55 protein-coding genes (2 of these 55 only partly in view) are annotated in these 55,509 nt (G+C 67.0%); 21 read left to right on the top strand and 34 right to left on the bottom strand.

All coding sequences use genetic code 11. The features are described from left to right. Positions 1–1,501: the 3' portion of a Ppx/GppA family phosphatase gene (locus BU28_RS0108515; RefSeq protein ID WP_028719098.1), read on the top strand. The gene continues 41 nt to the left of window position 1, outside the view; the window shows 1,501 of its 1,542 coding nt (coding positions 42–1,542); the start codon falls outside the window, past its left edge; its stop codon occupies positions 1,499–1,501. A gap of 12 nt (positions 1,502–1,513) precedes the next feature. Here the strand turns inward: BU28_RS0108515 and BU28_RS0108510 are convergent, their stop codons facing one another. After that, the gene (locus BU28_RS0108510) at positions 1,514–2,563 is read right to left on the bottom strand and encodes a dipeptidase (RefSeq protein WP_028719097.1); all 1,050 of its coding nucleotides are present in this window, start codon (positions 2,561–2,563) and stop codon (positions 1,514–1,516) included. Between the two features lie 335 nt (positions 2,564–2,898). On the opposite strand from BU28_RS0108510, the gene BU28_RS0108505 reads away from it, so the two are divergent. From BU28_RS0108505 to BU28_RS0108495, 3 genes are all read left to right on the top strand, one after another. Then, entirely contained in the window at positions 2,899–3,222 is a 324-nt protein-coding gene (locus BU28_RS0108505) for an antibiotic biosynthesis monooxygenase family protein (RefSeq protein ID WP_028719096.1), read from the top strand. 107 nt (positions 3,223–3,329) lie between these two features. Next, positions 3,330–3,968 carry a ParA family partition ATPase gene (gene parA, locus BU28_RS0108500; protein WP_028719095.1) on the top strand — a complete coding sequence of 213 codons (639 nt, stop codon included), beginning with the start codon at positions 3,330–3,332 and terminating at the stop codon, positions 3,966–3,968. 96 nt (positions 3,969–4,064) lie between these two features. Then, entirely contained in the window at positions 4,065–4,352 is a 288-nt protein-coding gene (locus tag BU28_RS0108495) for an I78 family peptidase inhibitor (RefSeq protein ID WP_036762419.1), read from the top strand. 103 nt (positions 4,353–4,455) lie between these two features. On the opposite strand, the gene uvrB is transcribed toward BU28_RS0108495, so the two are convergent. The 7 genes from uvrB to BU28_RS0108460 all read right to left on the bottom strand — a co-directional run bounded on the left by uvrB (position 4,456) and on the right by BU28_RS0108460 (position 13,073). Next, positions 4,456–6,642, bottom strand: a complete 2,187-nt coding sequence (gene uvrB / locus BU28_RS0108490; RefSeq protein WP_028719093.1) for an excinuclease ABC subunit UvrB — start codon at positions 6,640–6,642, stop codon at positions 4,456–4,458. Positions 6,643–6,730: 88 nt separating this feature from the next. Continuing rightward, positions 6,731–8,071 (bottom strand): branched-chain amino acid ABC transporter permease, encoded by a 1,341-nt coding sequence (locus tag BU28_RS0108485; protein ID WP_036762416.1) that lies wholly within the window; start codon positions 8,069–8,071, stop codon positions 6,731–6,733. A 12-nt stretch (positions 8,072–8,083) separates the two neighbouring features. Next, positions 8,084–9,085 carry a branched-chain amino acid ABC transporter permease gene (locus tag BU28_RS0108480; RefSeq protein WP_028719091.1) on the bottom strand — a complete coding sequence of 334 codons (1,002 nt, stop codon included), beginning with the start codon at positions 9,083–9,085 and terminating at the stop codon, positions 8,084–8,086. Positions 9,086–9,088: 3 nt separating this feature from the next. Then, entirely contained in the window at positions 9,089–9,793 is a 705-nt protein-coding gene (locus BU28_RS0108475) for an ABC transporter ATP-binding protein (RefSeq protein WP_028719090.1), read from the bottom strand. Next, on the bottom strand, positions 9,790–10,644 hold the full coding sequence (locus BU28_RS0108470; RefSeq protein ID WP_028719089.1) for an ABC transporter ATP-binding protein: 855 nt from the start codon (positions 10,642–10,644) through the stop codon (positions 9,790–9,792). The genes BU28_RS0108475 and BU28_RS0108470 overlap by 4 nt, the downstream gene beginning before the upstream one ends. A gap of 104 nt (positions 10,645–10,748) precedes the next feature. After that, positions 10,749–11,933, bottom strand: a complete 1,185-nt coding sequence (locus BU28_RS0108465) for an ABC transporter substrate-binding protein (protein ID WP_028719088.1) — start codon at positions 11,931–11,933, stop codon at positions 10,749–10,751. Positions 11,934–12,068: 135 nt separating this feature from the next. Beyond that, positions 12,069–13,073, bottom strand: coding sequence for a GlxA family transcriptional regulator (locus BU28_RS0108460; protein ID WP_028719087.1), 1,005 nt, complete (start codon positions 13,071–13,073; stop codon positions 12,069–12,071). 116 nt (positions 13,074–13,189) lie between these two features. Between BU28_RS0108460 and BU28_RS0108455 the strand changes: the two genes are divergently transcribed. Then, positions 13,190–14,596 (top strand): class II 3-deoxy-7-phosphoheptulonate synthase, encoded by a 1,407-nt coding sequence (locus tag BU28_RS0108455; RefSeq protein WP_028719086.1) that lies wholly within the window; start codon positions 13,190–13,192, stop codon positions 14,594–14,596. A gap of 72 nt (positions 14,597–14,668) precedes the next feature. Here the strand turns inward: BU28_RS0108455 and BU28_RS0108450 are convergent, their stop codons facing one another. Beyond that, a complete protein-coding gene (locus BU28_RS0108450; RefSeq protein WP_028719085.1) occupies positions 14,669–15,448 on the bottom strand; it encodes a PAS domain-containing protein in 780 nt (259 codons plus the stop codon). A 186-nt stretch (positions 15,449–15,634) separates the two neighbouring features. Here BU28_RS0108450 and gmk point away from each other — a divergent pair, with 186 nt between their 5' ends. From gmk to BU28_RS0108435, 3 genes are read left to right on the top strand one after another with little or no spacing between them, the layout of a single operon-like run. Then, complete coding sequence (gene gmk, locus BU28_RS0108445; RefSeq protein ID WP_028719084.1) at positions 15,635–16,279, top strand: guanylate kinase; 645 nt, start codon at positions 15,635–15,637, stop codon at positions 16,277–16,279. Further along, on the top strand, positions 16,263–16,790 hold the full coding sequence (locus BU28_RS0108440) for a gamma carbonic anhydrase family protein (RefSeq protein WP_028719083.1): 528 nt from the start codon (positions 16,263–16,265) through the stop codon (positions 16,788–16,790). Before gmk ends, BU28_RS0108440 begins: the two co-directional genes overlap by 17 nt. After that, a complete protein-coding gene (locus tag BU28_RS0108435) occupies positions 16,787–17,839 on the top strand; it encodes an ATP-binding protein (protein ID WP_028719082.1) in 1,053 nt (350 codons plus the stop codon). The genes BU28_RS0108440 and BU28_RS0108435 overlap by 4 nt, the downstream gene beginning before the upstream one ends. 12 nt (positions 17,840–17,851) lie before the next feature. Here BU28_RS0108435 and BU28_RS0108430 read toward each other — a convergent pair whose 3' ends face one another. Further along, positions 17,852–18,730 carry a LysR family transcriptional regulator gene (locus BU28_RS0108430; protein WP_028719081.1) on the bottom strand — a complete coding sequence of 293 codons (879 nt, stop codon included), beginning with the start codon at positions 18,728–18,730 and terminating at the stop codon, positions 17,852–17,854. Positions 18,731–18,847: 117 nt separating this feature from the next. On the opposite strand from BU28_RS0108430, the gene BU28_RS0108425 reads away from it, so the two are divergent. Both BU28_RS0108425 and BU28_RS0108420 read left to right on the top strand, forming a co-directional pair. Then, a complete protein-coding gene (locus tag BU28_RS0108425; RefSeq protein ID WP_028719080.1) occupies positions 18,848–20,086 on the top strand; it encodes an aromatic ring-hydroxylating oxygenase subunit alpha in 1,239 nt (412 codons plus the stop codon). A 2-nt stretch (positions 20,087–20,088) separates the two neighbouring features. Beyond that, positions 20,089–21,156 (top strand): FAD-binding oxidoreductase, encoded by a 1,068-nt coding sequence (locus BU28_RS0108420; RefSeq protein WP_028719079.1) that lies wholly within the window; start codon positions 20,089–20,091, stop codon positions 21,154–21,156. A 16-nt stretch (positions 21,157–21,172) separates the two neighbouring features. Here BU28_RS0108420 and guaD read toward each other — a convergent pair whose 3' ends face one another. The 4 genes from guaD to xdhA are packed head-to-tail and all read right to left on the bottom strand — an operon-like array spanning position 21,173 to position 26,947. Next, the gene (gene guaD / locus BU28_RS0108415) at positions 21,173–22,468 is read right to left on the bottom strand and encodes a guanine deaminase (protein WP_028719078.1); all 1,296 of its coding nucleotides are present in this window, start codon (positions 22,466–22,468) and stop codon (positions 21,173–21,175) included. Next, complete coding sequence (xdhC, locus tag BU28_RS0108410) at positions 22,456–23,199, bottom strand: xanthine dehydrogenase accessory protein XdhC (protein WP_028719077.1); 744 nt, start codon at positions 23,197–23,199, stop codon at positions 22,456–22,458. Before xdhC ends, guaD begins: the two co-directional genes overlap by 13 nt. Then, positions 23,196–25,505 (bottom strand): xanthine dehydrogenase molybdopterin binding subunit, encoded by a 2,310-nt coding sequence (xdhB, locus tag BU28_RS0108405; RefSeq protein WP_028719076.1) that lies wholly within the window; start codon positions 25,503–25,505, stop codon positions 23,196–23,198. Before xdhB ends, xdhC begins: the two co-directional genes overlap by 4 nt. Beyond that, positions 25,502–26,947 (bottom strand): xanthine dehydrogenase small subunit, encoded by a 1,446-nt coding sequence (gene xdhA, locus BU28_RS0108400; protein ID WP_028719075.1) that lies wholly within the window; start codon positions 26,945–26,947, stop codon positions 25,502–25,504. Before xdhA ends, xdhB begins: the two co-directional genes overlap by 4 nt. Positions 26,948–27,064: 117 nt before the next feature. Between xdhA and BU28_RS0108395 the strand changes: the two genes are divergently transcribed. Continuing rightward, entirely contained in the window at positions 27,065–27,961 is an 897-nt protein-coding gene (locus BU28_RS0108395) for a LysR family transcriptional regulator (RefSeq protein ID WP_028719074.1), read from the top strand. A 4-nt stretch (positions 27,962–27,965) separates the two neighbouring features. On the opposite strand, the gene BU28_RS0108390 is transcribed toward BU28_RS0108395, so the two are convergent. From BU28_RS0108390 to bhcA, 9 genes are all read right to left on the bottom strand, one after another. After that, on the bottom strand, positions 27,966–28,604 hold the full coding sequence (locus BU28_RS0108390; RefSeq protein ID WP_198944938.1) for a LysE family translocator: 639 nt from the start codon (positions 28,602–28,604) through the stop codon (positions 27,966–27,968). Between the two features lie 104 nt (positions 28,605–28,708). Next, positions 28,709–29,956: a urate hydroxylase PuuD gene (locus BU28_RS0108385; RefSeq protein WP_028719072.1), complete on the bottom strand. Its 1,248-nt coding sequence runs from the start codon at positions 29,954–29,956 to the stop codon at positions 28,709–28,711. Positions 29,957–30,193: 237 nt separating this feature from the next. Continuing rightward, a complete protein-coding gene (locus BU28_RS0108380) occupies positions 30,194–31,660 on the bottom strand; it encodes a nucleobase:cation symporter-2 family protein (RefSeq protein ID WP_028719071.1) in 1,467 nt (488 codons plus the stop codon). A 213-nt stretch (positions 31,661–31,873) separates the two neighbouring features. After that, the gene (uraH, locus tag BU28_RS0108375) at positions 31,874–32,224 is read right to left on the bottom strand and encodes a hydroxyisourate hydrolase (protein ID WP_028719070.1); all 351 of its coding nucleotides are present in this window, start codon (positions 32,222–32,224) and stop codon (positions 31,874–31,876) included. Positions 32,225–32,232: 8 nt separating this feature from the next. Continuing rightward, complete coding sequence (locus BU28_RS0108370) at positions 32,233–33,573, bottom strand: 8-oxoguanine deaminase (RefSeq protein ID WP_028719069.1); 1,341 nt, start codon at positions 33,571–33,573, stop codon at positions 32,233–32,235. A gap of 59 nt (positions 33,574–33,632) precedes the next feature. Next, a complete protein-coding gene (gene bhcD, locus BU28_RS0108365) occupies positions 33,633–34,595 on the bottom strand; it encodes an iminosuccinate reductase BhcD (RefSeq protein WP_028719068.1) in 963 nt (320 codons plus the stop codon). After that, positions 34,595–35,758, bottom strand: a complete 1,164-nt coding sequence (gene bhcC / locus BU28_RS0108360; RefSeq protein ID WP_028719067.1) for a 3-hydroxy-D-aspartate aldolase BhcC — start codon at positions 35,756–35,758, stop codon at positions 34,595–34,597. Before bhcC ends, bhcD begins: the two co-directional genes overlap by 1 nt. A 10-nt stretch (positions 35,759–35,768) precedes the next feature. Then, complete coding sequence (bhcB, locus tag BU28_RS0108355; protein ID WP_028719066.1) at positions 35,769–36,728, bottom strand: beta-hydroxyaspartate dehydratase BhcB; 960 nt, start codon at positions 36,726–36,728, stop codon at positions 35,769–35,771. A gap of 3 nt (positions 36,729–36,731) precedes the next feature. Further along, the gene (gene bhcA, locus BU28_RS0108350) at positions 36,732–37,922 is read right to left on the bottom strand and encodes an L-aspartate--glyoxylate aminotransferase BhcA (protein WP_028719065.1); all 1,191 of its coding nucleotides are present in this window, start codon (positions 37,920–37,922) and stop codon (positions 36,732–36,734) included. A gap of 186 nt (positions 37,923–38,108) precedes the next feature. On the opposite strand from bhcA, the gene bhcR reads away from it, so the two are divergent. The 3 genes from bhcR to purN are packed head-to-tail and all read left to right on the top strand — an operon-like array spanning position 38,109 to position 40,651. After that, positions 38,109–38,951: an HTH-type transcriptional regulator BhcR gene (gene bhcR / locus BU28_RS0108345; RefSeq protein WP_028719064.1), complete on the top strand. Its 843-nt coding sequence runs from the start codon at positions 38,109–38,111 to the stop codon at positions 38,949–38,951. 60 nt (positions 38,952–39,011) lie between these two features. Continuing rightward, on the top strand, positions 39,012–40,058 hold the full coding sequence (gene purM, locus BU28_RS0108340; RefSeq protein WP_028719063.1) for a phosphoribosylformylglycinamidine cyclo-ligase: 1,047 nt from the start codon (positions 39,012–39,014) through the stop codon (positions 40,056–40,058). Further along, positions 40,055–40,651: a phosphoribosylglycinamide formyltransferase gene (purN, locus tag BU28_RS0108335; RefSeq protein WP_028719062.1), complete on the top strand. Its 597-nt coding sequence runs from the start codon at positions 40,055–40,057 to the stop codon at positions 40,649–40,651. Before purM ends, purN begins: the two co-directional genes overlap by 4 nt. A gap of 79 nt (positions 40,652–40,730) precedes the next feature. On the opposite strand, the gene purF is transcribed toward purN, so the two are convergent. The 6 genes from purF to BU28_RS0108305 all read right to left on the bottom strand — a co-directional run bounded on the left by purF (position 40,731) and on the right by BU28_RS0108305 (position 46,569). After that, positions 40,731–42,227, bottom strand: coding sequence for an amidophosphoribosyltransferase (gene purF, locus BU28_RS0108330; RefSeq protein WP_088239176.1), 1,497 nt, complete (start codon positions 42,225–42,227; stop codon positions 40,731–40,733). Between the two features lie 147 nt (positions 42,228–42,374). Continuing rightward, entirely contained in the window at positions 42,375–42,977 is a 603-nt protein-coding gene (locus BU28_RS0108325; RefSeq protein ID WP_028719060.1) for a CvpA family protein, read from the bottom strand. Positions 42,978–43,019: 42 nt separating this feature from the next. Continuing rightward, entirely contained in the window at positions 43,020–44,384 is a 1,365-nt protein-coding gene (radA, locus tag BU28_RS0108320) for a DNA repair protein RadA (protein WP_028719059.1), read from the bottom strand. 97 nt (positions 44,385–44,481) lie between these two features. Beyond that, positions 44,482–45,684, bottom strand: a complete 1,203-nt coding sequence (locus BU28_RS0108315; RefSeq protein ID WP_028719058.1) for a UbiH/UbiF family hydroxylase — start codon at positions 45,682–45,684, stop codon at positions 44,482–44,484. After that, positions 45,668–45,853 (bottom strand): hypothetical protein, encoded by a 186-nt coding sequence (locus BU28_RS0108310; RefSeq protein ID WP_036762410.1) that lies wholly within the window; start codon positions 45,851–45,853, stop codon positions 45,668–45,670. Before BU28_RS0108310 ends, BU28_RS0108315 begins: the two co-directional genes overlap by 17 nt. An 11-nt stretch (positions 45,854–45,864) precedes the next feature. Further along, positions 45,865–46,569, bottom strand: a complete 705-nt coding sequence (locus tag BU28_RS0108305; protein ID WP_028719056.1) for a pyrimidine 5'-nucleotidase — start codon at positions 46,567–46,569, stop codon at positions 45,865–45,867. A 63-nt stretch (positions 46,570–46,632) separates the two neighbouring features. On the opposite strand from BU28_RS0108305, the gene BU28_RS0108300 reads away from it, so the two are divergent. Genes BU28_RS0108300 through BU28_RS0108290 form a run of 3 tightly spaced genes read left to right on the top strand, consistent with a single transcriptional unit; the run spans position 46,633 to position 48,547 of the window. Beyond that, positions 46,633–47,274, top strand: a complete 642-nt coding sequence (locus BU28_RS0108300) for a GntR family transcriptional regulator (RefSeq protein WP_028719055.1) — start codon at positions 46,633–46,635, stop codon at positions 47,272–47,274. Then, positions 47,271–47,888 (top strand): DNA-3-methyladenine glycosylase family protein, encoded by a 618-nt coding sequence (locus tag BU28_RS0108295; RefSeq protein ID WP_028719054.1) that lies wholly within the window; start codon positions 47,271–47,273, stop codon positions 47,886–47,888. The genes BU28_RS0108300 and BU28_RS0108295 overlap by 4 nt, the downstream gene beginning before the upstream one ends. Beyond that, on the top strand, positions 47,885–48,547 hold the full coding sequence (locus BU28_RS0108290; RefSeq protein ID WP_028719053.1) for an alpha/beta hydrolase: 663 nt from the start codon (positions 47,885–47,887) through the stop codon (positions 48,545–48,547). Before BU28_RS0108295 ends, BU28_RS0108290 begins: the two co-directional genes overlap by 4 nt. Positions 48,548–48,791: 244 nt before the next feature. On the opposite strand, the gene BU28_RS0108280 is transcribed toward BU28_RS0108290, so the two are convergent. Beyond that, positions 48,792–49,214, bottom strand: coding sequence for a VOC family protein (locus BU28_RS0108280; protein WP_028719052.1), 423 nt, complete (start codon positions 49,212–49,214; stop codon positions 48,792–48,794). 170 nt (positions 49,215–49,384) lie between these two features. Here BU28_RS0108280 and BU28_RS0108275 point away from each other — a divergent pair, with 170 nt between their 5' ends. Next, positions 49,385–49,978 (top strand): HNH endonuclease, encoded by a 594-nt coding sequence (locus BU28_RS0108275; protein WP_028719051.1) that lies wholly within the window; start codon positions 49,385–49,387, stop codon positions 49,976–49,978. A 250-nt stretch (positions 49,979–50,228) separates the two neighbouring features. Here the strand turns inward: BU28_RS0108275 and BU28_RS22445 are convergent, their stop codons facing one another. Beyond that, positions 50,229–50,414 (bottom strand): putative quinol monooxygenase, encoded by a 186-nt coding sequence (locus BU28_RS22445; protein WP_198944939.1) that lies wholly within the window; start codon positions 50,412–50,414, stop codon positions 50,229–50,231. 55 nt (positions 50,415–50,469) lie between these two features. Next, positions 50,470–51,411: an alpha/beta hydrolase family protein gene (locus tag BU28_RS22440; protein WP_155992527.1), complete on the bottom strand. Its 942-nt coding sequence runs from the start codon at positions 51,409–51,411 to the stop codon at positions 50,470–50,472. Positions 51,412–51,530: 119 nt separating this feature from the next. Here BU28_RS22440 and BU28_RS0108260 point away from each other — a divergent pair, with 119 nt between their 5' ends. Continuing rightward, positions 51,531–52,439, top strand: a complete 909-nt coding sequence (locus tag BU28_RS0108260; RefSeq protein ID WP_028719050.1) for a LysR family transcriptional regulator — start codon at positions 51,531–51,533, stop codon at positions 52,437–52,439. A 135-nt stretch (positions 52,440–52,574) separates the two neighbouring features. Here BU28_RS0108260 and BU28_RS0108255 read toward each other — a convergent pair whose 3' ends face one another. Next, complete coding sequence (locus tag BU28_RS0108255) at positions 52,575–53,195, bottom strand: TetR/AcrR family transcriptional regulator (RefSeq protein ID WP_028719049.1); 621 nt, start codon at positions 53,193–53,195, stop codon at positions 52,575–52,577. Positions 53,196–53,269: 74 nt separating this feature from the next. Between BU28_RS0108255 and BU28_RS0108250 the strand changes: the two genes are divergently transcribed. Both BU28_RS0108250 and BU28_RS0108245 read left to right on the top strand, forming a co-directional pair. Beyond that, complete coding sequence (locus BU28_RS0108250) at positions 53,270–54,202, top strand: alpha/beta fold hydrolase (protein WP_036762407.1); 933 nt, start codon at positions 53,270–53,272, stop codon at positions 54,200–54,202. After that, entirely contained in the window at positions 54,199–54,606 is a 408-nt protein-coding gene (locus BU28_RS0108245; RefSeq protein WP_028719047.1) for a VOC family protein, read from the top strand. The genes BU28_RS0108250 and BU28_RS0108245 overlap by 4 nt, the downstream gene beginning before the upstream one ends. Before the next feature lie 201 nt (positions 54,607–54,807). On the opposite strand, the gene BU28_RS22435 is transcribed toward BU28_RS0108245, so the two are convergent. Beyond that, positions 54,808–55,509, bottom strand: partial view of an AraC family transcriptional regulator gene (locus BU28_RS22435; RefSeq protein WP_198944940.1) — the 3' portion only. Its footprint extends 273 nt past the window's final position; 702 of the gene's 975 nt are visible here — the last part of the coding sequence; its start codon lies off the right edge, out of view — the gene reads right to left on this strand; the stop codon is at positions 54,808–54,810.

The following is a 55,509-nucleotide window of genomic DNA, read 5'->3' as shown; positions in this document are numbered from 1 at the left end:
CTTTGGACGATCGCTGTTCGAGCGCGCCTCGGAACGCGCGCTCAGCCGGGTGGGCGTGGTCGACGTGGGCTCGAACTCGATCCGGATGGTCGTCTTCGACGGCGCGGCGCGCTCGCCCGCCTATTTCTACAACGAAAAGGTCATGGCGGGACTGGGGCAGGGGCTGGCGACCACCGGCCGGTTGAACCCCGAGGGCGTCGTGCGCGGCATGTCGGCGCTGAAGCGCTTTGCCGCGCTGGCCGAGGGCATGGGCATCAAGCCCCTGACCTGCGTGGCCACCGCCGCCGTGCGCGAGGCCGAGGACGGCCCCGCCTTTCGCCGGGCGGTCGAAAAGGAAACCGGGCTGAAGCTGTGGGTCATCGACGGCGAGGAAGAGGCGCGCCTGTCGGCCCAGGGCGTGCTGCTGGGCTGGCCCGAGGCCATGGGACTGGTCTGCGACATCGGCGGCAACTCGATGGAACTGGCCGAGGTGGACAAGGGCAAGGTCGGGCGGCGCATCTCCACGCCGCTCGGCCCGTTCCGCCTGCAGCAGGTCAAGGGCGGCAGCGACGGCCTGCGCGACCATGTCCAGAAGATCCTGGAGGATGCGGCGAAAAAGCTGGGCCGAGGGCACGAGCAGATCTATCTGGTCGGCGGGTCCTGGCGCGCCATCGCCCGGCTGGACATGGAACGCGCGGACTATCCGATGACGGTGCTGCACGAATACCGCATGTCCACCGACGACGTGCTGGCGACCGTCAAGTGGATCGGCAACCAGAACCTGTCCGACATGCGCAGCAAGCTTGGCATCTCGGCCAGCCGGATGGAACTGGTGCCGCTGGCAAGCCAGGTGCTGCGCCAACTGGTCATCAGCCTCGAGCCGAAATCGCTGGCCGTGTCCTCCTATGGCATCCGCGAGGGGCTGCTTTACGAACAGATGCCCGAAAGCCTGCGTTCGCGCGACCCGCTGCTTGAGGCGGCGCGGTTTTCGGAACGCCAGATGGCGCGGATGCCGGGGTTCGGCAAGCGGCTGTACCAGTTCCTGGAGCCCATCTTCAAGGACGCGCCCCCGCAGCGCGACCGGCTGATCCGGGCCGCCTGCCTGCTGCACGACACCACCTGGCGCACGCATCCCGACTATCGCGCCGATGCCTGTTTCGACAATGTCACGCGGGCGAACATGGCGGCGCTGTCCCATCCCGAGCGGGTTTTCCTGGGCCTGTCGCTGCTGCACCGCTACAAGAACAGCCGCGGCAATTCGGCGATGGCGCCGCTGTTCAAGCTGCTCAGCGACGACGAGATCCGCGATGCCGAGGTTCTGGGCAAGGCCATGCGGTTCGGGGCCATGTTCTCGGTCCGCGACCCGTCCGAGGCGGGGACGCTGAAGTTCAACCGCAAGCGCAAGGTGCTGGAACTGCGCCTGACGCGGACCGGCACGGCGCTGATGGGCGAGGTCGCGGACGCCCGCTTCAAGTCCCTGGCCGAGGCGCTGGGGGTCGAGCCGGTCGTCAAGGTGGACTAGGACCAGGGCGCCTCAGGCGCCCCAGGTCCGTTCCAGCACGGACAGCCAGTTCTTCCAGGCGATCTTTTCGACCAGCGCGCGGTCGTAGCCATGCCCCAGCATCGCCTGGGTCAGGTTCTGCAGCATCGAGGCGTCGGCCAGATCCTCGGGCATCTGGGCGCCGTCATAGTCGGACCCCAGCGCCACCCCCTCCTCGCCCAGCTTTTCCAGCAGGTGGTCGAGGTGGCGCAGCACGATGTCGAAGCCGCGCATCGGCTCGCGCCGGCCCTGCGGGTGCAGGAATCCCACCGCATAGTTCAGCCCGACCAGGCCGCCGGTCGCGGCGATGGCGTCAAGCTGGCGGTCGGTCAGGTTGCGCGAACTGGGCGCCACGGCATGGGCGCAGCTGTGGCTGGCGACCAGCGGCGCGTCCGACAGCGCCGCCACGTCGTCAAAGCCGCGTTCGTTCAGGTGCGACAGATCCAGCATGATTTTCAGCTGGTTGCATTCCCGCACCAAGGCCTTGCCCGCGGCCGTCAGGCCCGGCCCGGTATCGGGCGAGGAGGGAAAGGCGAAGGGCACGCCGTGGCCGTAGCGGGTCGGGCGCGACCACACGGGACCCAGCGAGCGCAGGCCCATCGCGTGCCAGACATGGAGCGCGTCGAGATCGGGGATCGGCTCGGCGCCCTCGATGTGCAGGATGGCGGCGATGCGGCCTTTCGCGATGGTGTCGCGGATCTGGGCGGCGGTCTTGCAGACGGTCAGACGGCCCGTGCGCTCCATCGCCAGAAGGTGGCCGGCCTGGGCGAAGGCATGGGGCAGGGCGTCGGCCAGCGCCACCTCGTCGGGCAGGGGTAGGGCGAAGGGCGGGTTGGCCTTGAGCACGGCGGCAAGCGTGTCGTCCTCGGACGCGGGCGAGGGGGTCCAGATCGCGAAGAAGCCGCCGACGAAGCCGCCCGCCTGCATGCGCGGCAGGTCGAGATGGCCGGTGCCGTCGCCCGAAAGCCACAGCCGGTCGCGCTGCGGCCCGGCGGCCACCATGCGCTGCAGGAAGTCGTTGTGTCCGTCGAAGACCGGAATCATTGGCGCTGCCCCCTTGTTCACGGGCGGCACCATGCGCGCCCTGGCCGGGGGCTGCAACAGGGTGCGCGTTGCGCAGTGCACCGGGTCGGGGTCGGGACGCGGGAAACCCCGCGATTGCTGGGATTTCGGCCGTGACAGGCGTACAGCCTGCGTACACCGGGCGTACACAGGGCGTATGCCGCGGCGGTGGGGGGCTCTGCCCCCCTCGGAGCTGGCGCTCCTCACCCCCCCCCCGGGATATTTCGGCAAGAAAGAAGCCTGGGGGATTGCGATTTTTCGGCTTTGCGGGCGGGGCGGCTGCGCTATCCTGAAGCGAGCCAGAGGGAGAGCCAGCCATGACCCAGATCTCGAACGACTTTCAGGGGCAGACCGTGATCTGCACCTTCGAGGTGACGCCCGGCAGCGCGCATGACGTGCTGGATGCGCTGAGCGAGGCCTATGACCGGGTGATCCGGCATCAGCCGGGCTATGTCTCGGGCGCGGTGCACCTGAACGACGCACAGACCCGCATCGCCACCTATTCGCAATGGCGCGACCGGCGCGATTACCAGGCCATGCTGCGCAGCCCCGAGATGCGCGAAAGAAACCGCGCCATCAATGCCATGTGCCGCCATTTCGAGCCGGTCATGTACGAGGTCATCGGCACCTGGCCCGCCTGACCGCGCCCGGCCGCCGGGGCCGATGCCGCAGCTGCGAAAAAACCGATGCATCGGCGCGCGCTTGCCCCTAGTCTGGGCGGGAACCGGAGAACCGGAAAGGGGGGCAGATGGCAGGGCGCATCATTACCGTCGCGCAGCAGAAGGGCGGGTCGGGCAAGACGACCATCGCGGTCAACCTGGCCGCGACCTTGCGGGGGCGGGGCCATTCGGTCGCGCTGCTGGACACCGATCCGCAGGGCAGCCTGGGCCGCTGGTTCCTGGAGCGGCTGGACCGCCTGGGCGAGGACGAGGCGCTGGAGTTCACCACCTCGTCGGCCTGGGGGGCGAGCTACGAATCGGAGAAGCTGAAGAAGCGCTTCGATTACGTCATCATCGACACGCCGCCCAAGATCGACAGCGACCTGCGCCCGGCGCTGCGGGTGGCCGACCTGGTGCTGGTCCCGGTCGCCACCAGCCAGGTCGACCTGTGGGCGACCGAGGGGGTGCTGGACCTGGCGCGGCGCGAGAAATGCGACACGCTGATCGTCCTGAACCGGACCCGGCCCCACACGCGGCTGGCCGCCGAAATCGCCCAGAAGGCCGCCGAGCTTGGCGCCGAGGTGGCGGCGGCGCAGGTCGCGAACCGGGTGCTTTACGCCGAGACCCTGGGCCAGGGGCTGGGGGCCGCGGACGGCGCGCGCGGCAACCCCGCCGCCCGAGCCGAGGTGGACGCGCTGACCGACGAGGTGCTGAGCTGGCTGCCCTGAGGGCGGCGGGGTTCCGCCGGCGCGGCGCGATTTCGGGAAACCTTTTGCCGGCAGCGGCGTTCGGGCGGCGACTCCCCGCCACAAGGAGAACGTCCCGTGAAGCAGATCCTGCCTGTTCTGGTGCTTGTTCCCGTCCTTGCCGCCTGCCTGCCCGAACCGCCCGAGCCGACGCCGATGCCCCCGGTCGCGATCCAGGACGATACCTGCGGCGCGAGCCGTTACCTGGCGCTGGTGGGTCAGCAGGGGACCACGATCAGCGTTCCGGCCAATACGCCCTACCGGGTCTATCGGACGGGCGACCCGGTGACGATGGATTTCAACGCCGCCCGCCTGAACTTTGAACACGACCGCACGGGACGCCTGGTGCGGGTCAGCTGCGGCTGACGGCGCGGGGCGGCTGGCGCATCAGCTGACGCTGACGACACCGAACCGCTGGAGCGCGTCAGTTGAAGCTGACGGCGCGGGCGCGATCCACCCGTGCCGCCGTCTAGCGGTGGCGTTTCGACCGCTTGTTGCCGCCGCGCTGACCGGCGCGGCCGGCGGTCGAGCGGCCCGAAGCCTTCATCGCCTCTTCCGCCGCCTCCTCGATCACCGATTGCCGGGCCAGCGGGTCGTCGGCGACGGCCAGTTCGACCACCTCGAGGCGCTTCACCTCGTCGCGCAGGCGGGCGGCTTCCTCGAACTCCAGGTTCTCGGCGGCCTTGCGCATCTGGGCGCGCAGCGCGTCCAGATGGGCCGCCAGGTTCGCGCCGACCATGGGCCGGTCGACCTTGGCGGTGACGCGCGACTGGTCGGTGTCGCCCTGCCAGAGACCGGCCAGCACATCCTCGACGTTCTTCCGGACCGTCTGCGGCGTGATGCCGTGTTCGATGTTGTAGGCCATCTGCTTTTGCCGGCGGCGTTCGGTTTCGGCCATGGCGCGTTCCATGCTGCCGGTTATGCGGTCGGCATACATGATGACGCGGCCTTCGGCGTTGCGCGCGGCGCGGCCGATGGTCTGGATGAGCGAGGTTTCCGAGCGCAGGAAGCCTTCCTTGTCGGCGTCGAGGATGGCGACAAGGCCGCATTCAGGAATATCAAGGCCTTCGCGCAGCAGGTTGATGCCCACCAGCACGTCGAAGGCGCCCAGGCGCAGGTCGCGCAGGATCTCGATGCGTTCGATCGTGTCGATGTCGCTGTGCATGTAGCGGATGCGGATGCCCTGTTCGTGCAGGTATTCGGTCAGGTCCTCGGCCATGCGCTTGGTCAGCGTGGTGACCAGCGTGCGCAGGCCCGCGGCCGAGACCTTGCGCACCTCGTCCAGCAGGTCGTCGACCTGCATCTCGACCGGCCGGATCTCGATCTGCGGGTCGATCAGGCCGGTGGGGCGGATGATCTGTTCGGTGAAGACGCCGCCGGTCTGGTCCAGTTCCCAATCGGCGGGGGTGGCGCTGACGAAGACCGATTGCGGGCGCATGGCGTCCCATTCCTCGAACTTCAGCGGACGGTTGTCCATGCAGCTGGGCAGGCGGAAGCCGTGTTCGGCCAGCGTGAACTTGCGCCGGAAGTCGCCGCGATACATGCCGCCGATCTGCGGCACCGAGACGTGCGATTCATCTGCAAAGACGATGGCATTGTCGGGGATGAATTCGAACAGCGTCGGCGGCGGCTCACCGGGCGCGCGGCCGGTCAGGTAGCGGCTGTAGTTTTCGATGCCGTTGCAAACCCCAGTCGCTTCAAGCATTTCCAGGTCAAAGTTCGTGCGCTGCTCCAGCCGCTGCGCTTCCAGCAGCTTGCCTTCGTCGGTCAACTGCTTGAGGCGCCCCTGAAGTTCGGCGCGTATCCCCTTGATCGCCTGCTGCAAAGTCGGGCGCGGGGTGACGTAGTGGCTGTTGGCGTAGATGCGGATCTGCTTGAAGCTGTCGGTTTTCGCCCCGGTCAGCGGGTCGAATTCGGTGATCGCCTCAAGTTCGTTGCCGAAGAAGTCGAAGCGCCAGGCGCGATCCTCGAGGTGGGCGGGCCAGACCTCGACCAAGTCGCCGCGCACGCGGAAGCCGCCGCGCTGGAAGGCGGCGTCCAGGCGCTTGTACTGCTGGGCCACCAGTTCGTTGATGAAGCCGCGCTGTTCGTATTGCTGGCCGACGATCATGTCCTGGGTCATGGCCGAATAGGTCTCGACCGAGCCGATGCCGTAGATGCAGGAGACCGAGGCCACGATGATGACGTCGTCGCGTTCCAGAAGCGCCCGCGTGGCCGAGTGGCGCATCCGGTCGATGGCCTCGTTGATCTGGCTTTCCTTCTCGATATAGGTATCGCTGCGGGCCACATAGGCTTCGGGCTGGTAGTAGTCGTAGTAGCTGACGAAGTATTCGACGGCGTTGTCGGGGAAGAAGCCCTTGAATTCGCCGTAAAGCTGGGCGGCGAGCGTCTTGTTCGGCGCCAGGATGATGGCGGGGCGCTGCGTCGCCTCGATCACCTTGGCCATGGTGTAGGTCTTGCCGGTGCCGGTCGCGCCCAGAAGGACCTGGTTGCGTTCGCCGGCCGTCACGCCTTCGGCCAGTTCGGCGATGGCGGTCGGCTGGTCGCCGGCGGGCTGGAATTCGGATTGCATGACGAAGCGCTTGCCGCCTTCCAGCTTGGGGCGGCTGACCTCGGGAAAGCGCAGGACCGGGGCGTTGGTGTTGTTGTGACCCATCGTTTCACCTTTGTTCCGGTCCAATCTGGCGCTTTCGCCCGCCGATGCAAGTCCCGGCGGGCGGAAAAGATCCCGATGGCGCGGCCGGCTATTTTTCCGGGACCAGGCCGCGCGGGGCGAAGCGCAGCACCAGAAGCAGCACCAGCCCCATCGCGATGAAGCGCATGTGCGGCGCGCCGCCCAGAAGCTGCGTCTTGAGCCCGCCTTCGGGCAGGGGCAGCGTGACCATGTGCATGAAGGCGGGGCCCCAGACCTCGGCCTTGATCCAGAGATACCAGATCAGCACGGCCCCCAGCACCGCCCCCCAGTTGTTGCCCGAGCCGCCGACGATGACCATGACCCAGATGACGAAGGTATAGCGCAGCGGGTTGAAGCCGCCGGGCGACAGAAGCCCGTCCAGCGTCACCATCATCGCGCCGCCAAGCCCGATCACCGCCGAGCCGATGACGAAGATCTGCAGATGCCGGCCGGTGACGTTCTTGCCCATCGCCTCGGCCGCCGTCTCGTTGTCGCGGATGGCGCGCATCATGCGGCCCCAGGGGGATTTCAGCGCAAGTTCGGCCAGCAGGATCAGCGCCAGGAGGACGAGGCCGAAAAGGCCCGCGTAAAGCAGCTTGACCCAGATGCCCGAGGCGGTGGCCGGGTCCATGCCCCAATCCGCCGCGCGGGCCGCAAAGCCGGGGTCGTTCTGCAGGTCGAGTTCGTAGGGTACGGGGCGGGGGATGCCCGAGATGTTCTTGACGCCGCGCGCCAGCCATTCCTCGTTGCGAAGGACGGCGACGATGATTTCGCCGATGCCGAGCGTGGCGATGGCGAGATAATCCGAGCGCAGGCCGAGCGCGACCTTGCCCACGCCCCAGGCGGCGGCGGCGGCGAAGGCCGCGCCGACCGGCCAGCCCAGCAGCACCGGCCAGCCGAGGCCGCCGATGTTGCCGGCGGAGGCGGCGTTGTTCGCCTCGATCGCCATGACGGCGGGGTCGAAGAGTTCGCGGTAAAGGACGAAGCCCAGCACCAGCACGCCGATCAGCGCCGGCACGCGCGGCCAGCCCCGCAGCCGGCGCCAAGTCAGCGCGGCAAGCGCCAGCGTGCCCAGCCCCACGGCCAGCGCCAGCAAGACGCGCGGGCCGCCGGCGGCCCAGGCGCCCGGCACCGGCGCGGTCGCGACCAGCACCGGCCCCAGCGCGCCAAGTGCGACGAAGCCCACCACGCCCGCGTTGAAGAGGCCCGCATAGCCCCATTGCATGTTCACCCCAAGCGCCATGACGGCCGAGATCAGCCCCATGTTCAGGATGGCCAGCGCCGAGTTCCAGCTGCCGGAAAACAGCATGTTGCGGGTGGTCCCTTCGAGCACGAAAAGGACGGCGATCAGCAGAAAGACCAGGGGCGCGCGCCAGCGGCTGGTGGCTTCGGCTTGACGGTTCGTCGACATCGCTTGGCCCCCTTAATAGCTTTTGCCGCGGAACAGGCCGGTCGGCCGGAACAGCAGCACCACGATCAGGATCACGAAGCTGACCGCGAACTTGTATTCGGTGGACAGCAGTTGCAGCAGCCCGTCCGACTGAACGCCCAGATAGCCCGCGACCTTCTTCCAGGGATAGGTCACCGCGACCTCGGAGAAGGCGACGATGAAGCCGCCCGCGACGGCGCCCAGCGGATTGCCCAGGCCCCCCACGATGGAGGCCGCAAAGATCGGCAGCAGGATCTGGAAGTAGTTGAAGACCTTGAAGGATTTGTCGAGCCCGTAAAGCGTGCCCGCCGTCACCGCCAGCGCCGTCGCGATGATCCAGGTCAGGCGCACCACGCGTTCGGGGTCGATGCCCGAAAGAAGCGCCAGATCCTCGTTGTCGGCATAGGCGCGCATGGCCTTGCCGGATTTCGAGCGGCTGAGGAAGCGGAACAGCGCCCAGCACGCCAGCGCCGTGATGCCCAGCGTCAGGCCCTGGCTGAGACGCAGGGACAGCCCCTCGGTCAGCCCGGTCCAGGCGCGAAAGTCCTGGACCGAGATCAGGAAGCGGGCGCCGTCGTCGAAGCGGATCTCGTCCACGCCGATGACCAGGCGGGTCAGGCCGTTCATGATGAACATGACGCCGACCGAGGCCATGACCAGGATGATCGGGGCCGACCGCTGCCTGCGGTAGAAGCGATAGACGGCGCGGTCGGTGCCAAGGACCAGCAGGCAGCAGAGCGCGATGCCGAAGGGCAGGGCCAGAAGCGCCGTCGGCAGCGGGCCAAGGCCGATCCCCAGCGCCTGCAGGCCCCAGGTCACCAGGATCACCAGCGCGGTGCCGAAGGCCATGGTGTCGCCATGGGCGAAGTTCGAAAACCGCAGGATGCCATAGATCAGCGTGACTCCCAGCGCCCCCAGCGCAAGCTGCGCGCCATAGGCGGCGGCGGGGATGACGACAAAGTTCAAAAGCGCCACCAGCGCGTTCAGGATGTCCATGCCTCAGCCCCCCAGGAAGGTGCGGCGCACCTCGGGGTCGGCCAGCAGGGCGGCCCCCGTGTCGGTATAGCGGTTCGCGCCCTGCACCAGCACATAGCCGATATCGGCGATTTCCAGGGCCTGGCGGGCGTTCTGTTCGACCATCAGGATGGAAATGCCGGTGCGGGCGACCTCGATGATGCGGTCGAAAAGCTCATCCATGACGATGGGGCTGACGCCGGCGGTCGGTTCGTCCAGCATCAGCAGGCGCGGTTTCGTCATCAGCGCGCGGCCGACGGCGACCTGCTGGCGCTGGCCGCCCGAAAGCTCGCCCGCGTTCTGGCGGCGCTTGTCGGCCACGGCGGGGAACAGGTCATAGACCTGGGCCATGGTGTCACGATAATCGTCGTCGCGGATATAGGCGCCCATCTGCAGGTTCTCCTCGACCGTCATGGTCGGGAAGATGTTGTGGGTCTGGGGCACGAAGCCCATGCCCTTGCGCACGCGTTCCTGGGGCGTCAGGGCGGTGATATCCGCGCCCCCCAGGGTCACGCGGCCTTCGCGCAGGTTCAGCATGCCGAAGACGGCCTTCATCGCGGTAGACTTGCCGGCGCCGTTCGGGCCGACGATCACGGCGATCTGGCCCTGGTCCACGGTCAGCGTGCAGCCGTTCAGGATGTCGGCGCGGCCATAGCCGCCGCGCATGTCGGTGGCGGAAAGATAGCTCATGGCCGGCCCCTCGCTTCGTCGCCGAGGCCCGGCTGGGCGCCGTGGCTTTCGCCCGAGGCGGTTTCGGTCGCGATCTCGGCCGCGACCTTGTTCTTCAGGCCGGTGCCCAGATAGGCCTCGATCACGGCCTCGTTCTGCATGATGCTGGAGGCGGAGCCCTGCGCCAGCACCTTGCCCTGGGCCATGACGATGACCGGGTCGCAGAGCCGGCCGATGAAATCCATATCGTGTTCGATCACGCAGAAGGTATAGCCGCGTTCGCGGTTCAGCCGGGTGATGGCGTCGCCGATGGTGCCCAGAAGCGTGCGGTTCACGCCGGCGCCGACCTCGTCCAGAAAGACGATCTTGGCATCGACCATCATGGTCCGGCCCAGTTCCAGCAGCTTTTTCTGCCCGCCGGACAGGTTGCCGGCCTTTTCATCGGCGACATGGCTGATGGTCAGGAAATCCAGGACCTCGTCCGCCTTGGCGCGCAGGGCGCGTTCCTCGTCCCGGATGCGGGCGCGGCGGAGCCAGGTGTTCAGCAGCCGTTCCCCGGTCTGGCCGCCGGGCACCATCATCAGGTTCTCGCGCACGGTCATCGAGGAAAATTCATGCGCCAGCTGGAAGGTGCGCAGCAGGCCCTTGTGGAACAGGTCGTGCGGGGCAAGGCCGGTGATGTCCTCGCCATCCATCACGACGCGGCCGGAGGTCGGTTTAAGAACCCCGGCGATGACGTTGAACAGGGTGGATTTTCCGGCGCCGTTGGGGCCGATCAGCCCGGTGATCGAGCCGGTCTCGATCGTCAGGCTGGCGCCATCCACGGCGCGGAAGCCGCCGAAATGCCGGTGCAGGTCGTGGACCTGGATCATGTCTCTCCCCAGACTTCGCGGAATACGCGAAGAAACGCCCCTATGGGCTTGTTTTGATTCTGGAAAGGCCCGGACGGATGCCCGGGCCGATCCGGTGTTGCGGCTTAGCGGAAGCCGACGACGTTCAGCTTGCCGCCCTTGAAGTCGACCTCGCGGTAGACGCCGGCGCTTTCGCCCGGCTCGACCAGCTCGACCGAGGTGGCGCCCACATAATCGACGTCGGTGCCCGCGGCAATCAGTTCCAGCGCCTTGGCCAGTTCGCCGGGATAGATGTTTTCGCCGGGCGCGTTCGCGACCTCCATCACCTTGTCCTTCCAGACCTTGGGATCGGTGGTCTTGGCGGCCTGCATCGCCAGCAGCATCAGGGCGCTGGCGTCATAAGCCTCGCCGGCATAGGCCGAGGTGCCGTCGAAGCCGGCGGCCTTGGCCAGTTCGGCGAACTTGTCGTGGCCCTCGCCCTCGGCCGAGGGGTTCTGGCCGAACGAGGTTTCCAGCTGGGTGCCGAACTTGTCGGCGAGCGTGGTGTTCACCATGCCGTCGGGCAGCACGAAGGTCGAGAACGCGCCGGTGTCGAGCGCGCCCTGGATGATGCCCGAGCCGCCCTGGTCGGCATAGCCCGCCACCACCAGCGCGTCGCCCCCGGCGGCGGCCAGCGCCGCGACCTCGGCCGAATAGTCGGCCTTGCCGTCGTCATGGGCCGCGACCATCGTGACGGAACCGCCCTTTTCCTTGTAGGAATTGGCGAAGCTGTCCGCGAGGCCCTTGCCGTAGTCGTTGTTGGTATAGGTCACCGCGACCGACTGGACGCCGCGTTCCAGCACGATGTCGGCCATCACCTCGCCCTGGCGGGCGTCCGAGGGCGAGGTGCGGAAGAAGAAGCCCTTGTCGTCGATGGTCGAGAGCGCCGGCGAGGTGGCCGAGGGCGAGATCATGACGACACCGTTCGGCACGGCGACGCGTTCCAGGGTGGCGATCGTCTCGCCCGAGCACATGCCGCCCATGATGCCCTTGACGCCTTCGGCGGTCACGACGCGTTCGGCGGCGGCGACGGCGGCGGCCGCATCGGTGCAGGTGGTGTCGTAGACGACCGGCGTGACGGTGGTGCCGTCCAGCAGCTTGCCGCTGTCGCCCACTTCCTTCATCGCGGTCTCGGCGCCTTTCTGGATGGCCGGGGCGATGGATTCCAGCGGGCCGGTGGCGCCGACCCCGATGCCCATCTTGATGTCCTCGGCATGCGCAGCGGCGGCGACCATGGTGCCGGCGACGCTGGCCAGAAGAAGCTTTTTCATTGTCCGTCTCCCTGAGTGGAACATTGTCCTGCCCGGCAGGCTATAAGCCGCCGATCGAAATGGAAAGTGCACAGAATGGGCAGAACGCAGGGGCAGTTCGGCGTTTCGGGCGCAATTTGCCGCAGGGCCCGGCGATCAGCCGCCCGCCGCCGCGCCGCCGCGCTGGCGATAGGGTGTGCTGCCATAGGTCGCGCGGTAGCATTTCGAGAAATGCGCCGCCGAGGTGAAGCCGCAGGCCAGCGCGATCTCCATCACGCCCATCTCGGTCTGCATCAGCAGGTTGCGGGCGCGTTCCAGCCGCAGCTCCATGTAGTAGCGCTTGGGTGAGCGGCCGAGATAGCGCGCGAACAGCCGCTCCAGCTGGCGCGGCGACATGTCGGCGTCGAGCGCAAGGCGGGCGGGGCTGATCGGGTCCTCGATATTGGCCTCCATCCGGGCGACGACCTGGGCCAGGCGCGGGTGGCGCGCGCCGATGCGGGTCGGGATCGACAGGCGCTGGTGGTCGTCCTCGGACCGGATTGCGGTGTGGATCATCTGGTCGGCCACGCGGCTGGCCAGTTCCGCCCCGTGATCGCGCGCGATCTGGCGCAGCATCAGGTCGATGGCGGTGGTGCCGCCGGCGGCGGTCAGGCGGCTGCCGTCCTCGACGAAGACGGTGCGGATCAGGGTCACGTCGGGGAATTTCTCGGCGAACCCGTCCTGGTTTTCCCAGTGGATGGTGGCGCGGCGGCCGTCCAGCAGCCCGGCCTCGGCCAGGACCCAGGCGCCGGTGCAGATGCCGCCGATGCGCGCGCCGCGTCGCGCCTCGCGCCGCAGCCAACCCAGGATCGGCCGGGTCGCCGCGCGGGGCACGTCGATGCCGCCGCAGACCAGGATGGTGTCGTTGCGCTGCACCTCGATCAGGCCTGCGTCGACCACGACGGCGGTGCCGTTCGAGCAGGCCACCGCCTGTCCGCATTCCCCCAGCAGCCGCCATTCGTAAAGCCTGCGCCCTGCAATCTGGTTGGCCAGCCGCAAAGGCTCGATCGCGGCGGCGAACGCCACCATCGTAAAGCGTTCAAGCAACAGGAAAACATACCGCTGCGGGCGGGATTCGGCCGGGGATCTGTCCTGGCTTGCGGCTGGAAACGGGTCTGGCATGTCGGTCGCGCGTTCGGATGGCGCAATTCATCAGGACTCGCGGGCGCGCGCAAGGCTTTTCCTTTGCGCCTTTAGGTTCTATATGCCGACCACCCATTTCTCAGGAGGACAGGATAATGGCACAGCAGAACTCGGCTTCCGCGACCCCGGCCAAGGCATGGGAAAAGCGGGGCTGGCGCGCCTATCCGCGCGTCCAGATGCCGGACTATCCTGACCAGGCCGCGCTGAACGCGGTCGAGGCGCAACTGGCGAAGTTCCCGCCGCTGGTCTTTGCGGGCGAGGCGCGGCGGCTGAAGCAGTCCCTGGCCGAGGTCGCCGCCGGACGCGCCTTCCTGCTGCAGGGCGGCGACTGCGCCGAGAGCTTCAGCGAGTTTTCCGCCGACAACATCCGCGACACCTTCAAGGTCATGCTGCAGATGGCCGTGGTGCTGACCTGGGGCGCGCAGCTGCCGGTGGTCAAGGTCGGGCGCATGGCCGGGCAATTCGCCAAGCCGCGCAGCGCGCCGACCGAGGTGATCGGCGGGCAGGAGCTGCCCAGCTATCGCGGCGACATCATCAACGGCTTCGACTTCACCCCCGAGGCGCGCATCCCAGACCCGCAGCGGATGCTGTGGGCCTATACCCAGGCCGCGGCCTCGCTGAACCTGCTGCGGGCCTTTTCGACCGGCGGTTACGCCGACATCCACCGCGTGCAAAGCTGGATCAGCGACTTCACCGGCGGCGAGGAGGCGGCGCGCTATCGCGACATCGCCGACCGGATCAGCGACGCCATGGCTTTCATGGCGGCGGCCGGCGTGACCTCGGACACGGCGCATGACCTGGCCAAGGTGGATTTCTACACCAGCCACGAGGCCCTGCTGCTGGAATACGAGGAGGCGCTGGCCCGCATCGATTCCACCACCGGCCTGCCGGTCGCGGGCTCGGGCCACATGATCTGGATCGGCGACCGCACCCGCCAGCCCGACGGCGCGCATGTGGAATTCTGCCGGGGTGTGCAGAACCCGATCGGGCTGAAATGCGGCCCCTCGACCACGGCCGAGGATCTGAAGGTACTGATGGGCAAGCTGAACCCGGAGAACGAACCCGGCCGGCTGACGCTGATCGCGCGCTTTGGCGCGGGCAAGGTGGGCGACCACCTGCCGCGCCTGATCCAGACCGTCCAGGCCGAGGGCGCGAACGTGGTCTGGTCCTGCGACCCGATGCACGGCAACGTCATCAAGTCCTCGACCGGCTACAAGACGCGGGCCTTCGATTCCATTCTGCGCGAGGTGCGCGAGTTCTTTGCCGTGCATCGTGCCGAAGGCACCATCCCCGGCGGCGTGCATTTCGAGATGACGGGCAAGGACGTGACCGAATGCACCGGCGGCGTGCGTGCGGTGACGGACGAGGACCTGTCGGACCGCTATCACACTGCCTGCGACCCGCGCCTGAACGCCAGCCAGTCGCTGGAACTGGCCTTCTTGGTGGCCGAGGAGCTGCGCAACCGCCGCATGGACGAGGCGCGGCAGGCCAGGGCGGTCTGATCCCGCCAGGGATGCAAAGGACAGGGCGGCCGGGGCGATCCGGCCGCCTTTTTCCTGTCGCAGAAGTCGGGCCTATGTCCGGGGCCGGCGGGGCCGGGGCGGTTCGGTCGTGCTGACGATGCGGAAGCGGGCGCGGCGCTCCTCGGGGGTCGAGGGGCTGGCCGGGGCGGGCGCCTCGGGTTCGGCCTTGCCGCGCCAGGCGGCGGGGCGTTCGGCAAAGCCCGTGGCCGAGGCCGAGGGCTCGATCACCCTGGCGCCGGGGATGACCGGCATCACCTCGTCCGAGACTAGGTCGAAACGGCGCGGCGCCTGGCCGACCTGACCCTCGGCCACCAGGCACCCCAGGGCCCGGGTGATGTCGCCCAGGTCCGAGCGCAGCGGCAGGAGCACCATCTGCCCGGCCATCGCGGGCCGGCCGTATGTGGCGGGGCTGTCCAGGTGCAGCAGCGCGATCTGGGGCCCGCGGAACACGCTTTCCAGCACGTCCGACAGCCGGCCGCGCGATCCGGTGTTCAGGAAGGAACAGACCGGCATCCCGCGCACCTCCATCCCCATCAGGTCGATCAGGTGGCGCCCGGCCAGACGAAAGCGCGCGGCCCCCGGCGCGATGCGTTCCAGGATGAAGGCATAGTCCAGCGCGCGGCGCATGCCCTTGGGTTCGACATCGGCGCGGGCGGGGATGGCGCGGCCCTGGCGCAGCCCGTCCCAATAGGCGCGCAGTTCCGCGACGATGCGGCCAGGTTGGACAGGTTCGAAATCGGCCAGCCGCAGCAGCTTGCCGCCGTCGTCCTGCGGGTTGGGCGTCGGCAGAACCGTATCCTGCGCGCCGCCCGGGCCATCGTCCTCAGCCATGTCGTGACCAATCCAACCGTCGAAAGAACTCGTGATGCCTGTCGAAATCTAAACTCTTTGTTCACCGGTTCCGAGCGAATTCTCGACCGATGGTTAAAATCGGCCGGCGCCGGGGCGCGGCCCTTGACCCCGGTGCCCCGCCTGCGCCATTCAGGCGCCGCAAGGCACAGGCAGGGGATCGGCAGGATGGAACGCAGCGGGCTTCTGGTGATCCTTTCCTCTCCCTCGGGGGCGGGGAAATCGACGCTGGCGCGGCGGCTGATGGCCTGGGATCCGAGCCTGCGGTTTTCCGTTTCGGCCACGACGCGCCCGCCGCGTCCGGGCGAGGTCGAGGGCGACCATTACTATTTCCGCAGCAAGGAGCAGTTCCGCGCCATGGTCGCGGCGGGCGAGATGCTGGAGCATGCCGAGGTTTTCGGCAATCTTTACGGCACCCCGCGCCAGCCCATCGAGCAGGCGATGCTGGCCGGGCGCGACACGCTGTTCGACGTGGACTGGCAGGGCGGCCAGCAGATCCGGGCTTCGAGCCTGGGGGCGCATGTGGTGTCGGTCTTCGTCCTGCCGCCCAGCCTGGCCGAGCTGGAGCGCCGGCTGATCGCGCGCCAGCAGGACACGCCCGAGGTGATCGCCGCGCGGATGCAGAAAAGCCGGGACGAGATCAGCCATTGGGCCGAATACGATTACGTCATCGTCAACCACGACATCGACGACAGCACGCGCGCCCTGCAGACCATCCTGATGGCCGAGCGGATGCGCCGCGCCCGGCAGGTGGGGCTTGGCCCCTTTGTGCGCGCCCTGATGGAGGAGGAACGCCATGATCTGGGAACTTGACGGCATCGTGCCGCTGATCGCCGGGGACGCCTGGGTCGCGCCCGACGCGCAGGTGATGGGCCGCGTCGTGCTGGAGGCGGGCGCCAGCGTCTGGTTCGGCGCCGTCCTGCGCGGCGACAACGAGGAGATCCGGGTCGGCTGCGGGTCCAACGTGCAGGACCTGACGGTCTGCCACACCGACATGGGCCATCCGCTGACCATCGGCGCGGATTGCACCATCGGCCACCGCGCTATCCTGCACGGCTGCACCATCGAGGACGGCGTGCTGATCGGCATGGGCGCCACCGTCATGAACGGGGCGCGGATCGGCGCGGGCTCGCTGGTGGGGGCGGGGGCGCTGGTCCCCGAGGGCAAGGAGATCCCGCCCGGCTCTCTGGTCATGGGCGCGCCGGGGCGGATCGTGCGGGAACTGGACGCCGAGGCGCGCGCGCGGCTGCTGAAATCGGCCGAGGGCTACCGGCGCAACGCCGTGCGGTTCCGCCAGGGACTGGCCGCCCCGGCCCGGCCATGACGCCCGAGGCGCTGCGCCAGGTCCTGCGCGCCGTTCCGATCGCCATGCTGGTCACGGACCGCAACGCCCGGCTGGTCGGTGCCAATGACGCGGCCGAGGCGCTGCTGGGCCCGATCCCCTCGGCCCGGCCCTTCGTCACCGTGCTGCGCCATCCCGAGATCAACGCCGCGCTGGAATCGGTGCTGGCGGGGGCCGAGCGCGCGCGGCTGAACGCGACCCTGCCCGCCGAGGGGCGCAGCGTCTTTTGCGAAGTGACGGTGACGCCCCTGTCGCTGGGCGGCAAGGGCGGGGCCGCCGTGGCCATCGAGGACCGCACCCGCGACGAGGAGACCGAGCAGATGCGCCGCGACTTCGTGGCCAACGTCAGCCACGAGCTGCGCACGCCGCTGACCGCGCTTCTGGGCTTCATCGAGACCCTGCGCGGCCCGGCCCGCAACGACGAGGCGGCGCGCGACCGCTTCCTGGACATCATGGAGCGCGAGGCGGGGCGCATGAACCGGCTGATCGGCGATCTGCTGTCCCTGAGCCGGGTCGAACAGGACAAGCGCCGCCGGCCGGTCGAAAGCGTCGATCTGGCGGCCCTGCTGCGCGGCACGGTCGCTGCGCTGAGCCCGGCCGCCGAGGCCGTCGGCGTCCGGCTGGAAAGCCGCGGCATCGAGGGCCCGACCGTGGTGCCGGGCGACAACGACCAGCTGGTGCAGGTGTTTCACAACCTGGTCGAGAACGCGGTGAAATACGGCGCCAGCGGCGGGCTGGTCATCGTCAGCCTGGAGCGGATCGAGCATGAGCCGGTAGTGCGTGGCCCGGCCTGGGCCGTCACCGTCGAGGACCGGGGCGAGGGGATCGAGGCGCGCCACCTGCCGCGCCTGACCGAGCGCTTCTATCGGGTGGACACGCATCGGTCGCGCGCCAAGGGCGGCACCGGGCTGGGCCTGGCCATCGTCAAGCACATCGTCCACCGCCACCGCGGCCGGCTGCGGATCGAAAGCACCAGGGGGCAGGGCAGCCGCTTTACCGTGCTTCTGCCCGAAAGCCTGGGCCGGCTCTAGCGCCGCCCGGCCTTAGGCGCTTTGCACCAGCCAGTCGGCGAACAACCGGGCCTTGGCCGAGGCGCGCGGATTGAGCCGCAGCGAAAAGGCCACGGGCGAGGGGATGCCCTCGGGAACCAGCGCGACCAGCCGGCCGCCCTGGACGGCGCGGGTCATCAGCCCCTCCCAGCCCAAGACCGCGCCGACATCGTCCTCGGCCGCCTGCAGGGCGATCATGTGGTTGTTGACAAAGAAGCTGCGCCCCGACGGCTGCGGCAGGCCCAGTTCCCGGAACCAGTCGCCCCAGCCGGTCCAACCGCTGCGGTCATCGCTCATGTGGACCAGCGGCGCGGCCAGCAGGTCCCGCACGCCGCGAATGGCGTGGTCCCGGGCAAAGCGCGGCGTGCCATAGGCCAGGATGCGGTCGCGAAAGATCTCGCGCCAGTCATCGCCGTTTCCTTCGGGCGTGGCATAGCCGATGCTGATGTCGTGCCGGCTGGAGGCCCCGGCCACGTCGCTGATGATCTGCGAAACGGTGATCCGGGGGTGGATCTTCCAGAAGGCGGTGATCTTGGGGGTCAGCCACAGCGCGCTGACGGCCGTGGTCGTGCGGATGGTCACGTCCACCGCGTCGGGGCGGTCGCGCAGCCGGCTGACGGTGTCCGAGATCGTCTCGAAGCTGCGTTGCAGCGAGACCAGCAGGACCGCGCCCCGCTCGGTCAGTTCGACCCCGCGGTGCCGGCGGATGAACAGGGCGCAGCCAAGATCCTGTTCCAGCGCCTTGATCTGGTGGCTGACGGCGGCGGGCGTCACGTTCATTTCCTGCGCCGCCACCTTGAAGCTGGCGTTGCGCGCCGCCGCCTCGAAACAGATCAGCGCGGTCATGGACGAGAAATTATAGGGCCTGGGCACGGGTTTCCGCCGGTCTGGGTTTATCTGAGATAATCCGAATGAATTTTTCTGCCGTTGTCAAGAAAGCCCGGCCTGCGCCACCATCGGCCCCAGATCAACCCCAACCCGGAAGCCGCCATGTCCGCCACCCAACCCTCGATCCACGATCTTCTGGCCCGCCGCACGCCCGGCCACGCGCTGGAGCAGCCCTTCTATACCTCGCCCGAGGTCTATCAGCTGGACCTGGAAAACATCTTCTATCGCGACTGGCTGTTCGCCATCCCGGCCTGCCAGCTGGTCAAGACCGGCAGCTATGCCACGCTGAAGATCGGCGCCTATAACGTCGTCATCGTGAAGGGCCGCGACGGAGAGATCCGGGCGTTCCACAATTCCTGCCGGCATCGCGGCTCGATCGTGTGCAAGGCGCGCGAGGGCCAGGTAGCCAAGCTGGTCTGCCCCTATCACCAGTGGACCTACGACCTGGACGGCAAGCTTGTCTGGGCCAGCAACATGGGGCCCGACTTCGATCCCGGCCAGCACGGGCTGAAGCCGGTCGCGCTGAAGAACCTGCGCGGGCTGATCTATGTCTGCCTGGCCGACAACCCGCCGGATTTCGACGAATTCGCCCGCGCGGCCGAGCCCTACCTGGCCGTCCACGACCTGACCGACGCCAAGGTCGCCTATTCCTCGACCATCGTCGAGAAGGGCAACTGGAAGCTGGTCTGGGAAAACAACCGCGAATGCTATCATTGCAGCGGCAACCACCCGGCGCTGTGCCGGTCCTTCCCGCTGGACCCCGAGGTCGCGGGCGTTTCGGCCGATGGCTCGATCTCGGCCCGGCTGCAGAACCACTTCGACGCCTGCGCGGCGGCGGGCGCGCCGGCGCAGTTCCTGCTGGGCGGCGACGGGCAGTTCCGCCTGGCGCGGATGCCGCTGCAGGAAACCGCGGTCAGCTACACCATGGACGGCAAGGCCGCTGTCGCCCGCCAGCTGGGCCGCGTCGCCAAGCCCGATGCCGGGTCGCTGCTGATGTTCCACTATCCCAGCACCTGGAACCATTTCCTGCCCGACCATTCACTGACCTTCCGCGTCATGCCGATCAGCCCGACCGAGACCGAGGTCACGACCACCTGGCTGGTCCACAAGGACGCGGTCGAGGGCGTGGACTATGACCTGAAGCGCCTGACCGAGGTCTGGATCGCCACCAACGACGAGGATCGCGAGATCGTCGAGACGAACCAGGAGGGCATCTTCTCGCCCGCCTATGTGCCCGGTCCCTATTCGCCGGACTGGGAAAGCGGCGTGGTCCAGTTCATCGACTGGTATGCCGACTGGATGGAACGCGCGCTCGCGCCCCAGCGCATGGCGGCCGAGTGACCATGAACGCGCTGGTGAAACCGACCCTGGCCTTCTGGAGCGACGCGGAAGAACTGGAATGCGCCTCGTTCCTGCAAGAGGCGCCGGATGTGATGACCTTCTGCTTTCGCAGCCCCACCGGCGCGTTGTTCAGCTATGAGCCGGGGCAGTTCCTGACGCTGGAACTGCCCCTGCCCGGAGGCGCGGTGCATCGCACCTATACGATCTCGTCCTCGCCGTCGCGGCCGACCTCGCTGACGGTGACGGTCAAGGCGCAGCGCGACTCCGTCGGGACACGCTGGATGTTCGACCATCTGCGGCCGGGCATGCGCATCCGCGCCAGGGGGCCGGCGGGCGCCTTTTCGATGATGCGGGCGCCGGCCGAGAAGTATCTGTTCATCTCGGCCGGGTCGGGCATCACGCCGATGATGTCGATGACGACCTTTCTGTACGATTCCGGGCGCGACCCGGACATCGTCTTCGTCAACTGCGCGCGCCGCCCGTCCGAGATCATCTTCCGCGAGCGTCTGGAGCATATGGCGACCCGCGTTGCCGGCATCGACCTGAAATGGATCGTCGAGGCGCCCGATCCCTATCGCCCCTGGACCGGGTATCGCGGCATCTTCAACCAGCTGATGCTGGGGCTGATCGCGCCCGACTATCTGGAGCGCGACGTCTATTGCTGCGGGCCCGAGCCTTTCATGCAGGCGGTGCGCGACATCCTGCACGGGCTGGGCTATGACATGGCCCGCTATCACCAGGAAAGCTTTGGCGGTCCCCCGGCCCAGGCCGAGGCGGTGCCCGAGGACATCGTGCCCCAGGACGGCGCCCTGGCCGAGGTGACCTTCGCCGCCTCGGGCAAGACCGCCCGCGCGGCCGAAACCGAGACGATCCTGGCGACCGCGCGCGCGGCGGGCATCCCGATCCCGTCGGGCTGCGGCATGGGCATCTGCGGCACCTGCCAGGTGCAGAAGCTGTCGGGGCAGGTCCACATGGTCCACAACGGCGGCATCACCGACGAGGACATCGAGGCGGGCTACATCCTGGCCTGCTGTTCCCGCCCCATCGGCGCCGTGACGATCGACCTGTGACGCCGGGTCGGGCGGGTCAGGGCGTCGCGGACGGCCGGTCCAGCATGGGCTGGCCTGCGACATAGGTCTGGGCCACGCTGCGGTCGTCGCCCATGATCTGCAGGATGAACAGCTCCTCGGCGAGCGTCGTGGCACGTTCCATCCTTAGCGCCATGGCGGGCGTCGTGCGGCTGTCGAGCACCACCAGGTCGGCCATCGAGCCGGGGGCCAGGGTGCCGATCTCGTCCTCCATCCCCAGCACGCAGGCATTGCCGCGCGTCGCCCAGTGGAAGGCTGCGAAGGGGTGCAGTTTCTGGCCGCGCAGCTGCAGGATCTTGTAGCCCTCGTTCAGGGTTTGCAGCATGGAATAGCTGGTGCCGCCGCCGATGTCGGTGGCGATGCCCGATGAGATGCCGCGCGCCCGCAGGCCGCCTTCGTCGAAAAGACCCGAGCCCAGGAACAGGTTCGAGGTCGGGCAGAACACCGGATGGCTGCCGGTCTCGGCCATGCGGGCGATCTCGCGTTCCTCGAGATGGATGGAATGGCCGAGCAGGATCTTGTCGCCCAAGAGGCCGTAGGTTTCGTAGATGTCCAGGTAATCGCGCGCCTTGGGGTAGAGGCTGAGCGTGAAGGCGATCTCGTCCCTGTTCTCGCTCAGATGCGTCTGGATGTGGCAATCGGGATGTTCGTGCACCAGCTGGCCGGTCATCTCCATCTGCTCGGGCGTCGAGGTGATGGCGAAGCGCGGGGTGATGGCATAGCGCTGGCGGCCGGTGCCGTGCCATTTCGCGATCAGCGCCTTGCTGTCGTCATAGCCCTGTTGCGGCGTGTCCAGCACGCCTTCGGGGGCGTTGCGGTCCATCATCACCTTGCCGGCGATCATCGCCATGTTGCGGCGGTCGGCGGCAGAGAACAGCGCATCAGTCGATTGCGGATGGACCGAACAGAAGGCGACCGCCGTTGTCGTGCCATGGGCAAGGAGCAGGTTCAGGAAATGCTCGGCCATCTGCGGGGCATGGCCCTGTTGGGCGAAGCGGCTTTCCTCGGGGAAGGTATAGGTGTTCAGCCAGTCGAGAAGCTGCGCGCCCCAGCTTGCCACCACCTGCACCTGCGGGAAATGGATATGGGTGTCGATGAAGCCGGGCAGGATCAGGTGCGGGCGGTGGTCGATTTCGGGCAGGCCCAGGCCGCGCAGGGCGGCGTAATCGCCTACGGCCTCGATCCGGCCGTCATGGGTGATGACGGCGCCGTCCTCGTGATAGGTGAAGGCGTCTTCGGTTTCCACGGGGTCGGCGTGGAAGGAGAGCGTACGCCCCCGGATCAGCTGTCGCATGGGTATTTGTTCAACAAGGAAACGGTCTGGGTCAGGCGGCCGATGATTTCGGCGGCGGTGAAGGCGGCGATGACCTCGGGGCGCTTGTCATGGCTGTAGCCGGCGCCGATGGGGCAGGTCAGCCGGTCGGTGTCCAGCCCCTGGGCGCGGGCAAAGCGGCGGAACTGCGCCAGCTTGGTCTTGGAGCCGATCATGCCGATATAGGGCGCGTCCATGCGGCGCAGCGCCTCGGCCGCCAGCAGGAAGTCCAGCGCATGGTCATGGGTCAGGATGACATGGCTGGTGCCGTAGGGGGCGTGGCGGATCTCGGCCTCGGGCAGGGGCGTCAGGCGGCTTTCGCCCGGCGCCTGCGCGATTTCGGGCGCCCGCTGGTCGATCAGGATCGGGCGCAGCGGCAGGAGCGACAGGGCGCGGGACAGCGCCCGGCCGACATGGCCCGCGCCGAAGATCAGGACCTGCGGATGGTCGGGATGGGTGGGCATCCGGTCGCTGCGGGTCAGCGCGAGTTCGACCCGGCCGCCGCAGCACTGGCCGATCTCGGGGCCCAGCGGCACGTTCATCCGGGCGGTAAGCTCGCCCCGCGCCAGCATCTGGCGGGCGCGGTCGATGGCCATGTATTCCAGCTGCCCACCGCCGATGGTGCCGATGGTCGTGGTCTCGGACACCATCATCTCGGCCCCGGCCTCGCGCGGGGTCGAGCCGCGCGTATGGGTGACCAGGACGCGGATCATCGCAGCGCCTCGATCGCCATCAGCACGCGTTCGGGCGTCGCGGGCGCGTCGATGCGCGGGTTTTCGCGATAGCCGTTGAAGCTGGCGACCGCCATGTTCAGCGCTTGGAAGACGCTGATGCCCAGCATGAAGGGCGGCTCGCCCACGGCCTTGGACCGCTTGATGGTGTTTTCGCGGTTCACCGACCAGTCGGCGAGGGCCACATTGAAGACCTTGGGCCGGTCGGATGCCAGCGGGATCTTGTAGGTCGAGGGCGCGTGGGTGCGCAGCCGCCCCTTGGCGTCCCACCACAGCTCCTCGGTGGTCAGCCAGCCGGTGCCCTGGACGAAGGCGCCCTCGACCTGACCCTTGTCGAGCGCAGGGTTCAGGCTGCGGCCCACGTCATGCAGCACGTCGGCGCGTTCGATGACATATTCGCCGGTCAGCGTGTCGACCGAGACCTCGGAGCAGGCGGCGCCATAGGCGTAGTAATAGAACGGCCGGCCCTGTCCGGTGTCACGGTTCCAGTGGATCTTGGGTGTCTTGTAGAACCCCGCGGCCGACATCTGCACCCGTGCCAGATAGGCGGTGTTGATGAAGTCCTGGAACGGAATCTCCTCGTCCCCGATCCGCACCGTCTCGCCGATGCTGACCAGTTCTGGGGCGACCTTCTTGGCCTCGGCGGCAAAGGCGGTCAGGCGTTCGATCAGCTGCCGGCAGGCATCCAGCGCCGCCATGCCGTTCAGGTCCGAGCCGGAGCTGGCCGCCGTGGCCGAGGTGTTCGGGACCTTTTCGGTCGTGGTCTTGGTGATCTTGATGCGGTCGATGTCGACGCCCAGGGCCTCGGCCACCACCTGGGCGACCTTGGTGTTCAGGCCCTGACCCATTTCGGTCCCGCCGTGGTTCAGGTGGATCGAGCCGTCGGTATAGATGTGGATCAGCGCGCCCGCCTGGTTGAACCAGGTCGCGGTGAAGCTGATGCCGAACTTGACCGGGGTCAGGGCGATGCCTTTGCGGATCGCGCCGCCCTCGCGTTCGGCGCGCGCGTTCCAGTCCAGCACCGCCTGGCGCCGGGCGTGATAGTCGCTGCTGGCCTCGAGTTCCTCGAAGATGCGCGGCAGGATCTGGTCCTCGACCTCCTGGTGATAGGGGGTCAGCTGGCCGTTCCGGTAGAGGTTCAGCTTGCGGATTTCCAGCGGGTCGCGGTTCAGCGCATAGGCGATGTCCTCGACGATGCGCTCGGCCATGACGACGCCCTGCGGACCGCCGAAGCCGCGGAAGGCGGTGTTCGAGCAGGTGTTGGTGCGCATCGGGTGGCTGCGCAGTTCCACGGCCGGATAGTAGTAGGCGTTGTCGGCGTGAAACAGCGCCCGGTCGGTGACGGGGCCCGAAAGGTCCGCCGAAAAGCCGCAGCGGGCGTAGAAATCGGCATCCACCGCATGGATCTTGCCGCTTTCGTCATAGCCGACATTGTAGTCGATGACGAAGTCGTGCCGCTTGCCGGTGATCTGGAAGTCGTCGTCGCGGTCGGGGCGGATCTTGACCGGGCGGTGCAGCTTTTTCGCGGCCAGGGCGGCGGTGACGCAGAAGATGTTCATCTGCGATTCCTTGCCGCCGAAGCCGCCGCCCATGCGGCGCACGTTGACGACGACCGCGTTCGAGGGGATGCCCAGCACATGGGCGACCATGTGCTGCACCTCGGACGGGTGCTGGGTCGAGGTGTGGACGATCACATCGTCGTCCTCGCCCGGGATGGCAAAGGCGATCTGGCTTTCCAGATAGAAGTGCTCCTGCCCGCCGACGGTCAGCCGGCCCGACAGGCGGCGCGGTGCGCGGTCCAGTTCCGCCATGTCGCCGCGCGCCAGCTTCAGGGGCTTGGTCACATAGCCCAGGCCCGCGTCGCGCGCCCCGATGGCGTCCAGCGCAAAGGGCAGTTCGTCATACTCCACGCGGGCCAGGGTGCAGGCGCGCCGCGCCTGGTCGCGGGTTTCGGCGATGACGGCAAAGATCGGCTGGCCCAGGAAATGCACCTCGGGCGTGGCAAAGACCGGATCGTCGTGATGGCCGTTCGGGCTGATGTCGTTCATGCCCGGGATGTCCTCGGCCGTCAGGACGCAGACCACGCCCGGCGCGGCGCGCACGGCATCCAGGTCCATCGCGGTGATGCGGCCATGCGCGACCGACGACAGGCCCAGATAGCCGTGCAGCGTGCCCACGGGCTCCAGCAGGTCGTCGGTATAGTCGGCGCGGCCGGTCACGTGCTTGACGGCCGAGTCGTGGATGATAGACGTATGGGCGGCGCCCTTGACGAAAACGTCCTGTTTCATTCGACCCTCCTCAGGCGGTGTTCCGCGCCCGACTGTTCAAGCCAGAAGCGGCGGAAGAAGTTGGCGGCAAGGTGCTGGCGGTATTCGGCCGTGGCCCGCCAGTCGGACAGCGGCTGGAAGTCGCCCCCGACAGCCTGCGCGGCGGCCTCGAAGGTTTCGGCGGTGAAGGGCTGGCCCTTCAGTGCGGCCTCGGCCCGGGCGGCGCGTTTCGGGGTGGCGGCCATGCCGCCGAAGGCCACGCGCGCAGAGGTGATGGTCGCCCCGTCGGTTTCCACCCGGAAGGCGGCGGCGGATGCGGTGATGTCGGCGTGGTGGCGTTTGCTGACCTTATAGGCCGCGATGCGCGCGTCGCCCTTCAGCGGCACGGTGACCGATTCCACGAACTCGCCCGGGCGGCGGTCCTGCTTGCCGTAGTCGATGAAGTAATCCTCGACCGCGACCTCGCGCGTGCCCTCGGTGCTGCGCAGCCGGACCGTGGCCCCCAGCGCGATCAGCAGCGGCGGGGTTTCCCCGATGGGCGAGCCGTTCGCGACGTTGCCGCCGATGGTGCCGGCATTCCTGACCTGCCAGCCGCCGATGCGGCGCCAATAGTCCAGCGCCTCGGGGAAATGCTGCAGGACAAAGGGCTCAAACTCGGTATAGGTGACGCCCGCGCCGATGGTGATATGGCCCGGCGTGATGTGGATGTGCTTGAGGTCGGCCAGATGGCCGATGAACACGGCGGGCGAAATGTCGCGCAGGAATTTCGTCACCCACAGGCCCACGTCGGTCGCCCCGGCGACGATGGTGGCCTTGGGATTGTCGGCCAGCACCGCCGCCAGGTCGGCGGCATCGGCGGGCAGGATGGCGCGGTCTTCGCCGCGCGCGACCTCGACCCGCTCGGCCGGGATCGCGGCCAGCGCCGCCGTCACGCGGTCGCGTTCGACGGTCAGCGCGTCGAAGTTCTGGCCGCCCGCCTCGGAGGCCGCGAAGGCCGCCTTGACGATGGGCTCATAGCCGGTGCAGCGGCACAGGTTGCCTTGCAGCGCGGTTTCGATGGCCAGCATGTCGGGGCGCGGGTTTTGCATCCACAGCCCGTAAAGCGCCATGACAAAGCCCGGCGTGCAAAAGCCGCACTGGCTGCCGTGGTGTTCGACCATCGCCGCCTGGACCGGGTGCAGGCCGCCGTCCGGGCCGCGCAGATGCTCGACCGTGACCACATGGCAGCCGTGGCACGACGCCAGGAAGCGGATGCAGGCGTTGATCGGTTCATAGCGCAGCGCGCCGTGGTGCAGCCGGCCGACCAAGACGGTGCAGGCGCCGCAGTCGCCTTCGGCGCAGCCTTCCTTGGTGCCGGTCAGGCGGCGGTTCAGCCGCAGGAAATCCAGAAGCGTGTCGCGCGACCCCGCCTCGGTCAGGCGGATCTCGGTATTGTTCAGCAGAAAGCTTATCTCGCCGCCCATCATGTCCTCGCTGGCATCGCTGGGTATAAGGCAAGCCTAGATGCGAATTGGCCTTTGCGAAACGATGGATTGAGCATAAGACTTTCAGCCGTTCCTTGAAAGAAGCAGGTGAGAGCCGTGCCATATCTTGAAAGTCTTCGGGTTTTCGTGCGGGTGATCGAACTGGGGTCGATCACGGCGGGCGGGCGCGATCTGCGCATGTCGCCGGCAGTTGCCTCGAATCGCATCAAGGATCTCGAGACGCGCTTCGGCGTGCGGCTGCTGAACCGCACCACCCGCAAGCTGGTCCCGACCGAGGTGGGGCGCGCCTTCTATGACAGCGCGCGCCGGGTGATCGAGACCCTGGACGAGGCCGAGGCGGTCGTTTCGGGGTTTTCGGGCAATCCGCATGGCGCCTTGCGGGTCACGGCGCCGCTGGGGCTGGGGCGGCGGCTGATCGCGCCCTTGGTGCCGCGGTTCTGCGACGAATATCCCGGCGTCGAAATCCGGCTGCGGCTGTCGGACCGCAATGTCGACATCATCGCAGACGGGATCGACCTGGCGTTCTTTCTGGGCGAGCCGCAGGATTCGGCGCTGAAGTGGCGCCGCATCGCGGAATGCCGGCGGGTTCTGGTGGCAACGCCCGATTATCTGGAAAGGCATGGCGCACCCGCCCAGCCCGACGACCTGGTCAAGCACAACTGCCTGCTGCTGCGCTATCCGCGCAGCCCGGAATATTACTGGGTGCTGCAAACGCCCGAGGGACCGCAGAAGCTGCTGGTGAACGGCCATTTCGACGCCGACGACGGCGACGTGCTGACCGACTGGGCGCTGGAAGGGCGCGGCATCGCCAACCGCCCGCATTACGAGGTGGTCGAGCATCTCGGCTCGGGGCGGCTGGTCGAGATCTTGCCCGACTGCCGTCCGCTTCCGTCGCAATTCGGCGTGTTGACGCCGCACCGGCGGCTGCAGGACCCCAAGGTGCGCCTGTTTGCCGATTTCATCGCGCGTGAGACGCGGCGGCACTTCGGCTGAGGCTTCAGCACAGGGCGGCCAGTATCTGCGCCGAGAAAACCGCCAGAGCCCCCGAGGTGATCCAGCGTTGCCCGCGCAACCAACCGGGGTGGCGGATCAGAAAGCCCGCGAGCGACCCGGCGGTCAGGGCCACCGCGGCGTTGACGGCAAGCCCGATTACGATATGCACGGAACCCAGGGTCAGCGATTGCAGCCAGATGCTTCGCGCCTCCACCACGACGAACAGGGGCAGCAGCGTCAGATACAGCAACGCCACGCCCGGGTTCAGCAGGTTGGTCAGAAAGCCCATCAGGAACAGCCCGCCTCGGCTTTCCGGGGGATGCTGGGCAGGAGGCCGCCCGAACAGCCCGTCCGCCGCCAGAAGCCGGACCGCGAGGACTGCCAGATAGGCCGCGCCCGCCAGCTTGAGCAGCACCAGTGCCCGGGGCTGGGCCAGCAACATCGCTGCAACCCCCGTCACCGCGCAAAGCAGGTAAAAGACATATCCCAGGGCGATCCCGCCCAGCGAGACGAGCCCCGCCCAACGGCCCCGACAGATCGAACAGGATATCAGGTAGGCCATGTTCGGACCCGGCGTCACGGCAAGTCCGAAGGCAAGGCCGGCAAAGGCCAACAGCGTTGGCGCAGACGGCAACCCAGACATGAAAAGAACTCGTAAAGAATAATTTGCCGCCTTCCATGATAGCACGGCGGCGGGATTTTCTCAACGAGTCGGTGGTCTGGCGGGGCGTTCCCCGGCGCCCGCGGTCAGTTCAGCGCGAAGGTCGTGGGTAGCGAGCGGTACCAGTCCACGATGGCCTGGCGTTCGGCCGGCTCCATGAAGCTGACGTTCGCGGGGGGCATGGCGTTGGTCACGCCGGCCTGGATGTAGATTTCCCGCGCGGCGCGGGTGATGTCGTCGGGGGTTTCCAGCAGGACGCCCTTGGGGGCGGTGTGGATGCCCTCGTACGAGGGCTCTCTTGCGTGGCACATGCTGCACCGGCCCATGACGGCGCCATAGGCGTCGTCCCAGCCGGGCGCGTCCACCATGGCCTGCTGGGTCGGGGTCAGGATGCGGGCCTCGGATTCCTCGACCGTCTGACGCAGCATCGGCGCGGTCGAGATCCACATGACGATGACGAACAGGATCGTCGTGACCGCCCAGGTCCACCACAGGTAGCCCTTGCCGGCGTGCATGCTGTTGAAGAAATGCCGGATGGTCACGCCCATCAGGAAGATCAGCCCCGCGATCACCCAGTTCAGGTCGTGGGCAAAGGCCAGCGGATAGTGGTTCGACAGCATCAGGAAGACGACCGGCAGCGTCAGGTAGTTGTTGTGCGTCGAGCGCAGTTTGGCGATCTTGCCGTATTTCGGATCGGCGGGACGCCCGGCCTTGAGGTCGGCGACGACGATGCGCTGGTTCGGCATGATGACGAAGAACACGTTCGCCGTCATGATCGTGGCGGTAAAGGCGCCCAGGTGCAGCATGGTGGCGCGGCCGGTGAAGACCTGGTTGTAGCCCCAGCCCATGACCATCAGCAGGACGAACAGCAGCAGCATCAGCAGGGTCGGCGTCTCGCCCAGCCGGGACTTGCAGAGGTTGGTGTAGACCAGCCAGCCCACCGACAGCGAGGCGGCCGAGATCAGGATCGCCTGCCAAGGCGCCAGGTCCATCTTGGCCGGGTCGATCAGGAACAGCTCGGACCCCACCCAGTAGGTGACCATCAGGAGCGCCGCCCCCGAGATCCAGGTCATGTAGCTTTCCCATTTGAACCAGATCAGGTGCTCGGGCATCCGCTCGGGCGCGACCAGGTATTTCTGGATGTGGTAGAATCCGCCACCATGGACCTGCCATTCTTCTCCGTGCGCGCCGGCCGGCAGGCCCGGCACCTTGCGCAGGCCGAGGTCGAGAGCGACGAAATAGAAGGAAGAGCCGATCCAGCAGATGGCGGTGACGACATGCGTCCAGCGGATGGCAAAGGCGAGCCAATCCCAGATGACGGCGAAATCGGACATGAAGTGCTCCTGTCTAGCTGGGATTTTCTTAACGCAGGGCAAGGATAGGCGAAAATCGGGCCAGTTGCCTTGGCTGTCTTAAGCCTGCGTTGAAAATCTTTCCGTGTTTGCGTCGGTTGCAATGAAAAAGAGGGGGCTTTGCCCCCTCCGGCGCACAGCGCCTCCTCCCCCAGGATATTTTTGCAAGAAAGAAGCAGGCCTGCCCGGTTCTGTTGCGGGCCTGGCCATGGTCTTGGCTTAGTGGCCCCCGGCCGGAAGCAGGGCGATTTCCTTGCCGTCGGCATCGAACATCTTGCCGTCGAGGTAATAGTCGCCGTCGCGCAGCTGCGAGAGGTCGGTGTAGCGGATCACCCGCTCGGCCGCCGCCCCGAAGACCGAGGGCTGTTCCGAGTTTCCGGCGGTGAAGTAGTTGAACATCAGGTTCAGCAGGATCGCCATCAGCGCCGAGGAGCTGATTCCCGAGTGGAAGATGGTCTGCACCCAGGTCGGGAAGTGGTGGTAGAACTCGGGCAGCATGATCGGCAGGGTGCCGAAACCGATCGAGGTCGCCACGATGATCAGGTTCATGTTGCCCTGGTAGTTGACCTTGGCGAGGGTGCGGATGCCGCTGGCCGTCACGGTGCCGAACAGCACGATGCCCGCGCCGCCGAGGACCGGCATCGGGATGGTGGCCACGACCGGGCCCATGATCGGCAAGAGCCCGAGGCAGACCAGGATCGCGCCGCCGGTGGCGACCACATAGCGGCTTTTCACCCCGGTGACGGCGACCAGGCCGACGTTCTGGGCGAAGGCGCTTTGCGTGAATGAACCCACGACCGGCGCAAGCATGCTGGACAGCATGTCGGCGCGCAGGCCGTCGCCCAGCCGGCGCGAATCGACCTTGGTGCCGACGATTTCGCCCACGGCGAAGATGTCGGCCGAGGTTTCGACCAGGGTGACCAGGATGACGATGAACATCGACAGGATCGCGGCGGTGCCGAAGGTCGGCCAGCCGAAGTGGAAGATGTCGGGCAGCGCCACGACCGGGCCGTTGCCCACCTGCGAGAAGTCGGTCATGCCCGCTGCCCAGGCGATCGCGGTGCCGGCGACCAGCGCCAGCAGGATCGACAGGCGCGAGATCGTGGCATTGCCGACCTTGCTGAGCAGCAGCACGATGGCAAGCGTCACCCCGGCCAGCAGGATGTTGCTGGTGCTGCCGAAATCCTCGGCCCGGCTGTTGCCGCCCATGGCCCAGCGGCCGGCGACCGGCATCAGCGTCAGGCCGATGGTGGTGATGACGATGCCCGCCACCAGCGGCGGAAAGAACTTGGTGACGCGCGCGAAGATCGGCGTGATCAGCAGCCCGATCAGCGAGGCGGCGATCACCGCGCCGAAGACGGCCTGGATGCCGCCGTTGCCCGAGATGGTGATCATCGTCGCGACCCCGGCAAAGGACACGCCCTGCACCAGCGGCAGCTGGCAGCCGAAGAAGGGCAGGCCGATGGTCTGCAGGATGGTGGCGACGCCGCCCGCAAAAAGCGACGCGGTGACCAGAAGCCCGATGTCGGCGGGCGACAGGCCCGCGGCCTGGCCGACGATCAGCGGCACGGCGACGATGCCACCGTACATGGTCAGGATATGCTGGATGCCATAGGCCAGATTCGCGAAAAGCCCCAGCTTTTCGTCCTCGGGCCGGATGGGCGTGGTTTCTGGGGTTGGTTGCACTTTCTCTCCTCCCATTCCCTGGAACCTGCGATCTCCTCCCGCAAGCTTGGCCGATGTTTATCGACCTTGGTCAGCGATGACTTCCAAGGATAGTTTAAGGCTGCATAAAGCTTTGATAGAAGATCGCGGCGGCAGGTGCGTCCCGTGGCCCGGCCGCCGGATCAGGGGCAGGGCGCTACGTCGCGCCCGGCCAGTGTCGTTGCGTCCTGCGGATCAGCTGCCGCGATAGGTCGAGAACCCGTAGGGCGAGATCAGCAGCGGCACATGGTAGTGGTCCTGTTCGGACATGCCGAAGCGCAGCGGGATCTGGTCCAGAAAGCGGGGCTTGGCGGCCTGGTGGCCCTGGGCGTCCAGCCATTCGCCGACATGGAACACCAGTTCGTATTCGCCGGTCTGGAATTCGGCTTCCGGCAGGATCTGGCTGTCGGTGCGGCCGTCGTGATTGGTGACGGTTTCCTTGAGCAGCCGGCGCTCGGGGTCGAGCCGATAGAGTTCGATCCGCATGCCCTGGGCGGGGGTGCCGTTCGCGGTGTCAAGGACATGGGTGGTGAGATAGCCGGACATGTTCGCTCCTATCCGTTGGCGAGGCGATGGGTCGCCGCGCGGGCCTGTTCGTTGAGGTGATGCGGGTCGGCGGTAACCAGCCGGTGTTCGCAGACCACGGCGCGCCCCTCGACATAGACCGAACGTGGCCGCATCGGGGCGCAGAACACAAGGGCCGCGACCGGGTCCCATTCGCCCGCCGCCGCAAGCTCGGTCACGTCCCACAGCACCAGGTCGGCGCGCTTGCCGGGTTCCAGGCTGCCAAGGTCCGTGCGGCCCAGCACCCGGGCACCGCCCAGCGTCGCGATCTCCAGCGCCTCGCGGGCGCCCATAGCGGCGGGGCCGTTCTTCAGCCGGGCCATCAGCATGGCCTGGCGCGCCTCAAGCCCCAGATGGCTGCAATCGTTGCTGGCCGAGCCGTCGACGCCCAGGCCCACCGGCACGCCTGCGTCGCGCATGGCGCGCACCGGCGCGATGCCCGAGGCGAGCCGCGCGTTCGAGCAGGGGCAATGCGCGACCCCGGTGCCGGTGCGGGCGAAGAGGTCGATTTCCTTGTCCGACAGTTTCACGCAATGCGCGTGCCAGACATCGTCCCCGGTCCAGCCCAGGCTTTCGGCGTAATCGCCGGGCAGCATGCCGAAGTTCTGCAGCGAATAGGCGATATCCTCGTCATTCTCGGCCAGGTGGGTGTGCAGGCGCACGCCTTTCTCCCGGGCCAGGATGGCCGCGTCGCGCATGAGTTCCCGGCTGACCGAGAAGGGCGAGCAGGGGGCAAGCCCCACCTGCACCATGGCGCCGGGGTTCGGGTCATGGAAGGCGGCGATCAGGCGTTCGCTGTCCTTCAGGATGGCGGATTCGGATTCGACCAGCGCATCGGGGGGCAGGCCGCCCTTGCTTTCGCCGATCGACATGGCGCCCCGGGTCGCGTGGAAACGGATGCCGATCTCGGCCGCGGCCTCGATGCTGTCGTCAAGGCGCGCGCCGTTCGGGAACAGATACAGGTGGTCCGACGAACAGGTGCAGCCCGACAGCGCCAGTTCGGCCAGCCCGATCTGCGCGGACAGCCGGATGTCGCCCGGCGTCATGCGCCCCCAGATCGGGTAAAGGGTGCGCAGCCAGCCAAACAGCGCCGCGTCCTGCGCGGCAGGTACCGCGCGCGTCAGGGTCTGGAACAGATGGTGATGGGTGTTGACCAGGCCGGGCGTGACGACGCAGCCCCTGGCCTCGATGATTTCGGCGCCTTCGCCGGCAAGATCTTGACCGACGGCAAGGATGACCCCGCCGTCGATCAGCACATCTCCGCCCGCGATCTCGCGCCGGGTGCCGTCCATCGTCACGACGACTTCGGCCTTGCGGATCAGGGTTTTCATGGCTTTCCTTTCTGGACGGCCCGGCGTGATTGCCGGGCCGGCGCGTCCGTCCTGTGCGGTCAGATCTCGACCGTCTGGGCGATGCCCTTGGCTTGGGCGAGCTGGACGACCTTTGCGGCGACGGCGAGGTCCTGGAGGCCAACGCCGGTGCCATCGAAGAGGGTGATCTCGGCGCCGTCACGGCCGGGGTCGGTGCCGTTCACCGCCGCGCCCAGGCGGGTGATCGCGGCCGCCTCGACGAGGCCCTGGGCCACCGCGTGCTGGCATTCGCCGATCGAGACCGCCTGCGCCACCTCGTCGGTGTAAAGCTTCGCGCGCGCGACCAGGGCGGGGTCGAGCTCCTGCTTGCCCTTGGTGTCGGTGCCCATGGCGGCGATATGGGTCTCGCCCCGGACGTGTTCGTTCATCAGGAGCGGCGAGAAGGACGAGGTGATCGAGACGATCACGTCGGCCTCGGCGCCCAGCCGGTCCAGGTCCACGGCCTCGAAGGGCAGGCCCAGTTCGGCCGCGGTCTCGGCCAGGCGGGTCAGCATCTCGGGGTGCGGGTTCCAGCCGATGACCTTTTCAAAGGCATGGACGCGCGCAGCGGCCCGCATCTGGAAGGCCGACTGATGGCCCGCGCCGATCATGCCCAGCACCCTGGCGCCCTTGGGGGCCAGATACTTGATCGACACGGCCGAGGCGGCGGCCGTGCGCAGCGCCGTCAGAAGGTTGCCGCCGACCGCCGCCGCCACCCGCCCGGTGTCGGCGTCGAACAGGAAGATCGTCGACTGGTGGTTGATCAGGTCGTGTTTCTGGTTGTTCGGCCAGTAGCCGCCAGCCTTCAGCCCCAGCGTCAGGGCCGAGGCGTCGAAGCCGCCCTTGAAGCCGTAAAGCGCGTCCTCATGCCCGATGGCCTCGCGCACCACCGGGAAATTGTAAGCCTTGCCCGCGTCCATGGCGGCAAACACCGCCTCGATGGCCTCGAAGGCCGCCTCGGGGGTCATCAGACCCCCGATCTCCTTTTCCGCGACGACCAGCATCAATAGGCCTTTCCGCGCGCCGAAACCGGCCAGACGGTTTCGACCTTGCCGTTCCGCACGCCCACATACCAGTCGTGCACGTTGCAGGTCGGGTCGCAGTGGCCGGGCACCAGGCGCAGCTTGTCATTGACCTTCAGGACGCCCTGCGGGTCCTCGACGACGCCGTGCTCGTCGCTGCACTTGATGTATTTCACGTCGTCGCGGCCATAGACGAAGGGCAGGCCCGAGTCGACCGACTGCGCCTTGAGGCCCGCATCGACCACCGCCAGATGCGGCTTGGCGTGCGACATCACGCTGGTCAGGATGAACAGCGCGTTTTCCCATTCGCCCTGGTCGATGCGCTTGCCGTCCTTGTCATGGATGCGCCCGTAATCGGCATCCATGAAGGCATAGGAGCCGCACTGCAGTTCGTTGTAAACATTCGAGTTCGATTCGAAGTAATAGGAACCCGTGCCGCCGCCCGAGACGAATTCGGGGGTCAGGCCCTCGGCCTCGAGCGCGTCCACGGCGTCCTTGACCTGCGCGATGGCGGCGTCGAGCTTGGCCTTGCGCTCCTCGTAGCTGTCGATGTGCTGCATGGCGCCCTGATAGGCCTGGATGCCCTTGAAGGTCAGGTTCGGGGCGGCCGCGACCGCACGGGCGATTTCCAGCACCTCGGGGGTGGTTTTCACGCCGCAGCGACCCGCGCCGCAGTCGATTTCGACAAAGACGCCCAGGTTGGTGCCGTGCTTTTGCGCCGCCGCCGACAGGTCGGTCACGTTCGCCACGTCATCGACGCAGACGGTCACGGTCGCGCCCAGCTTCGGCATCTTGGCCAGCCGGTCGATCTTGGCCGCGTCGCGGACTTGGTTCGAAACCAGGATGTCCTTGATGCCGCCACGGGCAAAGACCTCGGCCTCGGACACTTTCTGGCAGCAGACGCCGATGGCGCCGCCAAGCGATTCCTGCAGCTTTTGCACGTCCACGGACTTGTGCATCTTGCCGTGGCTGCGGTGGCGCATGCCGTGGGCCTTGGCATAGTCGCCCATCTTCTTGATGTTGCGTTCCAGCGCGTCCAGGTCGAGGATCAGGCAAGGCGTCTGGATGTCTTTCTCGTCCATGCCGGGCAGGGCGGGGATGTCGAAACCGACTTCATAGCCGGCAAAATCCGCTTTCGCGTTCATGATGCTCTCCTCAGATCCAGGGCAGCTTGTCGAGATCGACATTGCCGCCGGTGACGATGATGCCGACGCGCTGGCCGGCAAAGGCTTCAGGGTTCTTCAGGATGGTGGCCAGCGGCACCGCGCTGCTGGGCTCCATCACGATGCGCAGGTGCTTCCAGATCAGCTTCATCGCATCGACGATCTCGGCGTCCGAGGCGGTATAGATTTCGCTGACGTGGTTTTTCACGAAATGCCAAGTCAGGTCCTTCAAGGGCACCAGGAGGCCGTCGGCGACGGTCTTCGGGGCATCGTCGGCAATGATGTGGCCGGCCTTGAAGCTGCGATAGGCGTCGTCGGCCTGCTCGGGCTCGGCCGCAATGACCTTGACCTCGGGCGCCAGCGTCGAAAGCGTCAGGCAGGTGCCCGAGATCATGCCGCCGCCGCCGATCGGCGCCACGACCGCATCCAGCCCGTCGACCTGCTCGATCAGTTCCTTGGCGCAGGTGCCCTGGCCCGCGATCACGCGCGGGTCGTTGTAGGGGTGGACGAAATCGCCCCCCGTGCGCGCCTGCACCTCGGCAAAGGTCGCCTCCCGCGACGAGGTCGAGGGCTCGCATTCGGTGATCACCCCGCCATAGCGGCGCACGGTGTCCTTCTTGGCCTGCGGCGCGGTCCGTGGCATGACCACGTTGCAGGGAATGCCGCGCAGCATGGCCGCGTAGCTGAGGCAGGACGCATGGTTGCCCGAGCTGTGCGTGGCAACGCCCCTGGCCGCCTGTTCGTCCGAAAGCCCAAATACCGCGTTGGCGGCGCCGCGCACCTTGAAGGCCCCCGGCTCCTGGAAGTTCTCGCATTTGAAGAACAGCTGCGCGCCGGCAAGCTCGTTCAGGTAGTCCGAGGTGCGGATCGGCGTGCGCCGAATATGCGGCTTGATGCGCTCATGCGCGTCCAGCATGTCCTGGTACGTCGGGATATCCATGGCGTCCTTCATCCCTCAGGCGGCTTTCTTCTGTGCGGTGGCGGTGGACTGGCGGTAATGTTCCTGCGCGGCGGCGACGCCCGAGCCCAGCTTGATCGGCAGCCCCAGGTCTGCCATCACCATCTCGGCCGTGGCGATGCCCGACAGCGCCATGGCGTCGGTCAGGCTGCCCAGGTGGCCAATGCGGAACACCTTGCCCGCGACTTCGCCCAGGCCGGTGCCGAAGGCCATGTCATAGGTCTCCAGCGCATGGCTGACGATCAGGTTCGCGTCGAACCCTTCGGGCACGCGGATGGCGCTGACGCTGTCGGAATACAGCGCGGGCCGGACGGCGCAGAGCTTCATCCCCCAGGCATCGACCGCGGCACGGACGCCGCCCGCGATGCGGTGGTGGCGGGCAAAGACGTTCTCCAGCCCTTCGTTCAGCAGCCGTTCGCAGGCGACGTTCAGCCCGTTGATCAGGCCGACCGGCGGCGTATAGGGATAGCCGTTGCGGGCATAGCCGGTCGCCATGTCGCGGATGTCGAAGAAGGTGCGCGGCAGCTTTGCCGTTTCGACCGCCTCCATTGCCTTGGGCGAGAAGCCGACGATGGCCAGGCCCGGCGGCAGCATGAAGCCCTTCTGGCTGCCGGTGACGGCGATGTCGACGCCCCATTCGTCCATGCGGAAGTCCATCGATCCGATGGAGCTGACGCCGTCGACGAACAGCAGCGCCGGGTGGCCGGCAGCGTCCAGCGCGCGGCGGACGGCGGCGATGTCGGATTTGACGCCGGTCGCGGTCTCGTTATGCGTGGCCAGGACGACCTTGATGTCATGCGCCTTGTCGGCGGTCAGGATTTCCTCGAACCGATCCGCGGGGATGCCTTCGCCCCAGGGGGTCTCGACGAATTGCACGTCCAGCCCGTGGCGCTGGCACATGTCGATCCAGCGGTGGCTGAACATGCCGTTGCGGGCCGCCAGCACCTTGTCGCCGGGCGACAGCGTGTTGGTGATGGCGGTTTCCCAGCCGCCCGTGCCCGTCGAGGGGAACAGGAAGACCTGGGCCTGCGTGGTCTTGAGGACCTTCTTCACCCCTTCCAGCGCCGGGTGCAGCATGCGGCCGAACACCGGCGAGCGGTGGTCGATGGTGGGCATGTCGACGGCCTTGCGCATCTCCTCGGGGATGTTGGTGGGGCCGGGGATGAAGATCGGGTTCTGACTGGTCATGGCAATACCTCCTGCGCTTGTGAACCAAGCTACGCCTTGCTGTCCATTCAGGCAATTTTTCTGAAAAATATTTCGCAATCGCGGAAAAACGGTGTATTTCCCATTTATGCCAATGATTTGTCCTTTTCCAATTGCGCAAGGCAATTTTCAACCATTCCTTATATCTGTCGAAAGAAGGGGTGACGAATGACGGAACTGCGCAAGAAGGGCCGCCCGCGCGGACGGGCCGGCGACAGCGGGGACAGCGGCGGCATCCGGGCGCTGGACCGGGCGCTGGACATCCTGGATGCCATCGCCGCCGGGAACGGCCTGACCCTGACCGAGATCGGTCAGCGCTTGCAGATGGCGCCCTCGACCGTGCACCGGGTGCTGGTCACGCTGGCGGCGCGGGGGGTGGCAGAGCAGGATGCCAGCAGCCAGGCCTGGCATGTCGGACCGACCGCCTTTCGGCATGGCTCGGCCTTCATGCGCCGCTCGGGGCTGGTCGAACGCGCGCGGCCCGTGTTGCGGCGCCTGATGGAAACCACCGGCGAGACGGCGAACCTGGGCATCCTGAACGGCGACGCCGTCCTGTTCCTGTCCCAGGCCGAGACGCACGAGACGATCCGCGCCTTCTTCCCGCCGGGCACGCGTTCGCCGCTGCATGCATCCGGCATCGGCAAGGCGCTTCTGGCCCATGCCCGGCCGCAGGAGCTGCGCGCCATGATCCGAGGGCTGCGGCTGGAGCGCTTTACCCCCCATACCCTGTCCGAGCCCGAGCAGCTGGCCGAGGATCTGGTTCGCATCCGCGCGCGCGGCTATTCGCTGGACAATGAGGAGCGGACGCTGGGCATGCGCTGCATCGCGGCCCCGATCTTCGACCTGGCCGGAGAGGCCGCCGCCGGCATTTCGGTGTCCGGGCCCGTCCACCGGATGAGCGACGACCGGCTGGCCGAGATCACGGGGGCCGTGGTCGCCGCCGGGCGCGAGCTGTCGCTGGGCCTGGGACCGGGGCAGGGGTCGGGGCGGGGGACTGAGGCAAAGCCATAGGAAACATTGCCTGCCGCGCCCGCCTGCGCTATCGGGGCGCAAAGCACAAGGGGACCCGAGATGACCGAGCGCGAGAATGGCCTGTCCTATGCCGAGGCCGGGGTGGATATCGACGCGGGCAATGCGCTGGTCGAGCGCATCAAGCCCGCCGCCGCCGCGACCCGGCGTCCGGGCGTGATGGAGGGGCTGGGCGGCTTTGGCGCGCTGTTCGACCTGCGCGCGGCGGGCTTTCAGGACCCGGTTCTGGTCGCCGCGACCGACGGGGTCGGCACCAAGCTGCGCATCGGCATCGACACGGGCGAGCTGGACGGGCTGGGCATCGACCTGGTTGCCATGTGCGTGAACGACCTGGTCTGCCAGGGGGCGGAACCGCTGTTCTTCCTGGACTATTTTGCGACCGGAAAGCTGTCCGTCGATGAGGCCGCGCGCGTCATTACCGGCATCGCCGAGGGGTGCCGGCTGTCGGGCTGCGCCCTGATCGGGGGCGAGACGGCCGAGATGCCGGGCATGTACGGCAAGGGCGATTTCGACCTGGCGGGCTTTGCTGTCGGCGCGATGGAGCGGGGCACCGCGCTGCCCGCTGGCGTGGCCGAAGGCGACGTGCTGCTGGGCCTTGCCTCGGACGGGGTGCATTCCAACGGCTTCTCGCTGGTGCGCAAGGTGGCCGAGCACGCGGGCCTGGGCTGGGATTCGCCGGCACCCTTTGGCCAGGGCACGCTGGGCCAGGCGCTGCTGGTTCCGACGCGCCTTTATGTCCGCCCGGTCCTGGCCGCGATCCGCGCAGGCGGGGTCCACGCAGCCGCCCATATTACCGGCGGCGGCATCACCGAGAACCTGCCCCGCGTCCTGCCCAAGGGTCTAGGGGCCGAGATCGACCTGACACGCTTTGCCCTGCCGCCGGTCTTTGCCTGGCTGGCCGAGGCCGGTGGCATCGCCGAGGCCGAGATGCTCAAGACCTTCAACTCGGGCATCGGCATGATCCTGGCCGTGGCCGCTGACCGCGCCGACGCCTTGCAGGCGCTGCTGGCGGACGAGGGCGAGACGGTCCACCGCCTGGGCCATGTGGCCGCAGGCGAGGGCGTGCGTTATTCCGGCAGCCTGCGGTGAAGCGCGTCGCCATCCTGATTTCGGGCGGCGGCTCGAACATGGTCAGGCTGGTCTCCTCGATGACCGGCGACCATCCCGCGCGGGCCGTGCTGGTCGGCTCGAACGATCCGGGCGCCGGGGGGCTGGCGCGGGCCGAGGCCCTGGGCGTGCCGACCTTTGCGGTCGATCACCGGGCCTACAAGGGCGACCGCACCGCTTTCGAGGCCGCGCTGCTTGAGCCATTGCTGAGGGCCCAGCCCGACATCCTGTGCCTTGCGGGCTTCATGCGCATCCTGACCGCTGATTTCGTGCGGCGGTTCGAGGGGCGGATGCTGAACATCCATCCATCGCTGCTGCCGAAATATCCGGGGCTGCACACCCATCAGCGCGCCATCGACGCGGGCGACGCCGAGGCGGGGGCGACGGTGCATCTGGTCACGGCGGACCTGGACGCCGGGCCCATCCTGGGGCAGGCCCGCGTTCCCGTCCTGCCCGGCGATACGGCGGGCAGCCTGGCGGCGCGGGTTCTTGAGCAGGAGCATCGGCTTTACCCCGAAGTGCTGCGCCGCTTTGCGCTGGGTCAGCAGGGCATGGTAACGCTGGGCGCCGCATGACGAAGGCCGCGCAGGTGGCGGCCTTGGCATGGGTACTTGGAAAACGGTGAAAAAGAAGGGGGCGCGAAGCCCCCTTTTCCTATTCGGCCGCGTGGCCCGTGATGGCCTGCGCCTCGTATTCGGGCTTCATGCGGAAGCCGCGTTCCAGCTGGTCGAAGGGCGCGACCGGGTATTCCCCCGAGAAACAGGCGTCGCAATATTGCGGGCAGGACTTGTCGCGACCCTTGGCCTCGCCCACCGCGCGATAAAGACCGTCGAGCGAGACGAAGGCGAGGCTGTCGACCCCGATCCATTCGCGCATCTCTTCCTCGGTCATCTGGGCGGCCAGCAGCTTGTCGCGGTCGGGCGTGTCGACGCCGTAGAAGCAGGGCCAGGCCGTGGGCGGGCTGGCGATGCGGAAATGCACCTCGGCCGCGCCGGCGTCCAGGATCATGTCCTTGATCTTGCGCGAGGTGGTGCCGCGCACCACCGAATCGTCGACCAGGACGACGCGCTTGCCTGCGACCAGCGCGCGGTTCACGTTCAGCTTGAGCCGCACGCCCATGTTGCGGATCTGTTCGGTCGGTTCGATGAAGGTGCGGCCCATGTACTGGTTGCGGATGATCCCCATGCCATAGGGGATGCCGCTTTCATGGGCGTAGCCGATGGCGGCCGGGGTGCCGCTGTCGGGCACGGGGCAGACCAGGTCGGCTTCGACCGGGGCCTCGCGCGCCAGTTCCACGCCGATCTGGCGCCGGGTCTCATAGACCGAGCGGCCACCGATGATCGAGTCGGGACGCGAGAAATAGACATGTTCGAAGATGCAGAAGCGGCCCTTGGACGGGCCGAAGGGCCGCGAGCTTTCGATTTCGCCCTTGGAGATGACGACCATCTCGCCCGGCTCGATCTCGCGCAGGAATTCGGCGCCGATGATGTCGAGCGCGCAGGTTTCCGAGGCGAGCACGAAGCCATCCTCGCCGATGCGGCCCAGGACCAGGGGGCGCACGCCCAGGGGGTCGCGCACGCCGATCAGCTTGGTGCGGGTCATGGCGATGACGCTGAAGGCGCCTTCGACCCGGCGCAGCGCGTCCTTCATCCGCTCGGGGATGTTGCGCTGGATGGAACGCGCCATCAGGTGGATGATGCATTCGCTGTCGGAACTGGACTGGAAGATCGAGCCGCGCTCGATCAGTTCGCGCCGCAGCGCCATGGCGTTGGTGATGTTGCCATTGTGCGCGATGGCGCAGCCGCCCATCGCGAATTCGCCGAAGAACGGCTGCACGTCGCGGATCGCGGTGGCGGCCTTGGTGCCGGCGGTCGAATAGCGCACATGCCCGATGGCGAGCGATCCGGGCAGCGTCTCCATCAGGCTTTGCTTGGTGAAGTTGTCGCGGACATAGCCGAACCGATGGGCGCTGTTGAAGCCCTGTTCGGCATCATGGGCGACGATGCCGCCGGCCTCTTGCCCACGATGCTGCAGGGCGTGCAGGCCAAGGGCGACGAAGTTGGCCGCATCCGCGACACCGATTGCACCGAACACGCCGCATTCTTCGTGCAGGCGGTCGGAATCGAAGGGATGGGCAAGGAATGGCTGCATCATCACCGGCTCATGGGGCTAAGGAGGAGGGCTCATATGTGGCGCTGTCGCCGACAACATAGGGGCTTGCGTGGGCGAAGTCACGCCTCGGCAGGGAAACGAGGCGCAATTAATGTCACGAATGGGTCACGAAGCCCCGCGGGACGCCTAGTTCGCGGGCGCGGCCAGTGTGGGGGTGGCCGCGTCGACCGGCTGCGTCACGGCGCAGCCATGGACCAGCTGTTCATAGCGCGACACCACCCAGCCCGGGGCGTCCTGCGGGATCTGGCTGTCCATCTGCCCCCGCATCGCCGCGAAAACCTGGGCCGAGCGCGAGTTCTCGACCACGGCGACGGGCTGGGTCGCCATCACCCGGTCGTAGACGATGAAGGCCACCGCGACCAGAAGGATGCCGCGCGCGACCCCGAACAGGAAGCCGATGCCCTGGTCCACACCCCCCAGCGCCGAACGCTGCACGACCGAGGAGAACAGCGGCGTGATGATCGAGAACACCACCAGCGCCAGCGCAAAGACCGCCGCGAAGGCGGCGATGGTGGCAAGCTCGCAACTGTCGCCCAGGAACTTGTTCAGCCCGGGGATCTGCGCGACCATCGGCCGGACCGTGGGCGCAAAGATGAACGCCAGGATCGCCGCGCCGATCCAGCCCAGGATCGCCAGCGATTCGCGCACGAATCCGCGCGCATAGGCCAGGATCGCCGAGAGGATGATCACGGCGGCCACGATGCCGTCGATGATGGTGAAACCGTCCATTGTCACGCCCTTTCGCGGCTTTGCCCGCGTTTGGGGACGAGTTCACCCGGCACCGAATGTCTCGCCCACGAAGCTTGTCAGATCCGGCACGCGGTCGATCCGCATTCCGGCAAGGCCCTCGACCTTGGTGGCCGCAGGCAGGATTGCCCGTGAAAAACCAAGTTTCTGCGCCTCTTTCAACCTGTTTTCCGCCTGCGCGACCGGACGCAGCGCGCCCGACAGGCTGATTTCGCCGAAAATGGCGCAGTCGGCCGGCAGGGCCGTATCCTCGCGCGCGCTGAGAAGGGCGGCGGCGATGGCCAGGTCGGCGGCGGGTTCGTTGACCCGCATGCCCCCGGCGACGTTCAGGAAAACGTCGAGCCCGGCAAAGGGGATGGCGCAGCGCGCCTCGAGCACGGCAAGGATCGTCGAGACGCGGCCCGAATCAAGCCCAACCACCGTCCGGCGGGGGCTGGCCAGCGTCGAGGGGGCGACCAGGGCCTGCACCTCGGTCAGCACCGGGCGCGTGCCCTCGATCCCGGCGAAGACCGCCGAGCCGGGCGAGGGTTCGCCGCGTTCGGACAGGAACAGGGCCGAAGGGTTCGCGACCTCGGCCAGCCCACCGCCGGTCATCTCGAAGACGCCGATCTCGTCGGCGGGGCCGAAGCGGTTCTTGTGGGCGCGCAGGATGCGGAACTGATGGCCGCGCTCGCCTTCGAAATAGAGCACGGTATCGACCATGTGTTCGACCACGCGCGGGCCGGCGATCTGGCCTTCCTTGGTGACGTGGCCGACCAGGATGACCGAGGTGCCGCGCCGCTTGGCAAAGGTGGTCAGTTCATGCGCGGTGGCGCGGACCTGGCTGACGGAACCGGGCGCCGCCTCGATCTGATCCGACCAGAGGGTCTGGATCGAGTCGATCACCGCCACATCGGGACGTTCGGCATCGAGCGTCGTCAGGATGTCGCGCAACGCCGTTTCCGCCCCCAGCCGGACAGGGGCATCGCCGAGGCCTAGGCGTTGCGCCCGCATGCGGACCTGGGCGCTGGCCTCCTCGCCCGAGATGTAGATTGCGCTCTGGCCCGAGCGGGCAAAGGCGCTGGCCGCCTGCAAGAGCAGCGTCGACTTGCCGATGCCGGGGTCGCCGCCGACCAGGATGGCCGAGCCGGGCACCAGGCCGCCGCCCAGCACCCGGTCGAATTCGGCGATGCCCGAGGTCGCGCGCGGCGGCGGCTGGTCCTGCGTCGCAAGGTCGGAAAGCGCGATCGTCTTGCCCTTGAGCGTGCCCAGGCCGCGGCCCGGCCCCTGGGACAGGGGCGCTTCCTCGACGATGGTGTTCCAGGCGCCGCAGGCGTCGCAGCGGCCCGACCATTTGCGATGGCTGGCGCCGCAGGCGGTGCAGGTGAAGGCGGTGGTGGGTTTGGCCATGGCCGTTATGTGGCAGATTGCACCGGCGGATGCCATAGGGGCCGGCAGCGCGGGTGGCGCGGCCGGCCTTGGGTATTTGAACAACAAGGAAGACCTGTCAGGTCATGCCCAAGCCGGCCCGCATCAGAAGCTTGCGGACCGGCGAGGCGGCGTAAAGGCCGCCCAGGGCCGCAGCGCGCAGATCGCGAAGCGGCCGGGCCGAGATCATGCTGGCGCGATTGAGCGCGTCGATTCCCATCAGCCGGGCCAGCGCCTCGGGGCGGCGGCGGCGGTTGTAGGTTTCAAGCCCAGCCGCCTCGCCCGGGCGGTCGCCGGAAAGGTCGAGCAGCGCGGCGAGGTCGGCCAGGCTCATGTTCAAGCCCTGGGCGCCGATGGGTGGGACGACATGGGCAGCCTCGGCGATCAGCGCGGTGCGGGGGCCGGTGAAGCGGTCGGCGATCTGGCTGATGATCGGCCATTCGGTCAGCCGCGTGGCCTGGGTCAGGTGGCCCAGGATGCCGGCCGAGCGGCGATTCAGTTCGCGTTCGAACGCCTCGGCGGGCAGGGCGCGCAGGCGGGCGATCTCGGGCCCGCGCTCCATCCAGACGACCGCCGAGGAGGGCTTGCCGTTGCGGTCGGGCAGGGGAACCAGGGTAAAGGGGCCGCCCCAGCGGTGGATCTCGGTCGAGACGTTCTGATGGGGCTGGGGGTGGGTCACGGCGAAGGCCAGCGCCCTTTGGCCGTAGCGCAGGGTTCGCGTGCCGATCCCCAGGGCCTGACGCACCGGCGAATCGCGCCCGTCCGCGCCGACCACCAGTTTCGCGCGCACGCGGCTGCCATCGGACAGGGTGGCGATCACCTCGGCCTCGCGGGCCAGCAGGGCGGCGGTGCCGGTGCCGAGCCGGAAGCGGACGTTCTGCAGGCTGGCGAGCCGGCCCGAGATTTCCCGCTTCAGCAGCCAGTTCGGCAGGTTCCAGCCGAAGGGCTGGTCCGAGATTTCGGCCGCGTCGAAGTCGCGCACCAGCCGGGCCTGGGGCTGGTCCCCGCCTGCGTCGATGATCCGCATGATCTGCAGGGGCGTCGCATGCGGGGCCAGCTGGTCCCACAGGCCGGCAGCGGCCAGGACCGGCACCGACGGGTTCAGGAATGCCGTGCTGCGCAGGTCCGAGCCCTGGGCGCCTTCCTCGGTCACGGGGGGCGCGGGATCCACGCACAGAACCGTGTGTCCCGCGGCACCAAAGGCCGCGGCGGCGATCAGCCCGGCGATCCCCCCGCCCGAGACCAGGACATCGACGTCCAGCAGCTCAGAAGCCTGCGGCATAGGCGGTCAGCAGGCCAAAGACGACGACCGTCGCGATCAGCGCCACGGTGGTCAGACCGGCAAGGCCCCAGACCAGGGTGGCAGCCACGGTCACGAGAAGCAGGACGGCCACGAACAGCAGCAGGCGGGCGGCGGTGCGGTTTTCGTCATTGGTGGCGGCATGGGCCATGATCTTATCTCCTATGCTGGGAGGGATATGCCATTCTGGGCACAGGCGCCGGCCCCGGCAAGAGTGCGCAGGAACGCCGCAAGGTCCGCCGTGTGATGGTGGACATGCGGCCCATGGTCGTGACCGGACGCCAGAAGGTCCGGCCCGTGGCGTCCCGGTCCAACAAGAATCGTGGTCATTCCAAGGGCATGAGGTACGGAAAGGTTCCTGGGGTCATCCTCGAACATGGCCACCGCGCCGGGCTGGAAACCCGAAGCCGCCATGACTGCGGCATAAGCGCGCGGGTCGGGCTTGGGATGAAAGCCAAGCGAGTCGATGCCGTGGATTTCATCGAAACCCGTCAGGCCGCGCCGTTCGAGCACGCGGCCCGCATAGGCGACGTCGCCGTTGGTGTGCACGATCTTGCGCCCGGGCAGAGCCGCGATCAGGGCTGCAAGCTCGGGGTCGGGCGAAAGCCCGGAAAAGTCGATGTCGTGGACTTCGCGCAGATAGGCCATCGGGTCGATGCCATGCTCGGCCATCAGGCCCGACAGGGTGGTGCCATGTTCGCGCCAGTAATGGCTGCGCAGCCGGTCCGCCGTCGCCCGGTCCACCCGCAATTCGCGCATGACATAGGCGGTCATGCGGCGCTTGATCTGGTCGAACAGCCGCATCTCGGGCGCGTAAAGCGTATTGTCCAGATCGAAGATCCAGGTGGTCACATGCCGCAAATCCATGCCCCTGCCTAATCCCGACGCAGGGCGCTTGCAATCCCGCCCCCGACGGCGGATCGTGCGGCCATGAAAGACGCCTATTCCCTGATCCTGTCCGCCATCGACAACGGCACCTATCGTCCCGGAGACCGGCTGGTCGAATCCGAACTTGCCGACCGCTTCGGCGTGTCCCGCACCCCGGTGCGCGAGGCGTTGCAGCGGCTGGAAACGCAAGCCATGCTCAAGCGCGACGGGCGCAGCCTGATCGTCGCCACGCTGGACCACAACCAGCTGGCCGAGCTTTACACCGTGCGCGCCGAGCTTGAGGCGCTGGCCGCCCGCCTGGCCGCCCGCCATGCCACCCCCGAGGAGATCCGCGTGCTGGGAGGCATGGTCGAGGACGACCACAAGATCCTGGGCGATCCACAGGCGCTGTCGCGCGCCAACCGGCGCTTTCACCACCAGGTCCACCTGGCGTCGCACAACCGCTATCTGGTCCAGCAGCTGGACCTGGTGCATCGCAGCATGGCGCTGATGGCGCGCACCACGCTGGCGGCCAAGGGGCGCGACGCGGTCAGCCTGGCCGAACATCAGGACATCGTGGACGCGATCGCCGCCCGTGACGAGGCCCGGGCCGAGGCGGCGCTGCGCCGCCACATCTCGATGGCCTTCGAGACGCGGCTGAAAGAGGAAGCCAAGCTGACCGGCGATATGGGCCTGGACGAATGATCCGCGACGCGGCGGACCTGGCCATGGGCGCGGCCCATCTGGCGCGGGTCTGTCCGGTCTGGGCGCGGGTGCTGCCGGAACTCGGCCCGCTGCCGCTGCGCCGGTGGGAGGAAGGCTTCCCCTCGATCCGCGACGCGGTGGTCTCGCAGCAGATATCGACGCAGGCAGCGGGCGCGATCCTTGCGCGCCTGGCCGCCGCCGGGCTGTCGGACGAGGCCGCGATCCGCGCGGCAGATGACGATGCGCTGCGCGCCGCCGGCCTGTCGCGCCCCAAGGCGCGCTACCTGCGCGGCATCGCCGAGGCTCGGGTCGACTGGGCCGCGCTGCGCGATCTGCCCGACGATCAGGCCATCACCACGCTGACCGCATTGCCCGGGATCGGCCGCTGGACCGCCGAGATCTACCTCAAGTTCGCGCTTGGCCGCCCCGACGTCTTTGCTGCCGGCGACCTTGCGCTGGCCGAGTCGGCGCGCCTGCTTTACGGCCTGCCCGAACGGCCCGGGCCGGCCGCGCTGATCGCGCTGGCCGAGCCGTGGCGTCCCTGGCGCGCGGTTGCGGCGCGTGCGCTCTGGGCCTATTACCACGTCGCAAAGGGACGCGAGGGGGTCAGATGACGCGCGCATTGACATCGAAACGCAAGGGTCCGGCCAAGGCCGGTTCGGTCGTGGTCTTTCTGCACGGCTATGGCGCGGACGGCGCCGACCTGCTGGGGCTGGCCGATCCCCTGGCGCCGCATCTGCCCGGCACCGCCTTTTACGCCCCCGACGCGCCCGAGCCCTGCGCGAACAATCCCATGGGCTATCAGTGGTTTCCGATCCCCTGGATGGATGGCTCGTCCGAAAAGCAGGCCCGCGCCTCGATGGCGCAATCCTTCGACGACCTGAATGCCTTCCTCGACAAGGTATTGGCGGATGAGGGGATCGCGCCCGATCGGCTGGCGCTGGTGGGCTTTTCGCAGGGCACCATGATGGCGCTGGCCGTGGCCCCCCGCCGCGACGCCGAAGTCGCGGGCGTCGTGGGCTTTTCCGGCCGCCTGCTGTCGCCCGAGACCCTGGCGGCCGAGGCAAGGGTCAAGCCGCCCGTCCTGCTGCTGCATGGCGACCAGGACCCGGTCGTGCCGTTCGAAAGCATGCAGCTGGCGGGCGATGCCCTGTCCCAGGCCGGTTTCACCGTCTATGGCCATGTCATGCGAAACACCCCGCACGGCATTTCGCCCGACGGCCTTTCGGCGGCGCTGGCCTTCCTGAAAGAGCGGCTTGCCGCCCAGCCATGACGATTGGCGTGATTTTTGCCTTGAAGTGGCCGAGACAGGCCCTAACTTCTTAAGGGAGAGTTAGGGAGATTTCGCGATGGCCTTGATCTGGATGACCTTGGGTGCCCTGCTGCCGGTTTCGGCATGGTTCATGACCCGGCGCCCGGAGCCGCTGCGGATCGAGGCCCGCGCCCGCCGCTGAGAGCCCCAACCTTTGGGTATGAAACCTGAATTATCACATGGTTGTTCAGGTTTCCTCGAGACTTCATCGTCTCCAGATGCCAGGATCGGCAATCTCGATCGAGTTTCCTGCCGGATCGCGGAAATAGAGTGATCTCCCGCCCTGCGGCCATGTGAAATCGGCCTCGATCTCAATACCATGTTCTTCAAGGTGCGCGCGCCATGCGTCGAGATGCGCGCCTTCGGCTGCCATGCAGAAGTGCCCTTGGCCCTTTGCGCCGTGCGGCGGCACCGGCAGGCGGGCATCCGGCTTGGGCGGATGGATGGTCGCGGTCGGGTCAAAGACCAGCAGCACCTGTGCTCCGCAGCGAAAGAAGTCGTGGCGGCCTGGCGCGCGGCCGATCTCCTTCAGTCCGATGATCCCGGTCCAGAAGGCGGCGGCGGCCTCCAGATCCAAGGCATAAAGCGCGCTTTCCAGCGTTCCCAGCAGAGGCGGTGTCTGATCCATGCCCCGATCCTGTCACGGTTCGGCCCCGGCGGCCAGTCCTGTCACGCCGATGTCACGCGCCGGGGTTAGTCGGTCGGGGCATATATTCGGGGACTTGTCAGCCGAAGGCCGCGATATATAGTCGGCCTGACGATATTCCGACAGTTCCTGGCAGACGAGGCAGAGGGCCGATGCTGGACAACCACGGTGATTTTCGAACCCAATTCGTGCGCGAGCCGTCGGCCCTGCGCCACCACCCCGCGCTGGTGCTGAACGCCGATTTCCGGCCGCTCAGTTACTACCCGCTGTCGCTTTGGCCCTGGCAAGAGGCGATCAAGGCCGTGTTTCTGGACCGGGTCCAGATCATCGCCGAATATGACGAGGTGGTGCGAAGCCAACGGGAGAGCATACGCATCCCCTCGGTCGTCGTCCTGAAGGATTTCATCAAACCCCAGAAGCGCGTGGCATTCACGCGCTTCAATCTTTTTCTGCGGGACGAATTCCGCTGCCAGTACTGCGGCGCCAAAGGCGAGTTGACCTTTGACCATGTGGTGCCGCGCTCGCGCGGGGGGATCACCAGCTGGGAAAACGTGGTCGCGGCCTGCTCGCCATGCAACCTGAAAAAGGCGAACAAGTCGCTGCGCAATTCCGGCATGCGCCTGCGCCGCGCCCCCCGCCGCCCCACGCCCGAGGAGATGCACGCCGTCGGGCGGCGCTTTCCACCCAACTTCCTGCACGAAAGCTGGATGGACTATCTTTACTGGGATGCCGAACTGACGGCCTGACCGCAGATCACTCCCACTCTAATATTTTTCATTCCACAAGTGACTGATTTTGCTGCATAAAATCTTCATTCCAGGCCCCAGCGCCGAGACACAGGCCGTCAAAATCCTATGATTTTGATTCTAAAGGGAAATTCTTTTGAAAATTTTTTTGTGTGGTTTCGGTATCTATCGAGGTCGATCGTCTCTTGAGACCCATTTTCGACCGCATGGATGGCTCTCACAGCGAACCAAGAAAGTACTGTCACGAAGCTCATAGCACAGTCTGCTCTGCTACGCGATCGTCCTTCACCTCGTGCGGTTCGTAATCGAAGCAGCCTACATCGTGGCGTGACGGTGTCACCGCGCTGGTTAGGAACGCCTTCATTTCAGCCTCGCGCCCGGGCTTCGCCTTGGCTTCCCAGAGTACGACTGTGAGCGTGTTTTCGACTTCGGACATGATGTCCTCCAATTATAGTTGGGCGGGCGGGTCGCAGCCGGACCCGCCCTGTTCGTCAGTTGATGAAGCGACCGAACCAGTCGAGCATGGGCTTGGGATTGTTGGGCAGGTAGTTGTAGCCGTCGAAGCGCCGGTTCGTGCCGTCGATCCAGATCAAGTCCTTCTGGTCGGTCGGCATGGCGTCAAACATCGCCTGCACATCAGCCGGCGTCGTCAGCGTGTCGTCGCGGACCTGAAGTAGCAGCGTCGGGACATCCACCGCGGATGCATACTGCGGCATGTCCATGTCCTTCAGCTCCATGCTGGTCGCACGGCGCAGAGCGTCGGCGACCTCCGGCAGGGCGTCCGGCATGCCCATGTGGCCAAGGATCGTGCGGTAGAAGGAACTGAGCGAGATCGGCTGTGGCGCGACGATCGCCCGCACGTCGTCGAACTCCTCGCGATGCTTCGACATGGCGACCATGGTCGCGTTCATGCCGCAGCAGCGGCTGAGCAGCCCGAGCTTCAGATTTTTGAGGTCCGATCGCGAGCGAACGTAGCGGAGCGAGCCAATGACATCGCGGTATTCGCGAATGCCGTTGCCGATGACCCCGCCACTGCCAGCCGCGCTCTGGCCGAAGTTGCGCAGGTCATAGGCGAGAATGTTGTAGCCGGCCTCGTGCAGGTGCTTGTAGTCCGGCATAAAATTGACTTCGATGTTGTTGCCGCTCGCCTCCCAGGCGTCGCTGTAAGGCTTCAGGTGCCCTGGGAAGCCGTAGCGATTGGCCCAGATCGGATGGTTGGCGATAATCAGCTTGTCGTTGTCGCCTGGGATGAACCAGCCCTCGATCGTGATGCCGTCCGCGGCAGGGAAGTAGATGTCTTCGAACGCGATGCCGTCATCCGCCGGCGAACGCAGGATCGGCGAACGCGGCGGGTTCTGCATAGCGGAGACGAGGCCGGCGACGAGCTCCGCGCGGGTCGGGTGTGCTGCTGAGGTTTCGTTTGTCTGAGTCATAATACTGTCCTTTCAGAGCTAAGCTTGTTTGGCGGGTTGCTGATGACTTCAGAGATAGCCCTTGCCGATCATGGTGATAATCCGGCATAGTCTACACAGGCTGTACGGATAACTGGACAATGGCTGCTAATGTCGACGATCTCACCGCTTTCGTCGCCGTCGCGAATGCGCGCGGCTTTCGAGAAGCAGGACGTGCGCTCGGCGTCAGCCCGACGACGCTCAGCGAGACTGTGCGCCGACTGGAGGATCGTTTGGGAGTACGCCTGCTTCACCGCACCACGCGCAGCGTCTCTCCGACGGAAGCGGGCGGCCGCTTGGTCGAGCAACTCGCTCCGCTTCTCACGCAAGTGAACGCCGCGCTTGCCGGCCTCAATGCCCTGCGCGACACGCCAGCGGGTACCCTTCGGCTCAACGTGCCGGTGGGCGTTGCACGCCTCGTCCTCCCGTCCCTCCTTCCTGAGTTCCTCGCCCTCTACCCCGACATTCAGGTCGAGGTCGTCGCCGAAGACACCGTTGTCGACGTACTCGCGGCCGGCGCCGATGCCGGAATCCGCTATGATGAAAAGCTGGAACAGGACATGATTGCGGTCCCGATCGGGCCGCGTACCCAGCGGTTCGCGATGGCCGCGGCGCCAGACTACCTTGCGGCAGCGGGGATGCCGGAGCGCCCCAGCGATCTGCTGCAACACCGATGCCTGCTCGGCCGGTTCGGTAACGGAACGCTGTTCAGCCCGTGGGAGCTCGATTGCGGCGACGAGGTAGTTCGGATCGAACCGAAGGGTCCGCTTACGGTCAGCATCAGCGGCGCGATGGATCTTGCGGTGGACGTCGCGATCGCTGGTGTCGGCATCATCGGGCTGTTTGAGGACTGGCTGCGGCCCCACATCGAGGCTGGACGCCTTGTCCCCGTCCTCCCCGAGTGGTGGACCCCTTTTCCCGGGCCGTTTCTCTACTACTCGGGCCGACGGCTCGTACCGCCGCCGCTGCGCGCTTTCCTCGACTTCATCAGGTCGGCGCGGCAGACATAACTGCTTGACAACGGAGGCGCTCCATTGACCAGAGAGTATCTGCGCGAGACGCCAAACGCCATCGACTCGTTTGATCCAGGCCATGTCGTCATGGGTCTTGCTCGCGCGCGACGACGCTCACCAGCCCTCGGGCGGCTAGGCCAACGCCGTCCTCGCGCGCGCTTCCTGCTGGGCCACCGTTGAGAGGGCCAACTCGACCGTGGGGCGAAGCTCCTCCATTGTCGCGCCGTCTCTCGCCTGTATGGAAAGGCCCTGCAGGACCGTGGCCAGATAGCGAGCGAGTTCCTGGGTGTCCGCTGCCGGCAACCAACGGCGGAGGTTCTTCTCGATGGCCTGCCGGAACGCTACCCGGCGATCGGCCAGCGTTTGGGCCACCTCTCGATTGTCAGGATGGGACACGATCATCCCGCTCGAGATCAGACACGCCCTGCCGCTCTTGGTGACGTTTTCTGCGGCCGCTTCCAACAAGCCGCGAGCCCACTCGTTAAGCGTCGCGGCGCCCGCCAGCTTCTCCAGGTCAAGGCCTGCTTCACCGCGTTGATAGAGCGTCACTACTTCCTCGAACAGGCCGGCCTTGCTGCCGAACGCATGATAGAGGCTCGGTGGGGCTACGCCAATCGCCGCCGTCAGGTCGGCGATTGAGACGCCCTCAAAGCCGCGAGCCCAGAACAGGTCCAAGGCGGTCCGCACCGCAGCTTCACGTTCAAAGCCGGCGGGTCGACCGCCGGAACCACCCTTACCTTTTTTACTGGTCACTAAAATTTACCCTTGCTGAATTCCGTTCTTAGCATATGTATATAGCGATCACTAAACAACACAAGGGCGTCCAAATGGTCTCGAGACGTGAACTTCTGGCAGGCTCCATGTCGGTTGCGGCGATCAGCACGCTGATCCCGGCTGCTGGCCTCGCCGCTGGCCCGGCGCAGCCAGTCGGCCGACCGATCGGCATCCAGACCAAGGATGGCCTCACCCTGTCCGCCATGAGCTATGGCGCGGCGTCGGCTCTCTCTATCATCTTCGTCCACGGGCTCAGCCAGAGTCGACTCTCGTGGGACCGGCAGATCGTCTCGGATTTGGCGTACTACCACCTGATCACGTTCGATCTGCGGGGGCATGGCGACTCCGACAAGCCGGCTGAACCCGAGGCCTATGCTGATGGCGCTCGCTGGGCCGACGATCTCGCGGCCGTGATCGAGCAAACCGGTTCGGAACGTGTCGTGCTCGTCGGCTGGTCTTTCGGCGGCCTGGTGATCGGGCATTATCTGCGGCGCCATGGCGCCGGGGCCGTGGCTGGCATCAACCTCGTCGATGCGGTTACGTCTTTCGATCCGCAGTTCCGCACCGAGGAGTCCGGATATTGGGGCGCCCGCCTTGCCTCACCGGAGTTGGACATACGGTCGGAAGCGATCGCTCGCTTCCTATCGCTGTGCTTCGCCACCCCCCCGCATAAGAACGACCTTGATCGCATGCTCGCCTACAACGGCATGGTCCCTCGGGCTGTTCATCTGGGTTTGGGAAAGATCGAGGCAAACGGGCTGGATGAAGGCTTCGCGCACGTTCCGCGCATCCTGCTGACCCATGGCGCACGCGACGCGCTCGTGCTCCCGGACATGTCGCGTCGCATGCTCGCCGTGAACCCTAGGTCGAACCTTTCGATCTACCCAGAGGGCGGTCACTCACCCTTCTACGAGGACGCCGCTCGGTTCAACCGCGAATTGGCGGGCTTCTCGACCATAACCACCAGCAGAAAGGCAACGCCATGATCTTCAAAACCTACACCCGCATCTTCACGACAGACCTCGAAGGCACCGTGGCAACACTCAAGGCCGTGCATGGCACCGAGCCACATTTCAGGCTCGACTTCGATCCCTGGACGCTCGTTGGCATTGGCGACGTGCTTGCGGTCGGCGGAACTGACGACGAATTGGAACCGATCCGCGGCAGCCTCGGCCCCTGGATCGTGGAGAACATCGACGACGCTAAGAGCAAGCTCTTGGCGAACGGCGCATCTGTTGTGCGCGACATCGAGGATGTCCCCACCGGACGCATGATGTACATGCAACACGCTGACGGCAGCGTGGTCGAATACGTCCAGTGGACGCCCGAGCTCGCTGAAAAACACATCTTCGCACCGCTGCGGGCCGGTACGCCTGCGTCCCAGATCTGACCGCCGGAGAGTCGTCATGCTGCTCTACCTGTTCCGCAAGGGCACCAATCCGCGCCGCGTGATGATCTATCTCTCCGTGAAAAGGCCTCGATGTTCCGCGCTACGAACTCGACTACGAGAACAAGGAGCACCGCTCGGCCGAGTACCTTACCAGAGATTGCGACAGACCGGACGGCCAGCAATAGAGGCGGCATACACTAACTACACTTTAGGCTCCTGGTTGGACGGTGTCGGTTCGTACGCTTCGAAGCGCCAATAGCGTTTAGGGGGCCGGCCGAATACGCGCTTGAAAGCGTTGCCGAAAGCGCTTTCGGATGAATAGCCGAGGCTAGAGGCTAGGCTTGCTACAGTTGCTCCTCGTCGTCGAAGTGCCTCGCGCGCGATTTGCATTCGCCATCTGGTGACGTAGTCGAGCGGCGGAATGCCAACCAGATCACGAAAATACTTTGCGAAGGCCGAACGTGACATACCGCTGCGGCTGGAAAGCTCACCGACCGTCCAGCGGTGGCCGGGAGCATTGTGGATCATGCTAATCGCCATCCCTATACGAGGGTTGCCGAGCGCCCCGATCCAACCAGCATTGTCGGAGCCGACACGACCGACATAGGCGCGCAAGGCCTGTATCAGCAGAATATCGCCCAATCGCCGCGTCATCAGCGTCGAACCGATGGAGCCTGCCCCCAGTTCGTCGTCGAGGGTCGCGAGCGTCATGCTGAGGACTCCGGCGGCGCGATCGTTATTCGGGATGTGGATAAATGGAGGAAGCGCCTCAAGCAACTGGGCGTTGTCGCCCGATAGGTAGAAGGTGCCGCCAATTAATGCGGTCTCGCAACCGCCATACCTAGCAATGTTTGAGTGTTCCCAATCAAAGAAGGCGAGGCCGTCCTCCGGTTCGCTGGCAAG

The organism is Paracoccus yeei ATCC BAA-599, from assembly GCF_000622145.1.
GTDB classification, from domain to species: domain Bacteria; phylum Pseudomonadota; class Alphaproteobacteria; order Rhodobacterales; family Rhodobacteraceae; genus Paracoccus; species Paracoccus yeei.
Note: the sequence above shows the minus strand (reverse complement) of the source record. Positions and strands in the feature narration are given on the sequence as shown.

Bases quoted from the DNA above. Each gene is read 5' to 3' on its own strand.
- xdhC (WP_028719077.1), bottom strand. From the start codon at position 23,199: ATGATCCGCGTCCTGGTCACCCATACGCGCGGCTCGACCCCGCGCGAG.
- gmk (WP_028719084.1), top strand. From the start codon at position 15,635: ATGGAACGCAGCGGGCTTCTGGTGATCCTTTCCTCTCCCTCGGGGGCG.
- BU28_RS0108300 (WP_028719055.1), top strand. From the start codon at position 46,633: ATGAAAGACGCCTATTCCCTGATCCTGTCCGCCATCGACAACGGCACC.
- guaD (WP_028719078.1), bottom strand. From the start codon at position 22,468: ATGCGACAGCTGATCCGGGGGCGTACGCTCTCCTTCCACGCCGACCCC.
- xdhB (WP_028719076.1), bottom strand. From the start codon at position 25,505: ATGAAACAGGACGTTTTCGTCAAGGGCGCCGCCCATACGTCTATCATC.
- uraH (WP_028719070.1), bottom strand. From the start codon at position 32,224: ATGTCCGGCTATCTCACCACCCATGTCCTTGACACCGCGAACGGCACC.
- BU28_RS0108325 (WP_028719060.1), bottom strand. From the start codon at position 42,977: ATGGACGGTTTCACCATCATCGACGGCATCGTGGCCGCCGTGATCATC.
- parA (WP_028719095.1), top strand. From the start codon at position 3,330: ATGGCAGGGCGCATCATTACCGTCGCGCAGCAGAAGGGCGGGTCGGGC.
- BU28_RS0108460 (WP_028719087.1), bottom strand. From the start codon at position 13,073: ATGCCAGACCCGTTTCCAGCCGCAAGCCAGGACAGATCCCCGGCCGAA.
- BU28_RS0108510 (WP_028719097.1), bottom strand. From the start codon at position 2,563: ATGATTCCGGTCTTCGACGGACACAACGACTTCCTGCAGCGCATGGTG.
- BU28_RS0108245 (WP_028719047.1), top strand. From the start codon at position 54,199: ATGATCTTCAAAACCTACACCCGCATCTTCACGACAGACCTCGAAGGC.
- BU28_RS0108470 (WP_028719089.1), bottom strand. From the start codon at position 10,644: ATGATCCAGGTCCACGACCTGCACCGGCATTTCGGCGGCTTCCGCGCC.
- BU28_RS0108440 (WP_028719083.1), top strand. From the start codon at position 16,263: ATGATCTGGGAACTTGACGGCATCGTGCCGCTGATCGCCGGGGACGCC.
- BU28_RS0108420 (WP_028719079.1), top strand. From the start codon at position 20,089: ATGAACGCGCTGGTGAAACCGACCCTGGCCTTCTGGAGCGACGCGGAA.
- BU28_RS22445 (WP_198944939.1), bottom strand. From the start codon at position 50,414: ATGTCCGAAGTCGAAAACACGCTCACAGTCGTACTCTGGGAAGCCAAG.
- BU28_RS0108305 (WP_028719056.1), bottom strand. From the start codon at position 46,569: ATGGATTTGCGGCATGTGACCACCTGGATCTTCGATCTGGACAATACG.
- BU28_RS0108425 (WP_028719080.1), top strand. From the start codon at position 18,848: ATGTCCGCCACCCAACCCTCGATCCACGATCTTCTGGCCCGCCGCACG.
- bhcB (WP_028719066.1), bottom strand. From the start codon at position 36,728: ATGAAGGACGCCATGGATATCCCGACGTACCAGGACATGCTGGACGCG.
- BU28_RS0108370 (WP_028719069.1), bottom strand. From the start codon at position 33,573: ATGAAAACCCTGATCCGCAAGGCCGAAGTCGTCGTGACGATGGACGGC.
- bhcA (WP_028719065.1), bottom strand. From the start codon at position 37,922: ATGACCAGTCAGAACCCGATCTTCATCCCCGGCCCCACCAACATCCCC.
- BU28_RS0108295 (WP_028719054.1), top strand. From the start codon at position 47,271: ATGATCCGCGACGCGGCGGACCTGGCCATGGGCGCGGCCCATCTGGCG.
- BU28_RS0108485 (WP_036762416.1), bottom strand. From the start codon at position 8,071: ATGTCGACGAACCGTCAAGCCGAAGCCACCAGCCGCTGGCGCGCGCCC.
- BU28_RS0108280 (WP_028719052.1), bottom strand. From the start codon at position 49,214: ATGGATCAGACACCGCCTCTGCTGGGAACGCTGGAAAGCGCGCTTTAT.
- BU28_RS0108250 (WP_036762407.1), top strand. From the start codon at position 53,270: ATGGTCTCGAGACGTGAACTTCTGGCAGGCTCCATGTCGGTTGCGGCG.
- uvrB (WP_028719093.1), bottom strand. From the start codon at position 6,642: ATGGGTCACAACAACACCAACGCCCCGGTCCTGCGCTTTCCCGAGGTC.
- BU28_RS0108260 (WP_028719050.1), top strand. From the start codon at position 51,531: ATGGCTGCTAATGTCGACGATCTCACCGCTTTCGTCGCCGTCGCGAAT.
- radA (WP_028719059.1), bottom strand. From the start codon at position 44,384: ATGGCCAAACCCACCACCGCCTTCACCTGCACCGCCTGCGGCGCCAGC.
- BU28_RS0108315 (WP_028719058.1), bottom strand. From the start codon at position 45,684: ATGCCGCAGGCTTCTGAGCTGCTGGACGTCGATGTCCTGGTCTCGGGC.
- BU28_RS0108450 (WP_028719085.1), bottom strand. From the start codon at position 15,448: ATGGCTGAGGACGATGGCCCGGGCGGCGCGCAGGATACGGTTCTGCCG.
- xdhA (WP_028719075.1), bottom strand. From the start codon at position 26,947: ATGGGCGGCGAGATAAGCTTTCTGCTGAACAATACCGAGATCCGCCTG.
- BU28_RS0108275 (WP_028719051.1), top strand. From the start codon at position 49,385: ATGCTGGACAACCACGGTGATTTTCGAACCCAATTCGTGCGCGAGCCG.
- BU28_RS0108455 (WP_028719086.1), top strand. From the start codon at position 13,190: ATGGCACAGCAGAACTCGGCTTCCGCGACCCCGGCCAAGGCATGGGAA.
- BU28_RS0108290 (WP_028719053.1), top strand. From the start codon at position 47,885: ATGACGCGCGCATTGACATCGAAACGCAAGGGTCCGGCCAAGGCCGGT.
- bhcC (WP_028719067.1), bottom strand. From the start codon at position 35,758: ATGAACGCGAAAGCGGATTTTGCCGGCTATGAAGTCGGTTTCGACATC.
- BU28_RS0108480 (WP_028719091.1), bottom strand. From the start codon at position 9,085: ATGGACATCCTGAACGCGCTGGTGGCGCTTTTGAACTTTGTCGTCATC.
- BU28_RS0108385 (WP_028719072.1), bottom strand. From the start codon at position 29,956: ATGTCCGATTTCGCCGTCATCTGGGATTGGCTCGCCTTTGCCATCCGC.
- purF (WP_088239176.1), bottom strand. From the start codon at position 42,227: ATGCAGCCATTCCTTGCCCATCCCTTCGATTCCGACCGCCTGCACGAA.
- bhcD (WP_028719068.1), bottom strand. From the start codon at position 34,595: ATGCTGGTCGTCGCGGAAAAGGAGATCGGGGGTCTGATGACCCCCGAG.
- BU28_RS0108475 (WP_028719090.1), bottom strand. From the start codon at position 9,793: ATGAGCTATCTTTCCGCCACCGACATGCGCGGCGGCTATGGCCGCGCC.
- BU28_RS0108505 (WP_028719096.1), top strand. From the start codon at position 2,899: ATGACCCAGATCTCGAACGACTTTCAGGGGCAGACCGTGATCTGCACC.
- BU28_RS0108435 (WP_028719082.1), top strand. From the start codon at position 16,787: ATGACGCCCGAGGCGCTGCGCCAGGTCCTGCGCGCCGTTCCGATCGCC.
- BU28_RS22440 (WP_155992527.1), bottom strand. From the start codon at position 51,411: ATGACTCAGACAAACGAAACCTCAGCAGCACACCCGACCCGCGCGGAG.
- bhcR (WP_028719064.1), top strand. From the start codon at position 38,109: ATGACGGAACTGCGCAAGAAGGGCCGCCCGCGCGGACGGGCCGGCGAC.
- purM (WP_028719063.1), top strand. From the start codon at position 39,012: ATGACCGAGCGCGAGAATGGCCTGTCCTATGCCGAGGCCGGGGTGGAT.
- BU28_RS0108465 (WP_028719088.1), bottom strand. From the start codon at position 11,933: ATGAAAAAGCTTCTTCTGGCCAGCGTCGCCGGCACCATGGTCGCCGCC.
- BU28_RS0108390 (WP_198944938.1), bottom strand. From the start codon at position 28,604: ATGTCTGGGTTGCCGTCTGCGCCAACGCTGTTGGCCTTTGCCGGCCTT.
- BU28_RS0108310 (WP_036762410.1), bottom strand. From the start codon at position 45,853: ATGGCCCATGCCGCCACCAATGACGAAAACCGCACCGCCGCCCGCCTG.